This window comes from Bartonella sp. AP1QHHD (genome assembly GCF_042196265.1).
In the GTDB taxonomy this organism is placed as follows: domain Bacteria; phylum Pseudomonadota; class Alphaproteobacteria; order Rhizobiales; family Rhizobiaceae; genus Bartonella.
Genome location: NZ_JBHIPW010000089.1, coordinates 115,343 through 173,013 on the forward strand (window position 1 = coordinate 115,343; position 57,671 = coordinate 173,013).

Below are 57,671 nucleotides of genomic sequence, written 5' to 3' on the forward strand. Positions count from 1 at the left end.
TTCAGCACGTGATGTAAACATCCTATAAGGTTCACAAACACCACGTGAAACCAAATCATCAATCATAACACCAATATAAGCAGTAGAACGACTTATAAGTATTTCATCTAATTTACCTACTTTACGTGCAGCATTTAATCCAGCTAAAAGTCCTTGTGCTGCTGCTTCCTCATATCCTGTTGTACCATTAATTTGGCCTGCTAAGAACAAACCCGGTAAAGAACGTAATTCTAAGTTTCTCGTTAATTGTTGTGGATTAACAAAATCATATTCAATAGCATAACCAGGTTGCAAAACTATAGCATTTTCCAATCCTTCAATGGTTTTCAATAGAGAAATTTGTACATCTTCAGGAAGAGAAGTAGAAAGACCATTTGGATAAACAGTATCATCATTTAATCCTTCTGGTTCCAGAAAGATCTGATGTCCATCACGTTCTCCAAATTTCACAATTTTATCTTCAACAGAAGGACAATAACGTGGTCCTAACCCTTCAATATTTCCAGAATATAAAGCAGAGCGATAAATATTCTCGCGAATAATTTGATGTGTTTTCTCATTTGTACGTGTTATTGCACATTCAATTTGTGGTTGTTCAATTTTCTCTGTTAAAAGAGAAAAGGGTATGGGATTTTCATCTGCTTGTTGTTTTTGGAGAGCTTCCCAAGCAATTGTTTTTTTACTCAAACGAGCAGGGGTTCCTGTTTTTAATCGTCCAAATTTTATATGATATTTTTTCAAATGTTCAGCAAGTTTTACACTTGACTGATCTCCCATACGACCAGCAGCCCATGTTTTATTACCAATATGAATAAAGCCATTTAAAAATGTACCTGTTGTTAAAACAACAGCACCAGAAAAAATTGTTCCTTGTTTTTTTAAAATAACACCTGATACACAATTATCTTTAACAACCAGATCAATAACTTCATCCTCAATAAGAGTAAGATTTTCTTGTTCTTTTAATAATTTTTGAATTGCTTTTTTATAAAGTTGTCTATCTGCCTGTGTCCGTGGTCCTCTTACTGCCGGTCCTTTACTTCTATTAAGTAGTCTAAACTGAATTCCAGCAGCATCTGCTGCTCTTCCCATAAGACCATCTAACGCATCTATTTCACGAACTAGATGCCCTTTTCCAAGTCCACCAATAGCAGGATTACACGACATTGTTCCCAGTGCTGATATTTTATGTGTAACAAGCACTGTTTTGGCTCCTACACGTGCTGAAGCTGAAGACGCTTCACAGCCAGCATGACCACCACCAACAATAACAACATCATATGATTGCATTTAATTCATTCCGTAGAAAATATTACAAGGTTTCACGTGAAACAGGATATAAATTACATAATCTTTATAATCTGTCTATGAAATAATCAATGTTTCACGTGAATCATTATTTACCAACACAAAATTCTGAAAAAATAATATCAAGCAAATCTTCAACATCAATATCTCCTGTAATTTTCCCAAGAAAATCACTTGCACAACGGAGATGTTCTGCACGTAAACTGAGATCAAGAGAATGATAATTAAGAGAAAATTCAATCTCTTTAACAGCCTGCTTTAATAATTGAAGTTGCCTTTTACGTGCTGGAACAATATTTCCAATTTCAGAAGCACGATAATGACAAAATGATTCAAGTTCTTTTATAAAATAATCAAAATTTAAACCAGTTAATGCGGAAAATTGTATAGACCAACGCTGATCATTTTTTTTATAAAGATCAAGCTTATTGCCAACACACCATATTTCAGCCGATGTTTCTGGTAAATCAACTTGCGTAGGATTTCCTATATCATAAACCAAAATAACCAAATCAGCTTCCATAACATGCTGTTTAGCAACTTCTATTCCCATCTGTTCTATTTTATTTTCTGTTTTTCTAAAACCAGCAGTATCTGTTAAAAAAATAGGTAAACCACCAAGAATAATTCTCATTTCTAAAGCATCACGGGTTGTTCCTGCTTCTTCCGTTACAATAGCAACAGATCTTCCTGAAAGGCGATTCATAATGCTTGATTTTCCAGAATTTGGAGCACCAGCAATAACAATTTTTAATCCATCACGTAAAATACTCGCACGTTCTCCTTCAGTAATATATTCCCGAATAGAAGTACAAAGATCCTCAACATCTTTCCAAACTTTATCAGATATTGCGTTGGGAATATCTGCTTCATCAACAAAATCAAGTTCTGCCTCAATAAAAGCACGCGCCTTCATAAGCTTATGACGCCAATCACTATAAAGCGTCGTTAAATGTCCACTTGTACCCATAACAGCTAAACGCCGTTGGCTTTCCGTTTCTGCTTCTATTAAATCAGCAAGACCTTCTGCTTGAACAAGATCTAATTTTCCTTCCATAAAAGCACGACGTGAAAATTCACCTGCCTCTGCAATACGGCATCCAGAAAATGTCGATAATTCATCAAGAAAACGATTAACGACTGCTTTTCCTCCATGTAAATGGAATTCTGCACAATCTTCCCCCGTAAAACTATGAGGAGCAGGAAAAAAAACAGTTAAACCAGAATCTAAAAAACTACCATCACGAGCAGTAAGATTTCCATAATGCATAAAACGTGCTTTAGGTAAACGACCACAAAGCGTTTTAACTATATCCACAACATGAGGACCAGAAAGCCGAATGACTGCAACCCCTGAAGGTAACAATCCACTCGAAACAGCAAAGATTGTATCCACAGGTTTTATCCTAATAAAAACTTTAATGACTCTACGTATTCATTGAATCAAAAAATTCACTATTATTTTTTGTTTGCTTTAATTTATCAATCAAAAATTCAATTGCATCTGTTACATTCATAGATGCTAAAATACGACGAAGAACAAAAATTTTGTGTAAATCTTGTCGTTCTACCAGAAGTTCTTCTTTACGCGTTCCTGACTTTAAAATATCCATAGCAGGGAAAATACGTTTATCAGCAACTTTTCGATCAAGAACAATTTCCGAATTACCTGTTCCTTTAAATTCTTCAAAAATAACCTCATCCATACGACTTCCTGTATCAATCAAAGCCGTTGCAATAATAGTTAAAGATCCGCCTTCTTCAATATTACGTGCTGCACCAAAAAAACGTTTTGGACGCTGGAGGGCATTTGCATCCACACCACCTGTTAAAACTTTACCCGAAGAAGGAACAACTGTATTATATGCACGCCCAAGACGTGTAATAGAATCGAGAAGAATAACAACATCACGCCCATATTCAACGAGACGTTTGGCTTTTTCAATGACCATTTCTGCCACTTGTACGTGACGTATTGCTGGTTCATCAAAAGTAGAAGAAACCACTTCTCCTTTTACTGAACGCTGCATATCAGTAACTTCTTCTGGTCGTTCATCGATTAAAAGAACAATGAGATAGCATTCAGGATGATTAGTGGTAATAGAATGAGCAATATTTTGAAGTAAAACTGTTTTTCCCGTTCGAGGAGGAGCTACAATTAACCCTCTTTGTCCTTTTCCCAATGGAGATATCAAATCAATCACGCGTGATGACATATCTTTCTCTGTAGGATCTTGTATTTCCATTTGGAAACGTTCATTTGAATAAAGAGGAGTAAGATTATCAAAGTGGATTTTATAACGAATCTTTTCAGGTTTTTCGAAATTAATTGTATTAATTTTAAGGAGAGCAAAATAACGTTCTCCCTCTTTTGGACTACGTATGGGTCCTTCAATTGTATCGCCTGTTTTTAAAGAAAACGACTGTATTTGTGCAGGTGAAAGATAAATATCATCAGGACCAGGAAGATAATTAGCATCAGCAGATCTCAAAAATCCAAATCCGTCTTGTAAAACTTCAACAACACCTTCTCCTATAATTTCAACGTCTTGTAGAGCAAGTTTTTTCAAGATAGCAAACATTAATTCTTGTTTGCGCATAAGGGAGGCATTTTCAACTTCTAATGTTTCAGCAAAAGAAACAAGCTCAACGGGATTTTTGCTTTTAAGTTCTTGTAGTTTCATTTTTTGCATGAAATATGCTCTTTGTAATTAAGGAGAAGATTGTTCTAAATAATTTATGGAAATTTATGAGTGAAATATTATTAAGAAAAAATATCCTACACTCAATTTTTTTAATCTGCAAGTACCATTTATATGAAATTTGTTCCTGTAATATTAAGTAATTATATGAAAAACTTGAAAAAATATAAAATCCAAATAGTATTTAATTATTTTAATAACAAAAATGTGAGTTAGAATTATAGCATTAATGAAATGCTATTCAAAAGTATTTTTTACAGAAATTTATATTAATAAATCTATATTAAAGAAAGGATTATTCTTATTTATAACTGTGTTTAGTGTGGATTATTATTTATCCTCAATTTTATCCACAGAAGGAACTGAAAAAAGAATAAAAATATCACTATTTTAAAGATATTATCCCCTCTTTTTTTATAAGAGGGATTAAATTATCACAAGCATTTAATTTGTGCATAAAAAAGGAGAATTTTTCATAAATTTTAGTTTTATAAAAAACGGTGAGGATATATACACATGTCTTAACAAGGAGTTAAAATTTTTGTGACAAAAGAAAAAAAATTCTTTCATTTACACATGCTTTCTGATGCAACAGGAGAAACATTAATTTCTGTTGGAAGAGCTGTAGCATCGCAATATGCAATGATTCAGGCAACAGAGCATATCTATCCTATGATTCGTAATAGAATACAGTTACAGAAAGCTCTTAATGAAATACAACAAGAGCCAGGTATTGTTCTTTACACAATGATTGATGAAGAATTTAAACTTCTCCTTCAAAAAAGGTGTAAAAAAATGAAAGTTCCCTGTATTGATATATTGCATCCTGTTTTAAATGCTTTTCAGTCTTACCTTGGAATGCCAACACATTTACGTGCGAGCGCACAACATGATCTTAATGCAGATTATTTTCGCCGTATTGAGGCACTGGATTTTACAATAGAGCATGACGATGGACAGTCTTCCAGTAGCTTATCCGAAGCAGATGTGATCCTTGTGGGAATTTCAAGAACCTCTAAAACGCCAACAAGTATCTATTTAGCAAATCGCGGAATAAAAACGGCTAATATTCCTCTTATTCCTAATATTGATTTGCCAGAATCCCTTTTAGAGGCAAAAAATTCTTTAATTATTGGTTTAATTGCTTCAGCTGAAAGAATCTCACATATCCGCCAAAATCGAGATTTGGGAGAAAGTTTTGCTCTTGATAATTATACAAATCGTATCAACATAGCTGAAGAATTAATCTATGCAAAACGCATTTGCGAACGTTTTGGTTGGCCTATTATTGATGTCACAAGACGTTCTATTGAAGAAACTGCTGCTGCAATATTTGAACTGTTATCACGATTTCGTGAAGGAAATGAGAGAAAATTCTCATGAACGCAGATACTTTAATATTAGCATCTCTTAGTTTTTATCGTGCAAAATTATTAAAAAAAGCAGGCTTAAATTTTTCCATTGAAGGAGCTTCTTTTGATGAAAGAGAAGTAGAAAAAAAAGCAAAAGAAAAAAAACCTAAAGAACTCAGCTGTTTTCTTGCGAGTGCAAAAGCAAAAAATGTTTCAGATCGTTTTCCTGATGCTTTCGTTATTGGTTGTGATCAAGTTCTTGATTTGGAAGGTCAAGTTTTTCACAAAGCAAAAAATATTAAAGAAGCACATCAACGTTTATGTGAGTTATCAGGAAAAGCCCATTCTCTTCATAGTGCAGTAGCTTTATTTAAAAATGGTCAAAAAATTTGGGTTGAAGCTTTTAGTGCACATATGTCCGTCCGTTTACTCTCATCAGAATTTATTGAACGTTATTTAGCACGCGTAGGAAAAGATGTTTTAAACAGCGTGGGAGTATATCAAATTGAAGGAGAAGGAATTCATCTCTTTGAAAAAATTGAAGGAGATTTTTTTACCATTGTTGGTTTACCTTTGCTGCCTCTACTCATAAAACTACGCCACTTAGGAATTATTGATGGTTGACTTAACAATAAAAAAAACAAATTATCCGCGTGCTTTTGTTGTTGGTTCTCCAATTCATCATTCAAAATCGCCAAAAATTCACAATTTTTGGCTTAAACAATATGGTTTACAAGGAGAATATATTGCACAAGAAGTAACATCTGAAGAATTCAGTCATTTTATTGCGTCTTTACAAAAAATAGGCTTTTGTGGAGGAAATGTTACTTTGCCTTATAAACAGGAAGCTTTTCGTTTAGCAGATTATAAAGATGAGAGAGCAACAATGATTGGTGCTGTTAATACACTTTGGTATGAAGGAGATAAGCTTTGTGCCACGAATAGTGATGCCTATGGTTTTAGCGCTAATCTTGATGATTTTGCATCTGATTGGGGAGGGGAAACAGCTCTTGTTTTTGGAGCAGGTGGTGCCGCACGCGCTATCATATATGCCTTAAAAAAACGCGGATTTGAACAGATTTATTTAATTAACCGTACAAAACAACGTGCTGATAATTTAGCTCAGCATTTTGGAAAAATCATTAAAGTTTACGATTGGCATAAAATCCATGAAATACTTCATCAAGTTGATTTGATTGTTAATACAACATCTATTGGCATAAAAATTCCAGAAGAAAAAAGTGATTCTTTTTTTTGCGATTTTCATAAAGCAAAAAAAACGGCGTTAGTAACAGATATTATTTATACACCATTGATAACTCCTTTTTTACAACAGGCAAAGGCTTGTGATCTCAAGACGGTTGATGGGCTTGGGATGCTTCTACATCAGGCTGTTATAGGGTTTGAACAGTGGTTTGGAATAAGACCACAGGTGACAAAAGCGTTACGGACAGCCATTTTAGATGATATGAGTGAAAAAAGAGAATGAAGATCGTAGGATTAACGGGATCAATTGCTATGGGAAAATCAACAGTTGCTGATTTTTTCAAGCAAGCGGGTATTTCTGTTTTTAGTGCTGATGAAGCAGTAAAACAGCTTTATAAAAGTGAGCCAGCTTTGTCATTCATAGAGCGTATTTTTCCTGGTGTTGTTGAAAACGGTGAAGTTAATCGTTTGAAACTTTCTGAAATTTTGATTGATGATAAAGAAAAATTACAAAAATTAGAAAAAATAATTCATCCTTTGGTACAAGAAAAAGAAAGGGAATTTATTGATATAGCGCGTGAACAAGGGAAAAAATTAGTTATTCTTGATATTCCACTTTTGTTTGAAAAAAATGGTGAAAGTCGTGTGGATAGCGTTATTGTTGTTTCTGCTCCACCAGAAATACAAAAAGAACGTGTCATGATTCGCCAAGGTATGAATGAGAAAAAATTTGCCTTTATCAATGCTCAACAAATGCCAGATGAAAAAAAACGAGAACGTGCTGATTTTATTATTGATACAGGGAAAGATTTAGAAAATACCCGTCAACAGGTTTTTGATATGATAAAAAAATTGCTAAAGAATTAAAATCATGCGTGAAATTATTTTTGATACAGAAACAACAGGTTTAGATAAAGAGAAAGATCGCATAATCGAAATTGGTTGTGTAGAAATGGTTGATCGTTATCTCACAGGACGCCAATTTCATGTTTATTTAAACCCTGAAGGCGTTATTATTCCTGATGAAGTTGTAGCAATTCACGGATTAACCAATGAACGCTTGAAAAACGAGAAAAGTTTTAGTGATATTGTTGATGAATTTTTGGAATTTATCAAAGACGCGACAATGATTGCGCATAATGCGAGTTTTGATATTGGTTTTATTAATGCAGAATTAAAACGCGTCAACAAACCGCTTATCAGTGTTGATAATATTCTTGATACATTGGCTATGGCGCGGCGTAAATTTCCTATGGGTCCTAATTCTCTTGATATTTTATGCAAACGTTTTGGAATTGATAACAGCCATCGTGTTCTTCATGGTGCTTTGCTTGATGCAGAGATTCTAGCTGATGTTTATATTGAGCTCATCGGTGGAAAGCAAGGTGTATTGGGTTTTGATAACAGAAGGGGTATTGATGAACATATCCAGAACGATAAAGATACATCTTATGCCGTTAAAATTCGCCCACAGGTTTTACCTTCAAGATTGAGTACGCAAGAAAAAAAGTTACACGCTGATTTTATCTACAAAATGGGTGAAAAAGCTCTGTGGAAAAACTTCAAAATTCATGAATAACATCATCTTTTATCTAAAAGAGTCACGATTGAAATTAAAGAATATAGATGTCAAAAAAAACGGTCGTTGTGGGGAGGGGAACACCACAACGACCCTGTCGCTACATCGTACCTCAGCTATCATAGGAGGAGCAAAATGAAAGCTATTAATCCTGTAACAGCAAAGAAAAGCTCTAGGTACTTAATATAAAGTGCAACGACTTCACGTTTTATGAAGAGAAAAAATGGCTTTTTAGAGGCAAAGTGAAAAAATATATAAGGGTAATTTGTTTTTTTAGCTGAAATGGAGAAAAAATTGTTATGAAAGCAACAGATCATCTTTTTTTGGTTGACGGATCAGGCTATATTTTTCGTGCTTATTATGCTTTGCCGCCTTTAAAACGTAAAAAGGATGGACTTCCTGTAGGAGCAGTAGCTGGTTTTTGCAATATGTTATGGAAATTACTTTGTGATGCTCGTAATACAGCTACGGGTGTTGTTCCAACACATTTTGCTGTTATTTTTGATTATTCATCTGATACTTTTCGGAAACAAATTTATCCTGAATATAAAGCGAATCGCGTTGAACCTCCTGAAGATCTAATTCCTCAATTTGCGCTAATACGCCAAGCAACGAAGGCTTTTAATTTGCCTTGTATTGAAAAGGAAGGCTTTGAAGCGGATGATTTAATTGCTACCTATGCAAAGTTGGCAACAAAGGTTGGGGCAAAAACAACCATTATTTCTTCTGATAAGGATCTTATGCAACTCGTAAATACGCATGTATCTTTGTATGATGGAATGAAAGATAAGCATATAGGTATCTCGGAAGTTATAGAAAAATGGGGTGTTGCGCCTGAAAAAATGATTGATTTACAAGCATTAATTGGAGATTCAACGGATAATGTACCGGGTATTCCAGGCATTGGTCCAAAAACTGCAGCTCAGTTGTTAAATGAATTTGGTTCTCTTGATCTTTTATTGCAAAACTTAACAGAAATTAAACAAACAAAACGACGTGAAAACATTCAAGTTTATAGAGAACAAGTTAAAATATCTCGTGAACTTGTCAGGCTTAAAACAGATGTTCCTATAGATAATGATTTAGATGATTTTATTTTGGAGCCACAAGATGGTCCACGTTTAATTGCTTTTTTGAAAGCGATGGAGTTTTCAACATTAACGCGTCGCGTGGCAGAGGCAACGACATGCGATGCAGCTGTTATTGACGCACTTGATATAGATGTTGAATGGGAAAAACTAAGCCCCAGGAATGATTCTGATATCAGGCATGATTCTTATATCAAGAATACTGAGCGCGCATCTCTTCATAATTTTTCTGAAAATTCTCCACAAGTTTTTGCACAAAAACGTAAAGATCAAGCGCTGACTCAAAAAATTACAAGAGATGCTTATACAACAATTCTTGATGAGGAAATTTTAAAAGACTGGTTATCACAAGCACAAGAGCAGGGTTTTTTCGCTTTTGATACTAAAACAACATCTCTTGATCCGATGCAAGCAAAGCTTGTTGGTTTTTCACTCGCATTACAGCCGGAAAAAGCAGCTTATATACCTCTTGAACATTTTGATGAAGGAGAAGAGGATCTTTTGAGGGGCGGGCGCATTGCCTCACAGATTGAGGCCCAAAAAGCTTTAGCACTTTTAAAACCGATATTAGAAGATTCAGCGGTGTTAAAAATTGGTCATAATATAAAATATGATTGGTTGGTGATGAAGCAATACGACATTATGATAAGCTCTTTTGACGACATCATGCTTTTATCATATGCTTTTGATGCTGGAATGTTAACCCATAATATGGATGATTTGTCTGAACGTTGGCTTGAGCATAAACCAATTGTCTATAAAGATTTAACGCATAACGGGAAAAAAATTACTTCTTTTGCACAAGTAGATTTAAAACAAGCAACCCTTTATGCGGCGGAAGATGCTGATATAAAGCTACGTCTTTGGCAAGTATTGAAACCGCAACTTGTTGCTCGTGGAATGACAAAAATTTATGAACGTCTTGATCGGCCTCTTGTAGAAGTTCTTGCAAGAATGGAAGAACGGGGGATTCTTATTGATAGGCAGATTTTATTGCGTCTTTCAGGAGAGTTAGCACAAGCTGCTTTGATTCTAGAAGAGGAAATTTACAAACAAGCTGATGAAAAGTTTAATCTTGCTTCGCCAAAGCAATTAGGGGATATCCTTTTTGGCAAAATGGGATTGCCTGGAGGCGCTAAAACTAAGGGTGGACAATGGTCAACTTCTGCACGGACCTTAGAAGAGTTGGCTGCTGAAGGTCATATTTTACCGCGTAAAATTATTGAGTGGCGTCAACTTTCAAAGCTAAAATCTACCTATACAGATGCCTTGCCTTCTTATATTTTTTCAAAAACAGGGCGAGTTCATACAAATTATTCTTTGGCAATAACATCAACAGGTCGGTTATCATCATCAGAGCCAAATTTGCAAAATATTCCAGTGCGAACTGCTGAAGGACGTAAAATTCGAACAGCTTTTATTGCTCCCAAAGGACATGTGTTACTTTCTGCTGATTATAGTCAGATTGAGTTGCGCATTCTTGCACATATTGCGGATATAAAAGCATTAAAAAAAGCTTTTGCTAAAGGGCATGATATTCACGCTATAACGGCATCACAAATGTTTGGTGTTGCGATAGAAGGAATGCATTCAGATATACGACGGCGTGCAAAAGCGATTAATTTTGGTATTATTTATGGTATTTCAGCTTTTGGACTAGCTAATCAATTGGGAATTTCACGCCAAGAAGCGGGTCGTTATATTCAACTGTATTTTGAAAGATTTCCAGGAATTAAAGATTATATGGAGAAGACCAAAATCTTTGCACGTGAAAATGGTTATGTAGAAACAATTTTTGGACGTCGTATCCATTATCCAGAGATAAAAGCAAAGAATGTAAAAATTCGTTCTCTTAATGAGCGGGCAGCTATCAATGCTCCAATTCAAGGTTCTGCAGCAGATATTATTCGCCGCGCTATGATACATATGGGAGATGCTTTAAAAGAAGAAAAACTATCAGCAAAAATGTTGCTGCAAGTTCATGATGAACTGATTTTTGAAGTACCAGAAGAAGAAAGTAAAAAAACCATGACTGTTGTTAAAAATGTTATGGAAAATGCTACAATACCGGTTCTATCTTTATCTGTCCCGCTTGAAGTAAAAGTTATGACGGCTCAAAATTGGGATGAGGCACATTAATTTTTTTATTTATTTTTAAGAATATTGATTGCGTTGGAAAGATTAAGATAGGCTTTGATAGGCAAATGATCTGAAGCAATGCGTGCAAGTGGTGAATAATGATTTTCAATACTTGTTACCAATTGGTGGGGAAAAGAAAAAACTCTATCAAGGGCTAATAAAGGAAAACGAGAGGGAAAGCTTGGTACAACTTCAAAAGTGCTATCAAAATAGGGAGAAAAATGATTTAAAGATGAGCCTTTTCCCATTCGCCATTCATTAAAATCTCCTATGAGGAGTGTAGGCATAAGGGGGCGTTTTTGGAAAATTTCAAGGAGCATTTTTGTTTGTTGTTTACGAGAGTAACGTAATAAGCCAAAATGAGCCGCAATAATACGAATAGGGCCTGCTGCCATTTCCAACTCTACAATTACAGCCCCACGTGGTTCAATACTAGGAAGAGTGACTTGTAAAGTATCACGTACATATCCCTTTTGCAAAAAAAGAGCATTCCCATGCCAACCATGGCCATGAGGTGACATAGTATTAAGAGGTACAGGAATCAAACCGGTTTCAGCTTTTAATAGCTGAAGATTAATCAAACCGATGCGTTCCCCAAAACGTTTATCTGCTTCTTGAAGAGCAAGGATATCAACTTGTAATTCAGTAATAACACGGACAATTCTTGTAGGATTAAAAACTTTATCAACACCTACACATTTATGCACATTATAGGAAGCAACGGTCAGATCATAATTACTATTTTGATTGACGATGTTTGATTGATGATGAGAGCGGCTGTGAGTTGTATTTAAAAGGGAGCTATGGAGTTTTTGTTGGATAAAACCGGTAAACCAAGGGAATTTTTGCTTATAAGGGATTTTTGTCATTTTGCGAAAAGAATAGTTTCTAAGAAGCAGAGGGTAAAGATTTACACTAAAAACAAAAGAACCTTGTCTCTTTTAGAAACAAGGTTCTTTAATTAAGTAATGATTTTTGCAATCAATCACGGTTTGAGCCAAGAAACTGTAGCAAGAAGACAAACATATTGATGAAATCAAGATAAAGATTCAGCGCGCCCATAATAACTTTACGTCCTCTGGTATCGCTTTCATCTCCTTCATAATACATCAACTTAATGCTCTGGGTATCGTAGGCTGTTAAACCAGCAAAGATAAAAACACCAATCACAGAGATAGCAAACTGCAAAGCGCTTGATCCAAGAAAAATGTTCACAATCATGGAAAGCAACAAGCCGATCAATCCAATGAATAAGAATGAACCGATTGCTGTGAGATCACGCTTTGTTGTGTATCCATAAAGTGAAAGAGCTCCAAAAGTTGCGGCGGAAATGACAAAGGTTTGCACAACACTTTCTGTCGTATAGCGCAAAACGATTGAAGACAGTGAAAGACCAACCAGAGCAGCATAACCAAAAAAGAGGCTACGAGCAGCATTTGTGCTCAATGTATTAATTTTAAAACTGAGGAATAAAACTGCTATGAGTGGTGCAAACATAACAATGTAAGAGAATGGCGATGTATAAAATGTTACTCCAAATGATGTTAAATAAACACTGCTATTGATTTGAGCTGCTGCTTGGTTCATATCTGTTGTCGTTGCTAATGATACAATTACATAAGCGGCAGCAGCTGTAATAAGCAAACCAATGGCCATTGTATTATAGACACCCAACATATAGTCGCGCAATCCCTGATCAATTGATGCATCGGCGTGAGAAGTAGGCGCCGAACGTAAATTTTTAAAATTAGCCATAATATAAAATCCTTTAGCATATGTTCTGTCAGGTATAGGGCTTTAAAGGTGTCTCTGTCATTACACAGATAAGCTTGGTATAAGCCTTAATTGGGCAATACAAAAACCCTTAAGAATCACTGACAGAATTCCAGCATATATGCTCTTATTATGGAGATTTATTTAAAAATTACAAGAGATTTATATGAAGAAGGAACCTTACAAATTGGTAAGGAAATAGTTCATTTTAATAAAAAATATTTCCATTTTTTGCCATATTTTTGCAAAATAAAAAGACTACACTTAGAAAATTTTCTATTATGCACAGAAACTATGTAATACAATCCCTTATAAAATATTCACTATTTTTGCGTTTATGAGAAGAGCGGCAAGTATCATCACACTATTTTCAACTTCCAATATTGCATCTGTTTTGCACGGTTATAAGAGCTATTGAATTGGATTTTTATATAAATATTGATGTATAATGATAAATTGTCTTTTTGAATGCTAAATGATACTCCGAATATCGCAAGATTCTCTGGTTGAAAATCTGTTCATATTAAATCAATCAAGATTATTGACTTGCTTGTGTCTTACAAGAGACATGGTTTTAATGGATTCAACATGAACAGATTCCAAATATAAAGAGATTTAGGATAGTAAGGGCTTTTATTCAATATGAAAAACGGTAATTTATATTTATAATCAATATGTTGGTTTAACAAGACACCATTGAAAATAGTTGAAAAAATGTTTTTTATTAAACAATATATAAAATAAAAAAGGAGAGTTTTTAAACGAAGCACTTAAGAAAGGCTCTGTAAAAGCGATATCTGTAAAAACTAAAAAACATACGAAAAGCAATTGTTCTAATCAAATAAACAGAACTTCAAATGCTGTGAAATGTCTCCTCAAAAATTGTGATGTAGGACACATGGATAAAAAATATTGATTCTATTTGGGTTCATTTCTTTTGCACTAACTAAGTGTAGAAATGTAAAGTTGGAAAGAAAGTAAGATCTTATAGTCCCATGAAGAGAAACCGTGAAATGACGAGCAACAAGAATTGATTAAGAGAAATCAATGTGTAATCAGACTTGTGATGGTCAATAATCTCTGTTTTCTAAGGCACTGAACATATCAATGAGAAGATGTACTATTGGAATGACGCCTTGCTTTCATCCAAGTACGCAATTCTTCAATAAGGATGGCAATAACACCGAGAGTGATAAAACTATCTGCAAGGTTGAAAATAGCAAAATAAAAAATATCATCAATATGAAAAAGTATATAATCAGTGACATGATGAAAGCGAATACGATCAATGAGATTGCCGATGGCTCCCCCAATAATAAGAATAAGACCAAAGCGCATTAAAGACTTATTATATTCAGTATTTTTCCATAACCATAGAAGAAAGATAATCACAATGATCGTGATGGCGATGATTCCCCACTGAGAAAAGGAAGAAAAAAACGAAAATGCAATGCCAGAATTGCGCACATGATAAAGGGAAAGAAAAGGAATAAGCGAAATTTCTGTTCCTAAAGGCATATTGTGCATAACCCAGTATTTGACAGCTTGATCAAGTACTACTGTAAAAGCCAAGCCCAAGAGAAGAAAAGGGAGTGATTTACGAATCATGTTTTTCCTCACATGGTTCCAGTATTAAATAGGGGCGACGGATTTCATAAAGCATAACAGCTGTTGCTACAGCTAGATTAAGCGAGTCTGCTCGTCCGCTTTGTGGAATACGCGTAAGTTTATCACACCGATTCGTAAGAAGATCTGATAATCCCTGTTTTTCATTTCCCATTAAAAGGATAATAGGGCCATTTTTGAAGTCAAGTGTGCGATAATCCAGAGAACCTTTGAGGTGTGTTCCAACAATCATACCTTTAAAGTGAGAAGACCAGTTTAAAAAGCCGTTTTCATCAAAACGATAAAGTGGTACAGAGAAAATAGATCCCATGGTTGCACGGACTGTTTCAGGCGAGAAAGGGTCTGTTGTTTCGCCAATTAAAATAACACCTTTAGCACCTACAGCATCAGCTGTTCGAATAATGGTACCAAGGTTTCCAGGATCACGTACACGATCAAGCGCGATGTAAACATCTTTAATCTGCCCTTTTATCATTCCAAAAGAGTGCCATTTTTGCTTGAAAATACCAATAACTGTTTGTGGATTATCGCGTCGGGTAAGTGATTCCATAACCTTTTGTGAGGCTTTAATAACAAAACCACCGTTGGCTACAGCACGTGCAGCAGTATTTTCGATAGTAGCATTACCGATTTCACTTTTAGAAAAAATAAGCGTCTGTATTGTCCAGCCAAGATTGAGAGCATCAATGACCAATTTCAATCCTTCTGCCATGAAAAGACCTTCTCTATTACGGTTTTTCTTTTGGCTAAGTGCTTTAAGATTTTTTATGATGGGGTTGCTAAGAGAGGTAATTTCTTTCACTCTACCAGTTTTGGGTCTACACATATTCAAGCAATCCAACGGCTAAAAAGAGAAGTAGAAAGAGCACGTCCTGCAACTTCTTCACGCAAAATGAGTTCTCCTGATTCGACCGTACCACCAAGATTTACAAATGCATCACGCATTAAAGCATGAAGTGCAAAGAAGGAAGCACGAATAGAATAAGCCGTAAGGACAACAGAAAGCGGTTTATCAGAGAGAAGTTTACGACAATTTGTGATCATAGCGGGTAAATGATCAAACAGTTGCCAAATTTCACCATGGGGTCCACGCCCATAAGCAGGGGGATCAAGAAGAATCATATCATAGCTTTTCTTACGACGCAGTTCACGCTCGACAAATTTCATAGCATCATCGCAAATCCAGCGAATAGAATGATCTGGTAATCCTGCTCTTTCTTGATTAGCTTTTGCCCACGCAATGGCTTTTTTAGAAGCATCAACATGGGTAACATTCGCACCCGCTCGTGCTCCAATCAAAGAGGCAATACCTGTATAGCCAAAAAGATTCAACAATTTTATAGGGCGTTCGGCTTTAACAATTTGTTCTTCCATAGAGCGCCAATGGGCATCTTGTTCAGGAAAAACCCCCACATGACGAAAGGAAGTAAAACGGCCTAGAAAAGACAATCCATTCCAAGCAAGAGCCCATGTTTCATCAAGTGGCTTTTTAGGAAAATGCCAACGCCCAACCCCTTCTTCATCAAGGTTTCCTGTGAAAATAGCATCAACATCAGCCCATTGTTTTTGTGGTAAAACGGGTTTCCATAGTGCTTGACCTTCTGGTCGAATAATGCGGTAAGCTCCATAACGTTCTAATTTTTGTCCATGACCAGAATCAATGAGAGCATAGTTTTCGCTTATACCCGTTTCTAAAATAAGGGGCAGCTTTTCCTGCGGATATCTATTGTTATGGGAGAATTGAAAGCATTGTGCGGGCATGTTTTGTATCACGGTATATGAGGTATAAAAATATATTATAAAACTCTTAAATGTTTCGTAAAAGTGCAAAAAAGCTAAAGTCAATTAAAACATGTATAAAAAAGAAAAAGAGCACTTTTAACTCTGTACTGAATATAGAATACAGAGAGAAAAGATTTCATTTAAATACCATTACACCAGATTTGTGATAGATGTTTTCAATTTTTCAATCTCGGCTTTACTTTTTTTGAGAGCTTTTTTGTATTTGTGGTAGGAAAACCAACTGATCAGATTTCCTAATAAAATACCAAAACCAAAGAAAATAAAGAGCCATATAAAGAGGGGAGCATGATAAGTAAAACTTTCAGGATTTGCTCGAAAAGGATCAAGGGTTAACGGAACCATTTGACGATTAGCCACGATAAAAACAATCAAAACCGCTGCGAGAATCACACCGATACTTGTTAGAAGAATACGTTTAATTATCATAAGTTTCTCACTGATTAAGACGGTCGCGTAAATCCTTGCCAGTTTTAAAAAAAGGAATCCACTTTTCTTCAACAGAAACGGCTTCACCTGTTCGTGGATTACGTCCATTACGGGCTGAACGGCTTTTTACAGAAAAAGCTCCAAATCCACGAAGTTCAACGCGATTGCCATTTGCAAGTGCTGTTGCAATTTCCTCAAAAATAGCATTTACAATATTCTCCACATCCCGTTGAAAAAGATGCGGGTTATGACGAGCGATAATTTGCACAAGTTCTGATTTTACCACAATAGCCTCACTTTCACACAAAAAAATTTTGTAATTGTGCACTCCATGCATATTACAATATATAAACGGATAAAAGCAAAATAAAATCAAGAAAAAACAAATTGCAAGAAACAAAATTTGAAAATACCTTCTATAAAGGGTATACAGATTAAAAATGCGGAGGATTTAAGAGATCAGGAGAGTATGTTCGTACACAATCATTATAAAGCCTTTTCAACGCAATCATCTTTTGGAGATGTTTTAAAAAAAGCATCTCGTCATTCGCGTCGCATTAGCATATTAAAATTTTTTTTACCTCTCTTAGCGTTGATTTCAGCGCTGGTTTTTTGCTGGTTTACGTTTTTCTTGGTTCCCGTTACTTCTGATTCTATGCCTTTGAATAATGGAGAAAGTGGCGTGATGAATTTGACGATGCTCAATCCAAAATTAGAAGGGTATACGCGTGCTCATGAACCTTATTGGCTTAAAGCAGAAAAGGCATTTCAAGACCATACCCACGCTGGAATGATTGGGTTGCAAAACATTACAGCTAGAGCATTTATGGGCCAACAAAGACAGGTTTTTCTTTCAGCACAAGGAGGGGGGTACGATAACATTAATGGTTTTTTACAGTTGGATAAGCCATTCACGATTACGACGAATGATGGGATGATGGTACAATTTATGTCAGCTAGTATTAACTTATCCGAGGGACAGTTAAAAACAGATCAACGTGTTAATATTCAGCAAGCCGGTTTGAATCTTGCCGCAAACGCCTTACAAATTCGAGAAAAAGGAAAAAACATATATTTCCATGGTGGTGTGCATTTAGTGCTTCAAAAGCAATAACGCAATATCAATACAAATCTTTAAAGGATATTTATAAAGAGAAGTATGTGTATATACAAACAGAAGAATTGAAATAATGAAATCGTACAAAAGATGGATAGGTGTGATGTTGGCTGTTAGCATGGGAATGTTAGGAGAAGGAGCAGTTTTAGGATATGCTGAAGTGGCCCATTTTGGAATAAGTCTATCAAGCGATAAAGAACCGGTAGAACTTCATGCAGATTCTTTGGAAATACGTGATAAAGAAGGGATAGCGCTTTTTAAGGGTGACGTTTCAGTGGTACAAGGTGAACGTCTTTTAAGAACGGCAGAATTAGTTGTTTACTACGATAAAGCATATAAAGAAATTGATAAAAACAAGGAAGATACAAAGGCATCATCTGTTTCTTTATTTGGTTCGTCGAGTATACAAAAAATGGAAGCTTTAGGAAAAGTTTATATAAAAATTGCTACGCAAGTTGCTACGGGTGATAAAGGCGTTTTTGATGGAAAGTCAAAAATGATGAGTTTGACAGGGAATCATGTTGTGTTAACTGATGGTGACAATGTGGCAACGGGGTGCAAACTAACGGCAAATATGGAAAGCGGAAAGGCTTTTTTAGAAGGTTGTGAGACGCCTAAGAAAAAAGGTCGTGTTTCTATTATTTTAAAACAAAATCAAAAGAATGGCCATTAAGATTTCATGTTTGGAATCAAAAGAAAAAAACAGACCGATAGGTATAATCTTGAAAGTGAAGCTTCAAAAAATCCCTTAAAAGGGACCTTGATTGCCAGTAATTTGATTAAAGTTTATCGAGGAAGACGAACTGTTAATGGTGTTTCTTTTGGCATTCGTACGGGAGAAGCCGTTGGCATTTTAGGGCCCAATGGGGCAGGTAAAACAACTTGTTTTTATATGGTGACAGGGCTTATAAAATCTGATGGAGGATCCATTAAAATTGATGGATTTGATATTACGCATCTTCCGATGTATCGACGTGCGCGTTTAGGTATTGGATATCTTCCACAGGAAGCGTCTATTTTTCGTGGTCTTTCAGTAGAAAATAACATTAAAGCTGTTTTAGAGGTCGTTGAAAAAGATCGCCTTAAACAACGTGAAGAGTTAGATAGCCTTTTACATGAATTTAAAATTGATCATTTACGTAAAATGTCTGCACTTTCGTTATCTGGAGGTGAACGTCGGCGACTTGAAATTGCGCGCGCTTTAGCTTCTCGTCCCCATTTTATGTTACTTGATGAACCATTTGCAGGAATTGATCCTATCGCTATTTTCGATATTCAACAACTTATTCGTCATTTAACGAGGCGTGGCATTGGTGTTTTAATAACGGATCATAATGTGCGTGAGACATTAGGGCTTGTCGATCGCGCTTATATTATTCATACAGGGCGGGTGTTAGTTCACGGTTGTCCTAACGATATTATCAACAACGTTGATGTACGCAGAATTTATTTGGGAAATCAGTTTTCTCTTTGATTTTACAGCTTTCACGAGTTTCCATTTAAGTTTAACCAAACATTATTACTGAAAATCTCCTTATTTATGCCAAAACTTCTTTTATGACTATAACCTTAATGTTGTTATTGAGTGGTGAAAAAGGCTTCATCATTAGAGGTTAGTCTGTTGTTTTATAAGTTTAGCTTACTCATAATTGTATCATAGAAAAGATATCACTAGATTAACGTGATAATGAGTGATAAACGAAGCGCTCAATAAATGCGTGTGTTATTGAAAGGTAAGAGATATTTATCATATTTTTCTCTGTCGAATCAGACCATATATCGATGATGCTGTTTTAGGTATTTTGATGGGAGCACCGGTTTATATATTGCGGTTATTCAATAGGAGTTGTCGTATTTTATTGGTTTATATGGCCTATTTGAAAATAGGAGCTTGGCTACAGATATCAGGCTAAATCTATAAATCTTTTAAAATAATCATTAAATTTCTAAAAATCTTTATATTCTTGTTATAAGTCGATGTTCAAGCTATACAGTAATTTTCAAAGTAAAGGTCCATTTTGCTCAGTATGCTTTTCATCTTAATTTAAGGGCTCATTTTTAAAGAAAGAAAAACTCTGATGGCGGATTATACATCAACTCTTATGACAAGTTTAATAAATTTATGAATAATGGCCTTTTCTAGAGTCGTAAGGAAATTAACTTTATGAACAACTTCATTTCTTTGGTTTCTTATGCCGTTAATGATGATCCGAATAATATTTATTGTTGTTTTAGAAGTGATATGAGATGTATTGAGCCATCACCCATTATAAATTGAAAAGTAAAAACACATGCGATGTTGCGAAAAGTGAAAGAACATTAAGTATCTATAGCGTTTATAGGTTTATTGATGAGCATTTTAGCGTGTAAGAGGAAAATTAAAGTATGAATTTGAGTGAGTTAATAGCACCGGAAGCGATCATTCCGGCTCTTAATGCTAATTCGAAAAAACAGGTTCTGCAAATTTTAGCCGAAAAAGCTTCCAAGCTAACAGGTCTTAGTGAGCATGTGATTTTTGATGTTGTTTTACAACGCGAGAAGCTTGGTTCAACGGGTTTGGGTGGAGGTATTGCGATTCCTCATGGAAAATTACCTGATATTAATCGGATCATTGGTATATTTGCACGTCTTGAAAGTCCTGTTGATTTTGAAGCTCTTGACGACGAACCTATAGATCTCGTTTTTCTCCTTTTAGCACCTGAAAATGCTGGTGCAGATCATTTAAAAGCTTTATCACAGATCGCACGTGTTTTGCGTCACACTGATGTTGTACAAAAGTTGCGCAGTACGCATAATGCCAATGCGCTTTATGCTTTATTGATTCAAACTTCAGAATCAAATGCAGCTTAAAAGTTATTATGAGCGTATAAATTGCGAGGTATGCACTACAGAGCGTAGGAAATAATATAATTTGCATCTTAAGACTAATAACAAAAGGTTATGTCATGAGATTTAAGAAAATTACTTCTAATTGAACCTTCTTTTTAAAGAGCAACCAACAAAAACGAAGGGCTTTTCCTTTCTTGTTCTCGTATATTAAAGCATCTAATTATTATGTTCGTGGATTCTTTTATCCTGTTATACTGTAAAAACACTATCATTTGAGATATGGTGAGATAAATTCTGTAAGTCTTCTTAATATATTAAGTGCTTTTAGAGTGCGTGGTAAATGTTTTTAAGCAGGACTTGTTTGTAGAGCCTTTAGTTAAGTGAATCACATGAGTGGGAAGAAAAGAGGAGACCGCTCGACAAGAATCCAAACTTTTTCAGTCCAGATTGGATTAAGAATCTTCGTCCTTTGAAAGCGGGAAAGAAATCAACAGAAAAGTTTATTTGTGCATTGAATTTTTTTGTAAGTTGAGTTTGAGTGTTTAGGGATAATATTTTAATGCTCAAGAAGAAATAAGAGATATATTGTATCTTCAGTATAGCAAGATATTGATTTTAAATATAATTCACTATTTCGCATGTTGGATGAGAGATCCGAATATTGTAAAATTCTCTTATTCCAAACTTGTTTATGTTGAATCAATCAAAACCATTTCCTTGCACGTTGTAAACGAAATTAGCGTGTGGATAAAAACTGTACAAGAAAGGGGTAAAAATGCTTCCTATGAATCGTCTCAAGTATCGAGAGTTGTAGCAAAACATTGGGAGCTGGAAAATAGTGTTATGGTGCCAGCTTTCTTCTTCACAAGTGGAGAGATCAACTATTTTATAGATATGATTTAGATGTCTCTGTTGTATAGAGCTCATGCTAAAGAACAATTTTGTACGGTAAGAATGAAAATTATACCTTTAGGTTGGGTGAAAGAGTTTTATGCATAGGAAGATTTATTTAAGTGTCTTTAATTGATTAAAATATTGTTTAAAAAACGGTAATGTTAGAACTGCTATAGAAAAAAGTTTTATATTTCTTTTTATAAATTACTTAGAAATAAGATAAGGAGACTTTCCCAAAGAATTCTTAAGAAGTTTTTTATAACAGAAAGAAAAATATCGTCTAATACATTAAAATAATACGATTAAGCTATTATAAGCTACTAAAATCATTTTAGAAATTAATAATTGGAGATGAAATATATAGGGAAATAAGATCAAAAGAAACAAAGTTGTATGTGATTATTGAGATAGAATCTAAACTCTTTATGTTTTATTATTAATATCTTGATAATATTTTATTATTTTTACAAGGTCTTTTGAAGATTGAGAAAAAGTGTTATCGGGACGATATTGAATACGAAATATGAATGCACTATAATGAGTAAAAGATGGAGTATTTTACGAACATAAATATATTGAATGCATAAAGTCGAGAAGTGATATTCGTAAGGCGATTAAGCTTTTTTGCGGGGAGTCCGGGGTGTATTTTGAAAATTTTGCATCAGATTGCTTGTGATATAAAGAGTATGGTTTATTTCTTAACAGAGTGATGGTATATTTTCATCTCGTTTTGAAGTTCTATAGCTTAAAGAAATCGTTTTTTATACAAAAACGAAATAAGTAGCGTAAAATGAAGATATTATTTTTTAATGTGGTTATTGAATAAGAAGTTTATGTTTTGGTAACGATTAAAAGGTCACAATGAAACGTAGAAATCTATTTTGATTAGTGTGAAAATATTTCGCTTATTGAAGGAATTAGGACAATAACACATGAATATCGAGGAGTTTTTGTTGAATTTTTCCAATGAAGAAAATCTTGTTAGAGACTAAAGAAGTGAGCTAAATGAAGATGTTTGAAAAGACTGTTATTGCTGCATCTGTAATGGTTCTTGTTACAGCGGGAGTGGCATATGCACAAACGCCAAGCCGTTTAAATCAATTTGAAGCGTGGGGAGCCTATTCTTATAAATCGCCCAAAAATACGATTTGCTATGTGTTATCGGTACCTTTGAAGGCTCTTCCAACGACAGTTAATCATGGTGATAACTTTTTCTTGGTTACCAAGCGTTCTCATTCACCTATTTCGTTTGAACCGCAGTTTATGGCTGGTTATACCCTTCAAGAAGGGTCGAGAGTGACAGTGACCATTGGAGGTAAGGACTTTGATTTTTTCACGAAAGATTCCTCAGCTTGGCTGGCGTCATCAGAGCTAGAAAAGCAGCTTGTTTCTGCTATGCGTGCTGGAAGCAATATGACAGTGCAAGCGATATCAAAACGAGGAACGCATACCACTTATACTTATTCCTTAAAAGGGGTCACTGCTGCATTAAATGCAGCTCAAAAGTGCCATTAAGGTTTCGATAACTCTAAAATAGTGATGTGAATTGGAAAGCAATGGCCATTTCCTATGACCTTAGACCAGTTGGTTCATGTTTTGCACGAAAAACAGATAATGTGGTCGTGAAGGAGAGTTCTAAGCTCTCTTTAATTGGTTTGTCGCAAGATGAAATGATGCAAGCTTTAAAGACTGTTGGTGTACCAGAGCATCAAACGCGTATGCGTGTGCGTCAGCTTTGGCATTGGCTTTATGTGCGTGGTGTTTCAAATTTTGATGATATGCTGAATATTTCTAAAGCAATGCAAGAAACACTTAAGTGTCATTTCTCCATTGCGCGCCCAGAAATTGTTGGAGAACAAATATCAAAAGATGGTACGCGTAAATGGCTCTTACGTTTTCCTGCACGTGGAGCTGGAAGGCCTGTTGAAATTGAAACGGTTTATATCCCTGAAGAAGGACGTGGTACTTTATGTCTTTCATCGCAAGTAGGGTGTACGTTAACCTGCTCTTTTTGCCATACTGGAACGCAGATGCTTGTTCGTAATCTGACCGCAGAAGAAATTTTGGCACAATTATTGGTTGCACGTGATTGTTTGGGTGATTTTCCTGATAAGAATACCCCTGATGGAGCAATTGTTCCCATTGAAGGACGAAAAATTACCAATATTGTTATGATGGGAATGGGAGAACCTCTTTATAATTTTGAAGCTGTTAAAAAAGCTTTATTGATTGCCTCTGATGGCGATGGACTTTCTTTATCAAAACGTCGAATTACGCTTTCAACTAGTGGAGTTGTTCCTGGAATTATCCGAACTGGAGAAGAAATTGGTGTTATGTTAGCAATTTCACTCCACGCAGTACACGATACACTAAGGGATATGCTTGTTCCCATTAATAAAAAATATCCGCTTGCTTTACTAATGGAGGCTTGCCGTAATTATCCTGGTCTTTCCAATGCAAAACGAATCACATTTGAATATGTTATGCTGAAAGATATCAATGATAGTTTAGATGATGCTAAGCGATTGATTCAGTTATTGAAAGGGATTCCTGCTAAGATTAATTTAATCCCTTTTAATCCGTGGCCAGGGAGTAATTATCAGTGCTCTGATTGGGAGCAAATCGAGCGTTTTGCTGATGTCGTTAATCAAGCGGGCTATGCTTCTCCTATTCGGATACCGCGTGGACGCGATATTTTAGCTGCATGTGGACAGCTTAAATCGGCTTCAGAGCGCTTACGTAAATCTGAACGGTTACGACTTGAAAATGCCATTGGTCATTAGTTAACGTAATTTTCAGCGATATCGAGGCCTATACTTTTTTGTTTGTAATTTAATATCCAAACCTCATGCGATGGCATATGTGAGACAGAGATTAAGATGGATAAGTGCTAGACGAACAGTTTCAGCATTTATATGCTAAATGGGGTAAGAGATTGTCTATAGTCTGTTTGCATAATCTCTGAAATAAGAAGGAAGCCTAATTTAGAGGGAATATGAAGTCTTAAGGATTGTAACTAATTTCTACCTTATTATCATACTCATTAATTAGGTTTTGTGTCTTTTAAAAGCATCTACGGTAATATCTTTTAAAAAGTGGAGATTGTGCAGTGGCTCATGCTTTTGTTTATTCTTTTCTTAGATAGTTTTTATCCATACGAAAACTCCAGCTTCTCTTGTGGTGTACAAAGGAAAGGTATTGTTTTATTCAAAATAAACAGATTTGAAATGAAAAAATCTTATAATATTTGTTTTTTATTCAAATTAAAAGCGATACATTACACTTATAAATCAATGTTTTGTAACCACAAGGAGATGGAGGGCAAAGCTGGTAAAAGTACCAGCAATAAGCCAGTCGAGAAAGCGAATATAAAGAGGGTTCTTTTTGAGAGTTTTGGTAAGTTTATGCGCTGTAAAAACGATTGCAATTGTAATGGGGAAAGAAATAGGGATATAAGAGAGTCCTAAAAAGAGCAATTTTTGTGTTGCCATAGGATCATTCGCATTGATAAATTGTGGTAAGAATGTCGCGTTAAAGAGTATAACTTTAGGATTGAGAAGATTAATTCCAATACCAGCAAGATAGTTACGTTTAGCGCTTTGAGATTTAGAAGATGTCTGTTCAAAGGAAAAAGTGGGGTTTCTCCGTAACGCTTGAAAGGAAAACCATAAAAGATAAAAGGCGCCAACAATTTTCAGAAGAACAAAAGTATGTGGTGCAGCAAAAATAAGCGCTGATAAGCCAAGTGCTACAGCGGTAACCTGAATGGCAAACCCTGTTGCACTACCCAAGGTGCACATAATTCCAGCTTTTTTGCTTTGTGTAATGGTTCGTCCTACAGAAAGCATCATATCTGGTCCTGGAATAAGTGCTAAAATCAACGATGCTAAAGCAAATTGTACAACAATAGACCACTCCGGTAGAAATGACACGTAAATCTCCTTTTATTTTAAGCAGTGTTCACTATTTATACTTTGAGGCACCTTTATTTACGGTTTTTGCGTCTTTTTAATGTTGCTTAAAAAGAATTTATTTTTATATTTCTTGCATCGTTTTGATTTTTGGGTAGAAATAAAAAAGTAGCTCATATAGAACGTTAAAATGAAAAGGTGGCAAAATATTAGAAAAGTTGTTTTGGCTTATTCAGGTGGATTGGATACGTCAATTATTCTTAAATGGTTGCAAAGTGCGCTAGGTGTTGAAGTTGTAACTTTTACAGCAGATTTGGGGCAGGGGGAAGAGCTAGAACTTGCTCGTCGTAAAGCTGAAATGCTAGGTGTTAAAGAGATCTACATTGAAGATTTGCGCGAAGAATTTGTGCGTGATTTTGTGTTTCCGATGTTTCGAGCCAATACCGTTTATGAGGGGACTTATCTTTTAGGAACATCAATTGCACGTCCACTTATTTCAAAACGCCTTATTGAAATTGCTGAGGAAACAGGGGCAGATGCCATTGCTCATGGAGCAACAGGAAAAGGCAATGATCAGGTACGCTTTGAGCTTTCCGCTTATGCGCTTAATCCTGATATAAAGATTATTGCTCCATGGCGTGATTGGGATTTTAAGAGTCGGACAGATCTCTTTGAATTTGCTCGTATTCATCAAATTCCTGTAGAAAAGGATAAGCAAGGTGAAGCGCCTTTTTCAGTGGATGCAAATTTATTGCATTCTTCATCAGAAGGAAAGATTTTAGAAGATCCAGCACTTCCTGCTCCTGAATATGTCCATATGCGTACTCTTTCGCCGGAAGATGCTCCAGATCAAGCAACCAGAATTACTCTTGGCTTTAAAAAAGGCGATGCTGTTTCAATCAATGGAAAAAATTTATCTCCTGCAACTTTACTTGCAGAATTAAATCGTTACGGGCGCGATAATGGTATTGGTCGGTTAGATTTGGTAGAAAATCGCTTTGTGGGTATGAAATCGCGGGGTATTTATGAAACACCAGGTGGAACCATTCTTTTGACGGCTCACAGAGCTATAGAATCTTTAACGTTAGATCGTGGCGCAGCTCATTTAAAAGATGAGTTGATGCCACGTTATGCAGAACTCATTTATTATGGATTTTGGTTTTCGCCGGAACGTAAGATGTTGCAGGCAGCTATTGATTTATCTCAAGAACATGTTGAAGGTGAAGTCACGTTAAAGCTTTATAAGGGGAATGTAATTATTGAAGGGCGCCAAAGTAAGAAATCACTTTATTCCAGTGAGTTAGTAACTTTCGAGGATGATCAAGGTGTTTATGATCAAAGAGATGCAACTGGTTTTATTAAATTAAATGCTCTACGTTTGCGTACATTAGCAATGCATCATCAAGGTGATAAAGAAAAGAAATAGAAAGTTACGGTGACAAGTGTAAAGTAGGTGCAGTGCTTTTGTATGAAATGCCTAGTTTGAGCATTTTTTCTGTTGGTTTTTACCGTTCTTTCGTTCAATACTAGAAGCTTATCTTTTGCGCTAATAAATATAATAAGCAAAACCCATGATAATAATAGCAATGAAGGCTTCGATAATCAAAACAAGTCAATTTTGCTTTATAATATTGAATGTTTTTGATTTTTATCAGAACAAAATATGTTTATAACGAGGGCGGTTTTTGTATTGTGGCTTAAGAGTATAAAGAAATTTTCATCTTTTTGCTTGCTATTATTGACGAATAAATTCAAGAACCATACACCCTATTTTGAAAGAGTGTAATTTTTAGGATAAATAATGATGCGTGATCAGTGTGATACCCTCAACCTTACGCCTGAATTAAAAGATGCAGCTTCTCAATCGAGAACTTGGCCATTTGAAGAAGCACGTAAGATTATCAAACGGTATGAAAAAACGGGTTATCCAGACAGTGTGATATTTGAAACAGGTTATGGCCCTTCTGGTTTACCGCATATTGGAACTTTTGGGGAAGTTGCACGTACAACCATGGTGCGTCATGCATTTCATATTCTCACGGAGAATAAAGTAAAAACAAAATTACTTTGTTTTTCTGATGATATGGATGGTTTGCGCAAGGTTCCTGAGAATGTGCCTGATCGCGAGAGGATGGAACATTATCTTGGTCAACCGTTGAGCCGTGTACCCGACCCTTTTGGAGATGATTATCCTTCTTTTGGAGCGGCAAATAATGCGCGGTTACGGGCTTTCCTTGATCGTTTTGGTTTTGATTATGAATTTGCAAGTGCTACGGATTATTACAATTCCGGTCGTTTTGATGAAACACTTTTGAAAATCCTTGCCTGTTATGACAAGGTTATGGCAATTATTTTACCAACATTAGGTGAAGAACGGCAAGCGACCTATTCACTCTTTCTACCGATTTCTCCCTTTTCTGGAAAAGTATTACAGGTACCGATGATTGCGCGTAATGTTGAAAAAGGGACAGTCACTTATATTGAACCTGAAACAGGAGAAACCATAGAAACAGAGGTTACGGGGGGCAAAGTTAAGTGTCAGTGGAAGGTAGATTGGGCAATGCGTTGGACAGCACTTAGCATTGATTATGAAATGGCCGGAAAAGACCTTATCGATTCCACAAATCTTTCTTCTAAAATTTGTAAAGTATTAGGTGGAACCCCCCCAGAAGGATTCAACTATGAGCTCTTTTTAGATGAGAAAGGGCAGAAAATTTCCAAATCCAAGGGAAATGGCTTAACCATTGATGAATGGCTTACATATGCCCCAACAGAGAGTTTAGGGCTTTATATGTTTTCAAAACCTAAAACAGCAAAAAGGCTTTATTTTGATGTTATTCCTAAAGCTGTGGATGAATATTATGCTCATCTTTCTGCTTATGGTCGTCAAAGTTGGCAAGAACGGCTTAGTAATCCTGTATGGCATATTCATAATGGTTGTCCACCGCAGGTTGATTTGCCTGTATCCTTTGCGATGCTTTTAAATTTGGTAAGTGCTTCAAATGCGGAGAATGCAGAAGTTCTTTGGGGTTTTATTTCTCGTTACGCTAAAGAAGCAAATGCACAAACTTATCCAGAACTTGATCAATTGGTGAAGTTTGCCATTAAATATTTTGATGTTTTTGTTAAACCAAACAAGAAATTTCGTATACCAGATGATAGCGAACGAGCAACATTAGCACAAATTGATGAAAAATTAGCTCATTTACCTGAAACTGTTGATGGCAACATATTACAAAATACACTTCTTGATGTTGCACGGTTAACGGAACGCTATCAAGATCATAGCAAAAAAAGCCCTGAAGGTGGGCCTGGTGTTTCCAATGTTTTTTTTCAAATGTTGTATGAAGTCCTTCTTGGACAAGAGCGAGGTCCACGATGGGGATCATTTATAGCGCTTTATGGGATTAATGAAATGCGTGCACTGATTGCTGAAACACTTGCACGTCCTGTGGAGGAATAATGGAACGAAGAGTGCAGGAAGTAAAGCGACGCCGTACATTTGCAATTATTGCTCACCCAGATGCGGGGAAAACAACATTAACAGAAAAGCTTTTATTGTTTGGTGGTGCTATTCAACTTGCAGGAGAAGTAAAAGCCAAAAAAGATCGTATTCAAACCCGTTCTGATTGGATGAATATTGAGCGTGATCGTGGTATTTCCGTTGTGACTTCGGTGATGACGTTTGAATATGAAAATCATATTTTTAATCTCCTAGATACCCCAGGCCATGAAGATTTTTCAGACGATACCTATCGCACACTCACAGCTGTTGATAGTGCTATCATGGTATTGGATGGGGCCCGCGGGATTGAGCCTAGAACATTAAAATTGTTTGAAGTATGTCGGATGCGGGATATTCCTATTGTTACTTTTATCAATAAAATGGATCGTGAGGCACGTGACCCTATAGAGCTTTTAGATGAAATTGAAGAAAAGCTTGCTCTTGATACCGCCCCTATAACATGGCCCATTGGTACCGGTAAAGATTTTGTTGGTACCTATGACCTTCATCATAATCGTTTTCGTCAAAAAGATGATGAGATAATACAGCAGATAGTTTCAAATCCCAGAGAGGTTGTCCATTTACTCCCTGAATATCAACGTTCAACTTTTATTGAAGGGGTAGAACTTGCTCAAAGTGTTTGCAAGAATTTTGATCTTCAAGCTTTCCGTGAAGGTCATATGACTCCGGTTTATTTTGGTTCAGCTTTACGAAATTTTGGTGTTCGTGATTTGATCAATGCACTTATTGATTTTGGTCAAAGTCCTCGTGATCAAAGTGCAGATCAGCGCAATATCATAGCAACTGAACCTAAAATGACGGGATTTGTTTTTAAAATTCAAGCGAATATGGATCCTAATCATCGTGATCGTATTGCATTTTTTCGGGTATGCTCGGGAACACTTGAACGTGGTATGAAAACAAAGTTGGTCCGAACAGGAAAACCGATGACACTTTCGGCTCCACAATTTTTCTTTGCGCGTTCGCGCCAAATTGCTGATCAAGCCTATGCTGGTGATATCGTAGGGATCCCTAATCATGGAACATTGCGTATCGGCGATACTTTGACTGAAGGAGAAGATATCCTCTTTAAGGGAGTACCAAATTTTGCACCAGAGATTTTGCGTCGTGTTTGTTTAGGCGATCCAATGAAAGCAAAAAAGCTCAAAGAAGCTTTGCAACAAATGGCTGAAGAAGGGGTTGTGCAATTGTTTATTCCTGATGATGGGTCGCCTTCTCTCATTGGTGTTATTGGTGCTTTGCAAATTGATGTTTTAAAAGAGCGATTAAAAATAGAATATTCTTTGCCAGTGAATTTTGAGTCTGCACGCTTTAATTTATGCCGTTGGATTTCAGCGCAGAGCAAAGATGAGTTGCAAAAGTTTCTCAGCAATCACCGCTCTGCTATTGCGTATGATTTAGAAGGTGATCCAGTTTTTTTAGCGGAGAACCATTTTTCATTAAATTATGAAGCAGAAAGAGCTCCTAAGATAAAATTTTCTACTTTTAAAGATTATCAAGTAAGCTTTTAATGTAAAGAAGAATTTTTTATGTAACAATTTGGTGGATAATGATTTTTCATATTGAGTTGAGGATCTGAATATTGTTATTTTTTCTGAAAACAAAAGGAGTATGTAAAGAACACTTTCAGATTGCACTGTATAAAGAATACGGTAAATTTATTTATTAATATTCAATAAGTTATAATATATTTGTAATTGTAACGTCTTTTAAAATTTTGATATATTTTTTCACAATAGCTTAAGACAAGGTCATATATTTCAGTATTTTGAATGTCAGCTAAAAATCTCCTGTATAAATAGAGCTTTTCAGTTTTTTCTTGTATGAAAATTGTATACAGTCAAAATAATACAAATAATCAATAAGCTAAAATTTGTTATCCCAAATATGAGATCATATGACCCATAAACCGCATGTTTTTTCTATTTCTCTGGGAACTGCTTTTTTGCCTCACTTTGTTGATGCACTACTCTCTGGTAGCCTTATTGATAATTTCGCTTCAAGTGGAGACATTCAAACTGCCCTTGCCGATAGCCTTATTTATGTTCCGACACGTCGTGCTGCTCGCGCTTTACGTTTAGCTTTTGTTGAAAGAAGCGATACACAATCAACTTTCTTACCAACCATTCGTGCTCTAGGAGATGTCGATGAAGACAGTTTCCTTTTTGTTGAAAATCATACCAGCGCTCTGAATCCACCCATTGGAAAAAGTGAACGCTTACTGCTTTTAGCGCGCCTTATTCGCCCATGGCGTGAAAATTTACCTGCGCATCTGCGTGCCATGTTTGGTACAGAAGATGTGCTTATTCCGGCTCATAGTGCTGATGCAATTTGGCTTGCTCAGGATTTAGCGCATTTGATGGATGAAGTTGAAACAGAAGGAGCAGATTGGTCGAAGCTTAAAGATATTGCACCTGACATGGTCGCTGAATGGTGGCAAATAACGCTCGACTTTCTGACTATTGTTACGCAAAATTGGCCACAAATCTTGACCGAAAGGCAACGAAGCAATCCCGCTGAATGGCGTAATCAAGCACTCACAATGCATGCAGAGACTTTGCGATGCACGCATCCTGATAAACCTATCATTGCTGCTGGTGTGTCGGGTTCTATGCCCGCAGTTTCTCATCTTTTAAAGGTTATAGCTTCTCTGCCCAAAGGGGCTGTTGTTCTTCCTGGTCTTGATCTCCATATGGATGAAGAACAATGGAATGCATTAAGCACAAGCAATAAAGAAAAAACAGCTTGCGATTTTTTTGATCCTGCAGAAAATGTTTTTAGCCATCCTCAATATCATTTAAAAAAACTTCTTTCTCTCATGGAGTGTCAACGTCATCATGTTTGCGAAATTGGCCAACAGAGTAGCACAAAGAAAAGAAGAATGGCTCTTTTATCAGAAGCACTCCGACCAGCTTCTACGACAGATAAATGGATACAAATTGTCCGTGATGATTATGAAAATCTTTGTGCAGATTGGTCATTTATTGAAGCTATAAATGAACGTGAAGAAGCTCTCGCTATAGCTGTTACCTTACGCAAAGCTATTGAAGAACCTCAAAAAACTGCGGCTCTTATTACAAATGACCGTAATTTAGCACGCCGTGTTGCCGTGGAATTACAGCGATTTGGAATTGAAGCAAATGATTCAGGCGGAATACCACTTGCACAAACATTGCCTGTAACTCTCTTACGACTTATCTTAGAAAATGTATTGCAACCTGATGATCCCATTGCTTTTCTTTCTCTTCTTAAACATCCCCTTACAACACTCCAACAAAATCGTCATCGTTTACGGGAAATGGCAGAAAATTTTGAACTTTTTGTTCTTCGAGGGAATACAGGGCGCATCAATCTTTGCGAGTGTGATCAATTTCTTGAAAAATGGATTGAAACATACTTTCATAATAGTTCTGAAATCAACGCTCTTGATCAGCAGAAATGTGAAGAAGCACGTTTCCTTTGTCATCTTTTGAGGACAGCTGTTGAACCTTTAACATCTCTTATGAAACAAGAGAAAGAATGCACCATCAACGAAGCTGCGATAGCAACTGTTGAAGTTTTTGAAAATTTTGGTCGCAATGAGGATAATTCTCTTGCACATCTTTATCAACACGAAGCAGGACAAGCCCTATCAAAGTTTTTACGTGAATTGGTCAGTGATCAATCAGGATTAACATTTCATCTTTGTGAATGGCCTGCTATGTTTTCTGCTATAATAGCAACTCGTTCCGTCGCACCTTCGCCTGGAGGACATCCACGTTTATTCATCTGGGGTACTTTGGAATCGCGTTTGCAAACGGTTGATACAGTGGTCATCGGCGGTCTTAATGAAGGGTCATGGCCGATATCAACCCGAAATGATGCTTTTTTATCGCGACCGATGAAAATGATGTTAACTCTGGAACCACCAGAGCAGCGTATTGGTCTTTCTGCGCATGATTTTCAATGGGCAATGGGAATGGATAAAGTGGTGATGAGTCGCGCATTGCGCGTTAATCATACGCCTTCCATTCCATCACGCTGGCTACAACGCATGGAAACAGTTGTAGGAAAACAGGTTTGGGAACAAATCCGTGAACGAGGTGAAATACTACGCCATTGGGCAAAGATGCTTGATCATACAAGCATAACTTCTGAGGTGGAACGTCCTTGCCCTTCTCCACCTCTTGATATACGCCCGCACCATTTTTCAGTCACTGAAATAGAAACATTGCGATATGATCCCTACGCTATTTATGCCAAAAAAATCTTAAGGCTCAAACCACTTAAAGAACTTATTCATGATCCTAGCGCTTCAGAACGTGGAACACTTTATCACGCTATTCTTGCGGCTTTTTGTACACAAATGAAAAATCCAAATGATGCAAATGCACTCAACGTACTGCTTTCTATTGGACGTAAAGAATTTGATAAATTCAACTTTCCACCCGATATTGAAGTAATTTGGTGGAATAGTTTTGAAAATCTTGCTCCACGCTTTATTCAATGGGAACAAAGTTTAGGACTGCGAGAGCGATATTCGGAAGTGGTATCACAAAAAATCCCTATAGGAACAACAGGGGTAACCCTTTCAGGACGTGCTGATCGTCTTGATGTTTTGCCAGATAAAACGGTTGAAATTCTAGATTTCAAAACCGGAACGCCTCCTTTATCAAAACAAGTTCGTGAATTATTATTTCCGCAATTGGCTTTAGAAACAGCTTTACTCATACAAGGGGGCTTCCCAGATTTTCAAGATTTTACACCTTCAAATTTATTTTACATTCCCCTTAACAAAAAAGGTGAAATTAAATCCCAATCAATTCTTTTAAAGAAAAAAGACGGAAAAACTTATCTAAGTGCTGTTGATCTTGCTGAAAATGCATGGGAAAATCTTATCGCACTCATAATTTATTATCAAAATCCACAACAAGGCTATCTCTCACATGCTGTCCCCATGTCAAAACGATATGAAGGTGACTACGACCATTTGGCTCGGTTGTGGGAATGGTCAAGTGGTTTTCATAAAGAAGAGTAATCATGACGTTTTTTTCTATTCCTGAAGCCGCTCTTGATGCACAAGCAACAGCAACACATCCCCAAAAAAACGTGTGGGTTTCTGCAAATGCTGGATCTGGAAAAACCCACGTTTTAAGTGAACGTGTTATCCGTTTGCTTTTAAACGGTACGCCTCCAGCACGTATTTTATGCCTTACTTATACAAGAGCTGCTGCTGCTGTTATGCAATCACGAATTTTTCGCACGCTTTCCAGTTGGAATGAGCTCGATGATGCACAGCTGCAAGAAACCTTAACACGGTTTGAAAAAAAAACTGTTAATGCGCAAAAACTAACTTATGCACGGCAACTCTTTGCGCGTGCCCTCGAAACGCCTGGTGGCTTAAAAATCCAAACGATTCATGCTTTTTGTGAATCTCTCTTGCATCAATTTATGTTAGAAGCCAATATTGCAGGGCATTTTGAACTTCCCGATGATATCAGTCGAAAAAAATTACGACAAGAATCTCGTCGTCAACTTTTAGCTCGTCGTGATGTACAACCTGCTTTGCAACAGTTACTTCAAGTTATTAGCGAACATACTTTTAACCAATTGCTCTATGAGGCAGTTGAAAAGCAACATAAATTGTCTGATTTTTTATCTTCTCTTTTATCTGAAAATGGAGAAGAAAAATTGCGCGCGCTTTTTAACTTAGCGCCCAATGAAACAAATCAATATCTTCTGGAACAAATTAAACAAACAGCGCGCCTTCCTCTTTATGCTCTTAAGCATTGTGAAACCAATGGTAATCAAAGCTTTAAGGATATGGTGGCAAAACTTTCCCAATTAGAAAAGGTGCATGATGAGACAAATATTCTCAATCTTATTTCTGATGTTTATTTTACAACAAAAGGTGAGCCGCGTAATTTTTCACATTTATCTCATAAAAAATCAGACGAAATTTGGCCTTTTATTCAACAAATGCTTGAAGATAAACAAAACAAGCTTTCTGTTCTTTTAGAAAAATATCAATGCGCAAAGGTTGCCACCCTCAATATGGCTGCTTTTCAGCTCTGTACTATTTATCTCAAAATTTATAAGAATCTAAAAAAGTCCAATGGCTTCTTAGACTTTGATGACCTTATTGAGCGTACACTTCATTTGTTACAGCGCAAAGGTGCAAGCCAATGGGTGCACTATAAACTTGATCAGGGACTTGATCATATTCTACTTGATGAAGCACAAGACACCAACCCTGAGCAATGGCAAATTATTCAACTGTTGGCACAGGAATTTTTTTCAGGGTATAGCCAACGAACAAACATACGGACTCTTTTTGCTGTTGGAGATGAAAAGCAATCTATTTATTCTTTTCAAGGCGCTGCTCCAGAAAATTTTGCTGCAAATGGACGAATTATTCAAAAAAAAGTGCAACAAACAAATCAACAATTTGAAAAAATACAACTGCATTATTCTTTTCGCTCTACAGCAGATGTTCTTAAAAGTGTTGATCTTGTTTTTGAAACACCAGAAAACTATAAAGGGCTTTCGGCAGAAAATACAAAAACGGTGCATGAAGCTATCCGTATTCACAGTCCCGGTGAAGTTGTTATATGGGATGCCATTTCCAAAGAAACGAGTGATTTTCCTCAAGATTGGCATACAACTGTTAATCATTTAGATACACCTGAAGTTCGTTTAGCAGAAAAAATTGCTGAAACGATTGCCGACTGGTTACAAAAAGGCGAAATGCTTCCAGCAAAAGGACGCTTAATACGTGCAAGTGATATTATGATCTTGGTCCGTAAACGTGATCAATTTGTCTCAGCTCTTTCCCGTGCTCTTAAACACCGTAATATTCCCGTAGCAGGGGCTGATCGTTTACAGCTTACCAAACATATTAGTATCCGTGATTTAATGGCGCTTGCGCGTTTTGTTTTGCAGCCACAAGATGATCTTTCTCTTGCTTGTGTTTTAAAAAGCCCACTTTTTGCTCTTAGTGAAGAGGAACTCTATCAGCTTGCCGTACACCGCACCGGCTCTCTTTGGCAAAGTCTGTGCGCGCATATATCATCGCAGGTATCTTTTAAAGATGCTTTTGAAAAGCTAAACCATTATCGCGCTTTAGTGGATAAAATACCAGTTTTTGAATTCTATAGCTATATTCTGAACAATGATAAGGGACGACAAAAAATTCTGTCTCGTTTAGGATCTGAAGCAAATGATGTGCTCGATGCTTTTATGGATTATACGCTCACTATTCAAAAAACAGGATTACCAGGATTACAAGCTTTTTTAGAAACATTAAGTGCAAGCGAACCAGAAATTAAACGTGAATTTGAACAAAGTAATGAAGAAATTCGTATCATGACTGTTCATGCTGCAAAAGGACTAGAGGCTGCTGTTGTGTTTTTAGTCGATCCTGGTAGTGCGATTTGGCATCCTCAGCATGCGCCTCACTTGCTTAAAGTTCCTTTAAACAATGCACAATGGAACGGAAAACAAGCCTTTATTTGGCATCCCAATGAAAAGTTTGATACAAAACTCTCTAAACAAGCAATTTCATATTTAAAAGAGCGTGCAGAAGAAGAATATAGGCGTCTTCTTTATGTAGGAATGACACGCGCTGAAGATCGCTTGTTTATTTGTGGGTATAAAGGTCCGAAAACGCCATCTCATACATGGTTACAACTCGTAAAAAAAGCCCTCGAACCGCATGCCCTTGCTATAAAAGATTCTTCGGAAGATATTGCAGCTTGGCGTTATTGCATTACACCTGCTTCTTCTGCTTCTATAAACTCAAAAGTTCCTTCCGCTGAATGCCAAACCTTACCACCTTTGCCTGCTTTTTTCTCTCATAAAGTACCAGCAGAACCAGTGTTACCAAAACCGTTAAAACCGTCAGTGGCGAGCCTTTCCATTGAAGCTGATACAGAGCTGTCCTCAAGTCCAAAACAGCTTACCACTTCACCTGTTTTAGGAGCCATGAACACAAACAGAGCTTTTTCCATTGAATATGGTAATCTCGTTCACCGATTGTTACAATATTTGCCCGATTGTCCCCCACAAAAACGTCGAGATTATGCTCGAAACTATCTCAATATCAAAGCCTCTCATTGGCATGAGAGCCAAAGAGAAGATGCTCTTTGCCATATTTGGAAAATATTAGATCATGTTTATCTCAAACCCCTTTTCTCTGAGCATTCACGTGCTGAGGTCTCCTTAATGGGTATTGTGAAAATTCGTGGAAAAGAACAAGCAATCTCTGGTCAAATTGACCGTCTCTACATCAAGCAAAACAGCATTATCTTTGCCGATTTTAAAACCGGAACTCCACCAGAAAATGAAGCTGCTATTGCTTCCCATCACTGGTTGCAAATGGCCCTTTACCAAAAATTGTTGCAAGCTATTCATCCCGATAAAGATATCCAGGCTCTGCTTATCTACAGTAAAGAAGCCAAAATTTTTAAACTTCCTCCAGAAAAACTTGAGGCATTTCTTAGTGAAGTTGCCTTATAAGTTACTCTTTTCCTTGCAAAGCATTTTTACATTTTATTTACTTTCATAAAATCGCTCAAACAAACACAACGCACAATCCCTGGTGTAAAAAAGTCCTTTAATAATTTATCTTTGCAATAACTTGATATGAATTGTTATTATACCAATCTATAAAAAGTGAATATAAAAGGATAAATAAATGACGTGTATAAAAGTTGATAAGGACAATTTCGAAAGTGAAGTTCTAACCTCTTCCACCCCTGTTGTGGTTGATTTTTGGGCAGAATGGTGTGGCCCTTGCAAAGTGATTGCTCCAATTTTGGATGAAATTTCAATAGAAATGCAAAATCAAGTTAAAATTGCTAAGGTAAATATTGATGAAAATCCGGAACTGGCTACCCAATACGGAGTACGTTCTATCCCTACATTATTAATGTTTAAAAATGGAAATATTTCATCGAATATGGTTGGCGCTACCTCTAAAGGACGTCTTTCTGAATGGATAAAAGATGGGCTTAGTTAATTCCACATATAATCACTATAAAGGAGAGAAATTTTGTCTCTCCTTTTGACTTTTTTAAAATATTCTTTTTTGCATTATATTATAATGAAAAGACAATAAAAATCAAAATTTTAAATGAATTTAAGAATTCATGCTTTTATGCATGTTTCAATTGACTATTTTTTATAAAAAATTGCTTTGTATGAAGAATATAGGCAATTCTTTCCTTATAGGCGCGTTAAAAATATTAGGTGAATGATAATTTCATAAAGGTATTTCTTCTTAGATAAGACTATTGAGATAGATAGTGTTTTCAACACATAAAAGGAGATTTTAAGCAAAAACTTTGCAAATTACTTTTCTGAAGCTCACAATTTTTAAGCAGAAAGAAACAAGCAATTCACTACAGGTTATATAATGCTCTTCTAAAGGGTTACCACTTCAATTTAAAATTCTCTTATACTATTCTCTAGAATCAAAATTGTAGGTATCAGATTCTCTAAAATAAATTGATGAATTCCTATAAATTAACGGCTGTCCTTTGCAATTTATGTCATTGTTATATGAAAGAGTCAGCATTTCGTTTCATCTTCCATGGTTGGTACCTCCATGAAGCCTTCTTTATGTTGTCCATCATCTCAGATTTCATAGGTAGTATTGAGGTATTATCAAATTAAAAAATGATGATGTTCATGTTTTTTTAAAATGTACGAATTGCGAAAGACTGTTGCAAACATTCAATGGAATGTTGCGCTGATCTAACTGTTACATGACGCCCATGTTCTTTATAGTGTAAGGTGAGTGCAAAAGTGGCAAGCTCTAAAAGAGCTGTATTTCTTTCTGGCCATTCAACAAGTAAAATATTTTTCTCACGAGCTTCATGAAGCCCTAATTCATCAATTTCTTCTGCCATAGAAAGGCGATAAAGATCAGCATGAATAATTTCAAACTTTGGAAGTTGATAGCTTTGCACAAGAGTAAAAGTAGGGCTTGGAACATCCATAGTGTTATTGTTCGCAAGTGTTTGAATGATTGTACGTGCAATGGTTGACTTTCCAGTTCCAAGATCCCCTTGCAGCGTCACAAGATCTCCTGGCTTTAAAGAAAGAGCTAAATTTTGTGCAAAAAGCTTTGTTGCCTCTTCATTTTCAAGAAAAAAACTAAAATTCATTAAAAGTTCCATGAAATGGATGAAAAATTTTTGTTATCATAAAGGTTAAAATTAAAAAATCTTATCTCCTTTGGAGAGTGGGAAAAAACATTTAACTGTTGTTCCTTTTCCAGAACCGGTAAGAATTTCAACATGTCCACCGTGTAGTTCAACGAAACTTTTTACAAGGGAAAGGCCGAGACCCGCTCCCGCACGCCCACCATGGTGTGAATGGGAAGAAAAACGTTTAAAAATACGATCAAGGACGTCTTCTGGGATGTCAGAGCCCTGATTGTGAACGCTAAAGACAATGTTATCATCTTGTTCATCGACGCAAAATTCAATAGTACTCGCCTCCGTTGCAAAATTAATAGCATTACTCAGTACATTCACAAAAATTTGATGCAAGCGCTTTTCATCAGCAGAAATAGAATTTAAGGAAGGAGAAATTTGTTGTAAAAGCGTAATATGACGTCCATTAAGGCGATCTTCTACACGTGCTACTGCTTGTATCATAGCATCGGCAATGTTAACCGATTTTATGTCCAACTCCATAATGCCTGCATCAAGGGTAGCAAGATCAAGAATATCGTTAACAATATTTAAAAGAGTTCCTGATTCTGAATGAATGTGTTCAAGATATTCTTGTTGACGTTCATTGATAGAGCCGAAAATTTGATCACGTAAAATATCGGAAAATCCAATAATATTGGTGAGAGGTGTGCGTAATTCATAAGAAACATGTTGAACAAATTCATTACGCAAACGATCAGCACTTTCTAATGCTTCATTTTTTTCTTGAAGAGCACGCGCAACATGGACAGTGTCCGTAACATTCACAAAAGTAAGCATCGTTTGTCCATTAGGAAGAGGGACCAGAGTATAGTCAATAATCATATCATTTTTAAGATCTATACGACCTGAAAATGTTTCACGTTTTTCAGCAAAACCGGTAATGAACTTGGTAAATTGATCCCATTCTTGCCCCAAGGTTAAGGCTGAACAATGGCTTTGTAACTGTGTAATATGGGTCCCTTCTACCAGTAAATTATAAGGAAGAGACCACAATTTCGACAAGGCAGGATTCGATAAACGAAGGCGTCCATCAGTACCAAAAACAACCACGCCTTCGGAAAGTTTATCAAGTGTTTCACCTTGTATTTTAATAAGTGTATTATAACGGCGTTCAAGATCAATTTTTTCTGTAAGGTTTTCGTAAAGCCAAGTGACACCTCCTTGTGGATGAGGGTTCGAGATAACACGCACCGTACGCCCATCTGGAAGATTCCAAATTTGTTGGTTCGATTCTGTTTGTCGATAGGCTTTAAAAAGTTCTTCTTTCCATGCGCGCCAATCGGGGTGTTCAGCAATGAGCCCTTTTTCACGTAGACGTTCAAGAAATAATGTATGGCTTGGTTCACTTTCTAAAAAGGAAGTCTCCAACGGCCATAAAATTTTAAAAGCATGATTACAGAATTTTAATTTTTGGTTTGTATCAAAAATAGCTACAGCTGTTGAAATTTGGTCAAGTGTTTCACAATGGCTTTGAAGAACATAACTTAATTCATGAGCAAGATTTTCATATGCGCTGTCATCACGCGCAAAAGCTGCCATCCCTTCGGCTGTTGTAATACGTGTGAGATGAAAACGATATCGTTCTCCATCAATAACTGTGTGAACATGTTCTTGAAAAATTGTTTCTGTTTCATCTGTTTTGCGTTGTGTATTTTCATTGAAAAGATCCCCCACTTCATCACTGCCTTCACGAAAATCTGTCATTTCTCTAAAGGCGCGATTGATAAAACAAACTTTTCCTTCACAATCTTTTATCCATACGGGCTCTTGAATAAGATCAAGAAGATTACGCTGCATTCTCAGTTCAGTAAGAAGGCGGGCGATATCTTTCTGTAAACGAGCATTTTCACTCTGTTGTTTTGAGATATCTTGAAAACGAGCAATAGCGACTGTTCCTGCGATGACGCCTGTAACTTGTAGCAGTACATTGTTTGTGGTGGTGATAGAAAGATCAAAAGGGTGACATTTACAACGTAGTTGAGTCAATGCATAATCAAGTTCTCGCAGAGAATTTTCTTCAACCCAGAGCTCAAAACGCTGAAAATCTTTCTGATCGATTCCTATTTTTTGCAATGCAGAAAGGGCACCAACGACACGGGGTAAGGTTGTTGGATTTTCCCAAATAAGAAGGAATTGCTCGGTTTCTTCCAGAAGCCATTCATAATATTTAAGTTTTTCAGAAAAATTTGCCTGAATTATCTTCAATGGCTTCTGTGCAGTTTTTTTTGCACGCATAATAACAGCTAGACACGTGAGAAGTGAAGCACAAGAAATTCCTCCACACAGCGCTAAAAGCAGCCATGGACCATCTAGTAAAGTGAAGAAAAATGGTAAATAACCTTCCAATGACTGAGCAACAGCGCATGTTGGAGAAAAAAAGAAAAAAAGGCAAAATATATACGCATAGATTCGAATCATTTTTTGAGCTTTTTCTTTGGGGTTATAGTCACCAAAGCTGCGCACGACATCTTACCCTTTTTTAACCCAAGGAAATGTTTAGTAACGGTAATGGTTTGGTTTATAAGGTCCTTGTGGTGTGACTCCAATATAAGCGGCTTGTTCTTCTGATAAAACACTTAATTTTATTCCTAACCGATCAAGATGTAGACGTGCAACTTTTTCATCAAGATGTTTAGGCAAAACAGTGACTTCATTTGTATAGTGTTCTGCACGGGTAAAAAGTTCAATTTGCGCTAAAACTTGATTAGTAAACGAGGCTGACATGACAAAAGAGGGATGCCCAGTCGCATTCCCGAGGTTTAACAAACGCCCTTCAGAGAGCAAAATGATGCGTTTTCCATCGGGAAAGGTGATCATATCAACTTGTGGTTTAATATTTGTCCATGGCAAATTTCTAAGGGCTGCGACTTGGATTTCGTTATCAAAATGACCAATATTGCCAAGAATACACATATCCTTTACTTGTCGCATATGGTCTAAACGAACAACATCTTTATTGCCTGTTGTCGTGATGATAATATCAGCACTGGAAGCAGCATCATCCAAATTAACAACTTCATAGCCATCCATAGCTGCTTGAAGAGCGCAAATAGGATCAATTTCTGTTACTTTAACACGAGCCCCAGCACCAGAAAGAGATGCTGCTGAACCTTTTCCTACGTCACCATAACCACAGACAATGGCAGTTTTACCAGCGATCATCACGTCTGTTCCACGTCGAATACCATCGACCAATGATTCTTTACATCCATATTTATTATCAAACTTTGATTTAGTGACGCTATCATTGACATTAATAGCAGGAAAAGGCAAAAGCCCTTCTTTTTGTAACTGATAAAGACGGTTTACACCTGTTGTGGTTTCTTCGCTTACACCTTTAATTGCTGCGCGCTGTCGTGTAAAAAATCCTGGCGTTGCATCCATACGCTTTTGTATTTGTTTGAAAAAAATTTCTTCTTCTTCTGTTTTGGGATGCGATAGGATATCTTTATTTTGTTCTGCACGACTTCCCATTAAAATATAGTTTGTGGCATCAGCGCCATCATCTAAAATAAGATTGGAAGGGTTACCATCTGGCCATTGGAAAATTGCATCTATATAAGTCCAATATTCTTCCAATGTTTCACCCTTAACGGCGAATACAGGAATACCAGTTGCGGCGATAGCTGCTGCTGCATGGTCTTGCGTAGAAAAAATATTGCTAGAGCTCCACCGTATATCGGCGCCAATCGCTTTTAATGTTTCAATTAAAACAGCTGTTTGAATTGTCATGTGCAATGAGCCAGAAATACGCGCTCCGCGCAAAGGTTGATTAGAGGAAAACTCCTTACGACAAGCCATCAAACCAGGCATCTCAGTTTCAGCAATATCAAGTTCTTTACGACCATAAGCGGCAAGTGCAATATCTTTGACAACAAAATCTTGAGCTGCCATTCTTTATTCCTTTAAAATAAGTTTTTCCAAGACGGTAGGAGAAATTAAAAAAAAATGCAAGACAAGAAGAGGACTTCTTTATGTGAAAAAGCTCTTTTAAAATCTCCATAAATTTGTGCAACAAATATGCATTTATGAATCTGAGTAATGATGTTACTGAAAGAATAAGAGATCTTCATGATAAGTCTTATTATATAAACAAAACTCTATCCTTTTCACGTAACTTTAAAGCTTTTAAAAATCTCCAGAGAGAATACCTTTTAAATAATAAAAATTGTGCATTGCTTCACAGTTTTTATATCGATTTTTATGGGATAATATCGAAAGTAGTATACTCGTATTCTACTCACTTATGCGGTTGTTGAAAAAGGAAGAATTACCTTACTTTAATCTCATTATTAAGCTTTCTACCAAAATAATATAATGCAAAGTCATAGGTTATCATATTTATGAATAGGCAATTCAGAATCGGTTCTTTAGGATTCCAATGTTGCATCTGCTCTTGGATAAAGACAGTTTATAAGAAGTGCTTTTCTCTTGTTTTCAACGATTTTTATCAAAATACTATAGGTATACGATTAAACATTTTTTGTGATACTGAATAGAGCATTTAAAACGCAAAAACATTACTCTATTGAGCATTCTGATTTCAGAATCGCTAACAACGAGCTATAAATTATAAATCAAATAATTAACTCAGTTTTGGAAAAATTTATTCTAGACGAATAAGTTTTGCGAAAATTGACCATGTGGACGAAATCGCCAAAGATAACTTGGCAAGAATGCAGCCATTGCTCTGGGGGTAATTCCCGCACCTTCTAGAGTATATCCATTCTCTATAGCCTCTTTAGAAACAATGTTGTCCATTTGCAAAAAACGTATCTGATTGGCTGTTACGAGTGTTGGTACAAAAGGCAATTTACCGATAGTTCCCAAAATTCCTCCAATCAATAGACCAGCAGAAAGGGGCATGGATAGGATTGTTTTTTTACGGTGAATAATTTTGAGTATATTTTCAAGAGTATTTTGAAAGGTGATAATCTGGGGACCACCAAGATCATAATTTTTTCCCCAAGCAACCTGTCCATCTAAAGCGCGCGCGATAAACTCAGCAACGTCACCAACATACACGGGTTGCAATTTGCTTTGCCCACCCCCAAAAAGAGGCATAATTGGTAAAAAACGTGACAAATCTGCTAAGGTGTTAAAGAAACAATCCTCTGGTCCAAAGATAACGGATGGACGGATAATAATTTCTTGAGGATGCTTGTTATGAACGATTTGTTCCCCCATAAACTTAACACGTGCATAAAGACATGAAGCATTCTCGTTAGCCACAAGTGCTGACATATAGATGAGTGGAATAGCAGCTTGTGCTGTTAATTCAGCAACATTGTAAGCACCATCAATTTGTGTGTTTTTAAAATTCGATTGATTTGCTTGTTTTAAGCTACCAGGTAAAAACACTGCCGCATCAGCTCCGAGCAACGCGCGTGCAACAGAGGCACGATGCTTGATATCCGTTTTAAGCATTTGGGTTTGTCCTACTTCTCCTATTTGGAGCATGTAATAAGCTTTTTGTGGATAACGAACAGCGATACGAACGCGATATCCCCGCTTAGTCAAAGTTTCAACGACATGTCGTCCTACAAAACCAGATCCGCCAAAAACAGTAATAAGTTTAGGATGTTGATAAAGTGCACAATCAAGTTGCATGATTAAAAAGTCTATCTTTCAAAGCTTTAAAATAATCAATTTCTAGCATGGAGGTGTTTTATTGTCACGTAAAATATCGCCCGCAAGATAAAGGGAACCACTAATAAGGACAATTGCATCTTTATATTCGGCTCTAATCTTATACAAAGCATCTTGTAGATGTGCTTGTGGAGTAGCAAAGATTCCTGCTTTTTGCGCTGATTCAGCTAATTTTATTGGAGAGATACTGGCATTATTGTTAATCAGCGGTATCGTATATATTTTATCGACAAGGTTCGCTAAGGAACGAAAATAACCGACAGCATCTTTGGTATTGAGCATGCCAGCAATCATAATAATGGGACGATCTGTTTTTTTTCTCCATTGTGTAAGTTCTGCCGCAATAACTTTTCCAGCAGCAGGATTGTGACCACCGTCTAACCATAAATCAATATTAGGAGACAGTTGATCAACCAAATGTCCTTGGATAAGATGTTGCATCCGTGCGGGCCAATAGATATTTTTCAAAGCGTCATTTATGGTTTGTTCTGAAAGTTGAAAACCTGCTTGACAAACTGCTTCAAGAGATGCGCCAGCATTGGCAACTTGGTGGTCTCCAATAAGGTTAGGAAGTGAAAGATCCATGAGACCTTGATTGTTTTGAAAAACCATACGTCCATGTTCTTTATAACTTTGATAATCTTGATCAAATAGAGAATAAGGTGCTTTATTTTTATCGGCAAGGGGTATTAAAGTAGCAAGAGTTTCTTCATAATTTTGCTTCCCGATGACTACTGGAACATTTGGTTTGATAATTCCCCCCTTTTGAAAAGCGATTTGAGCAATTGTGTTTCCAAGAAAGTTCTCATGATCATAATCAATGGGCATAATAAGCGATACAGCTGGTTTGTTAATGACATTGGTAGCATCAAAACGCCCTCCCAACCCAACTTCTAAAATGACAACATCAGCTGGATGTGTACTAAACAGCATAAAGGCAGCGGCTGTAAAAATTTCAAAAATAGTAATCGGCTCTTGACGATTTACTTTTATAATTTCACGGATTGTCTCAGCCAATTGGTTTTCTGTAACAAGTTGACCACCTCCTTTTTGACCTAACCGGCAGCGTTCATTCCAGTTGACGAGATGAGGTGAGCTATAGACATGAACGCAGTATCCTGCACTTTCTAAAAGAGCACGGCAAATCGCTGAGGCAGATCCTTTGCCATTTGTTCCAGCGATGTGAATAATAGGGGCAAGTTTTAAATGTGGATTACCAAGACGCTCTAAAAGGTGAATAATACGCTCTAAAGAAAGATCAAATTTTTTCGGATAATTTTTTAGTAAATCATCCACCACCCTTTGTATCTGGTTTTGTTGCATAAATTTAAGCTGCTTTTGTTGTAGAAAGCGATGTTTGAGAGTCTGTTGGGGATGGATCGGAAGGGTTAAAAACAGCAGGGCGTTTCATCATCAAACGTAAAAGACGCGCAATTGTTGTTTTCATTTCTAAACGTGAGACAACCATATCAATCATACCATGTTCGAGCAGATATTCACTACTTTGAAAACCTTCTGGTAGGGTTTCGCGTATAGTTTGTTGAATCACACGTGGACCAGCAAAACCAATCATAGCGCCAGGTTCAGCAATGTGAATATCACCAAGCATGGCGTAAGAAGCAGTAACACCACCGGTGGTTGGATTAGTCAGCACAACAATATAGGGAAGTTTTGCTTCTTTCAACATTTCAATCGCTACAGTTGTACGAGGCATTTGCATCAACGAGAGTGTTCCTTCTTGCATGCGTGCGCCACCAGAAGCAGAAAAAAGAACTAACGGGCGCCTTTCGGCAATGGCAGTATCAAAAGCTTTAATAATAGCTTCTCCTGAAGCCATACCGAGTGATCCACCCATAAAGGCGAAATCTTGAACGGTTGCAATGATTGGTAAGCCTTCAATCGTACCACGTGCACTTAAAATATTATCATCAACACCAAGTTTAGAACGATAATCTTTTAACCGGTCAATATAGCGTTTTTCGTCACGAAATTTTAAAGGATCTGTTACAACTTTTGGATTTTCAAGAGCTGTATAAACACCATCATCAAAGAAATGCATGAGACGATTTTTAGCGCTGATACGCATATGATGGCCAGAATTGGGAGCTACAAATTGATTAGCTTCCAGATCTTTATGGAAGATCATTTCACCATTGGTAGGATCTTTAATCCATAGATTTTCTGGAATTTCACGGCGCCCCAATATAGAGTTAATTTTAGGACGAACATAATTTGTAATCCAGTTCATCTTTATAACCTTCCTTTAAATATTACACATCTTTTGCATGATTTGAAAGAATATGAACCTAAGCAGTCACATTTGCTTTACCGGTGGAACAAAGGAGTCTATTTAATACTTTTATCAGTGTACGTATAGCTTGTTTTTTTAATTTTTAATTTTCCAATATCATAACAATCATATCTATGAAGAGTATACCCTATAACAAATTTGTCGTAAGCTTAAGAACTTACATGTTTTTATTTTTTATTTTGGTATTAAAATTCACTCCTTGCGATGGTTAACAAACCCCTTATTTTTTAATAAAAATGAATATCCAATTAATCACTCGTATCAACGGCTTTGAAGAAAAGAAACCTTATAATATAAGGCGTTAATAAGGCTAAAATAATCCATTTAAGATAATGTACACGATAACACCATATTAGCGAAACGCTAACATCAGAGCAAGATTTTTTTCAAAAGGTTTCTTTAAAGCGCGCGCTTTTCACAATTAAAATAGAATACCCTCAAAAATGCTATTATATTACTCATTTACGTGTTTATTTTACACAGATATCTTTCAATAATTTCCAAAACTCTCTTATGAAGAGTATACACTCTCCATGAATGGTATAAAATACATTATGCTCTTCATTTTTACTGAAATAGAAGGTACAAATCGATACCATCATACTCTTTTCCAGTTTTAATTTGACGATAATGTTTGCATTGAGAGGATTCATAAAAGATATTTCACGCCTTTTTGAAAGTACTTTTATCCGCACACCATCTCCGTTTGTGACATATTAACAAACGATTTCAATTGATCCAATATGAATAGGATTAAAATGAGAAACCCTCATGATATTTAGGTTTTTCACTCATGTTGTGAAACGATAAGTTATCATTATAAATCAATATATTGCTTTAATAAAAGATAAAGCATAAAATTTTATATTATGCTTTCTTTGGCTAGCAAGTTTTATTAACCTTAAAGTCAAGGAATATTATTTTTGTGTAATGCGTGCCATGGTCTTTTGGGAAAGCATTTTGTGTAAATATGTCATAAAGGCGGCTGCAAAAAGCGGTGTTGCTAAGTTAAGAATTGGAATCGAAACAAAAAGCGCTATCAATAATCCTGCACCAAAAACCGTTGTGTAATGAGTATGTAAAAAAGCACGTGCATCTTGCTCTGTTCGAAAACGATAAGCAGCAAACAAGAAATATTCATGACCGAGCAAATAACCATTAATAACATAAAAAGCAATTAAATTAATACCTGGTATGAAGAATAAAATAAAAGCAATTCCATTACCAAGAAGGCTTAAAATAACAAATTTAAAGGAAATGATAAGAGAACGCTGAGACGGCAAAGCTTGTCCAATAGGCTCGTTTGGGTAATCCTCTTTTTCAATGATTTCAGCAGCAGAGTCAATGAAAAAACCACCAATCATAGCTGAGATCGGTGCAATCAAAAAAGCCAACAAAAGAGCCAAACCAAGATTAAAAATGATAAGCATGCTAAAACCAATCCATCCCGCCCAACTAGGGAATCCAGGAAGAAATTGAGCAATCCAGGGCCAAAAGTAAGACACAAAAAGTTGGTGCACACATAACCATAAAATGGTGAGAATGAAAAAAGTAACCCCCAATGCTTTCAGTATCATAATACGATATTGCGAGGTCAGAAGACGTTGTAAAGCACGATAAGCAGCAGTAAAAATCATAGATTAACAAACTAAGGAAAGAAGCAAAAAAACAAGAAATATATTTAAAGTATGTACAGTGTAATTTTTTCTTTCTTTGAATTACAAGATTTTTTTTCAAGAACATTATAAAAAACGGTTAAGGTTTCTTTGTTAAAAATAAAGTTTGAATAAATAGAAATTTTGATTTTTAAAAACAAAGAAGAATTTAAAAAGTAGCTGTTGTAGAAGAAATTTTTAGTATTTTTGTACATAGTGTAGATTATTGCGTTTATATGATATATGTAAAAAATTAAGGAATAAGAACTATTTGGGAGAAAAGTTGTTTACTTCTATTTATTCAGTAGAGTTATCTAACTTCGTTTATCTAAGTGTTTAATTGTTTTGCACAATTCCTAAAATTCTGTACTTTTCTACTATTTGGCGGCATGCTTTTGCCTCTCGCTTTCAAAAAAATATTGAGTTCAATGGAATAGGGGTAACGTAGTAGCTCCGTAGATATTCTAATTTTGGGCAACAGAATGATTAATATGATAGAAGTGGAAAAAATAAGCTTAGGCGATTGATCGTCCGATCCCATAGAAGAGCAGTTTTTTGAGAAGAAGCAAAGAAAGGGAGAAACCACGGATGCTTAAAAATGATGAGATTTTGAATTTTAAAAGCTATAAGTGCAATGAAGTAAGCATTCATTGAAGCACTTTTCATACAAGTGGTGCACTGTATCAAATAATTTTTAGATAATAACACCACTAATTTATCGAAGAGAATTGATCATTTTCAACTTGAATAAGAATCCCAAATATAGAAATATTCTTTAATTTCAAAGACTCTATTCAACATCAAAAAATTATTTACGTACACATTATAGGCGAGACCAATGTATGGATACAAAGCTTTCAATAAAGGAATAAAAATGCTTCTCATGAAACATCACAATGTGAGGATATCATGGATAAAATTCTAGTTTTTGTGGTCTTGGTATTCTGGAGAGAGGACACACACATTTAATTTTAAAGACCGATCACTGAGAAAAATAATAAAGGCTTCAGTTTCATAAACTTATAGACAGTGGTGCAGTGAATTTTGTCTACACTCTTTATAAGCGTCAGTGTGAGATATGCTTCAAATTGCATTGAGATATTATAATATCATTGATTTATACATTATTTTTCATAGCGAATAAGAGCTCAAAATAAAGTTTTCATATTTTCTCATTAGCTGCTCTCATCATGAAACAATCAAAATCATTTATTTGCATATCATAAATATGACCGATATGTGGATAAAAACATTGAAGAAAGAAAATGCTTTTTATAAATTTTATCCATTACAAGAGCTTTGTCAAAATTGATGGTAGCCAAAGTGAATGATAGCTTGTTTTTTTTTATAAGCTGGCGAGACAGTGGTGCAATAGATCCTACTTTTATGAAGGCTAGGGTGAGATAGGATTTTTTAAAAAAAACATTTCCCAACGCTCATCACACCCATTTCGCAACAGCGTTTGTGAATGGTATATGGGTAAAGCTCTCGTGAATAATATAAAACTTATAGGGCATCACTAACTTTACGCTTAATAAAAAGAGCACGCTGGCACCATCATCCTCAGTGTTTGTCCGAGACAAGCCCTTGGTTCTTGAGACGGTCCATTATAAGCGCTTTTAGTTCTTTCTGAAACGTTTTGTATTCATACAGTTATCCTTGTTTACAACGTGCAAGAAAATGATTTTTATTGATTCAACATGAGAGAGATTGGGAATGAGAGAATCTTATGATATTTGGGATTCTAATTTAATATGAACAATGCGATATTATCATTATAAACCAGAAATATTATATACTAATTGAGATGGATAGACACCTATTGTCAGTTCTATTTTATAAGGTGTTTTAATATCAACGCGTTTGAAGAGTTCTTATTTGCAAAGGGGTATATTTTCCTCATGAGGAGTAGGTGTTTTGGGGGCAAAAAATGATACAATCACGTTTGCTAATTTTTGCGCTACGTGTTGTTTACTCATATGGGGCCATTGTTCAACTTTTTTTCTACTTACGAGATAAACTTGATTTGTATCAGCGCCCATGACACTTGTACCATCTAGTTGAAGAGAAATATCATTAGCAAGAATGAAATCAGCTCCTTTTTCAACACATTTTTTTTGTGCATTGGCAATGATATCACATGTTTCAGCAGCAAAACCAATGACCAATGAGGGGCGGTTTGGAGCGTGTCCAATCGTTGCTAAAATGTCAGGATTTTCAACCATATGAAGGGATGGTGGTATTTTATGAGCATTCTTTTTAATTTTGTGTAAAGACTGCGTTTGACTGCGCCAGTCACAAACAGCGGCAACAAAGATAGCACCATCAGCAGGCAATGCGGTTTGAACGGCTTGTAACATCTGTTGTGCTGTTTCAACATGAATGGTTTTTACTTCTTGTGGGTCTGCGAGATTAACAGGTCCACAAATAAGTGTTACTTTTGCACCCAAATGTGCAAGAGCGGTTGCGATGGCATGACCTTGTTTACCTGAAGACCGATTAGCAATATAACGCACTGGATCAATTGGTTCATGGGTAGGGCCAGAGGTAACGATGAAATGGCGGTCAGAGAGAGGTTTTTCATGCACATTCAAAAGATTCTCTATGGTAGCGACAATAGTTAAAGGTTCGCTCATGCGTCCATATCCCATCTCGTCACGTTCAGCCATATTTCCGATTTCTGGTCCGATGATATGAACGCCATCTGCGCGCAATTGTGCAACATTGCGAATAGTGGCTGGATGCGTCCACATGGACGGATTCATAGCGGGTGCAATCAAGAGTGGACAGCGTGCCGCTAAAAGAATGCAATTAGCCAGATCATCTCCTATGCCATTGGCTATTTTTGCAATACGGTTGGCTGTAGCAGGAGCTAAAATAATCAGGTCAGCATCACGTGCTAATCGGATATGTCCGATATCGTGTTCTTCTTCGTGTGAAAATAAATCAGTATATACAGTACCACCGCTTAAAGCTTCAGCTACTAAAGGCGTAATAAATTTTTGCGCTGCTTTTGTCATCACAACTTTTAAATGTGCTCCACGTTCTTGTAAACGGCGAATCAAATCAAGTGCTTTATAGGATGCAATACTTCCACCAATAATAAGAAGGAGAGATTTTGATTTCAATGATTGCATTTCAACAGCGCTAGCATGAAGGGGTTGTGTGGTGAGAAGAGAGGGATTGCTTAAAAGGCGCCGGACTTCTTCTTCCATAGAAATACCATTTTGCGCGGCGCGTATGCGCAAAGCTTCTTTGGTTTCAGGAGACAGGTTACGAATGGTAATACTGGCCATAAAATACCTCCAAGAAATAAAATGATTGCAATGATTTCATTGTTGATATTTTTAGCATATTAAGGAGATTAGAAAAGATGAAAAAAGTAAAAAGTAAGACAAGCGCAACAAAGTGCAATGATGAAAAGACTATAACGACCATAACGGTTTCTGTGACTTTGTTCTACAGCAAGTTGTTTGAGGGTAGCAGGAGAAAGATTAAAACCTGTTTTTCTCATTTGATTAAAATCTTCTTCTATTTGTTGGAAATTTTGAACCAATTGTGGTGTTTTGCGTGCCAGCGAAAGGAGAGCTTGTGCTCCTTCACTAAAGTCTTTTGCAACGCCTACGGGTCCTAAATTTTTACTAATCCATTCTTTGACAATGGGTTCAGAAGCTTTCCACATATTAAAAGTGGGGTCTAATGTGCGGGCAACACCTTCCACGACAACCATCGTTTTTTGCAGCAATAAAAGTTCAGGTCGCGTTTGCATGTCAAATAATTCAGTGACTTCAAACAATAAAGTGAGCAATTTAGCCATGGAAATGCTTTGTGCTGATTGTCCGTGAATTGGTTCGCCAATAGCGCGGTTGGCTTGCGCAAAGCTTTCAATATTATGATGTGAAGGAACATAGCCTGCCTCAAAATGGGCACGTGCAACTCGATGGTAATCGCGGGTAATAAAGCCGTAAAGAATTTCAGCAAGGAAATGCTTTTCTTTTTTTCCAAGCCGTCCTGTAATACCTAGATCAACAGCGACAATACATCCTTTTTCATCTACAAATAAATTACCAGGATGCATATCGGCGTGAAAAAAACCATCACGCAGTGTATGACGAAGAAAAGATTGAATAAGCGTAATAGCAAGCGCCTTCAAATCAAATCCTGCTTCTTTGAGTTTGGAAGTTTCGGATATTCTTATACCATCAATCCATTCCATTGTAAGAACATTACGTCCTGTCCGTTCCCAGTCAATACGTGGAACCCGAAAGCCTGTATCATGTTGAATATTTTCAGCCATTTCAGATATAGCTGCTGCTTCTAAGCGTAAATCCATTTCAAGTCGTGTTATTTGTGCTAAAGTATCCACCACACAAACAGGACGAAGCCTTCGAGAGGCAGGGATATAGCGCTCTTGCAAATGAGCAATGAGATAGAATCCTCTAAGATCTTTAGAAAAACGTGCTCTGATATTGGGACGAATAACTTTTACAGCACATTTTTTCTTATGGCCAGTTTCATCACTGTATTCAGCTGGATGAACTTGAGCAATAGAAGCGGCGGCAATGGGGGGATAAAAATTTACGAATAAATCATCAATAGAGCGACCAAGAGAACTTTCAATTTGAGCAATAGCAGCGGTGCAAGAAAATGTTTGGACGCGATCTTGTAGTTGTGACAAATCTTCCGCAATATCACGGCCGACAATATCAGGCCTTGTTGCAAGAAATTGACCAAGTTTTATGTAAGAGGGTCCAAGCTTATTAATGGCATATGAAATATTTTCAGATCGCTGTTTCTTTTTTGTTTTGCGTCGTGCTAATGCACTCGCTATACGATGACATAGCGCTGGAAATCCTTGAAGATCATCATGAGGAAGAGCACTTAAAACACCTTCACGTGTTAAAACCCATCCTGCACGCATCAATTGAAAGTAAGGGGAAATTTGCACCATTTTTAAATTTTCCAACCTGAATGCAGCGCTGCAATCGCACCGGTGAGATTGCGGTACGATACCCGCGAAAACCCCGCATGCTTGATCATATGGGAAAAATCATCTTGCTTAGGAAATTTGCGGATAGATTCAACCAAATAACGATAAGCATCGCCATCATTTGCGATAAATTGACCCAGCTTAGGGATAGCATGGAAAGACCAAAGATCATAAATTTTATCGAGCCAAGGCATCTCGACATTTGAAAATTCTAAACATAAGAAACGTCCACCGGGCTTTAAAACACGAAAAGCTTCTCTAAGAGCTTGATCAATATGAGGAACATTGCGAATTCCAAAAGCAATCGTGTAAGCGTCAAAGCTTTGATCTTCAAAAGGTAGATTTTCTGCATTGGCTTCAACAAAATCAATCAGAGGGGCAAGACCATTTTTTTGTGCGCGTTTTTTGCCAACGCTGAGCATTGAGCCATTAATATCAAGCACTGTAGCATGGGCTTTTTGGCGTGAAGCATTAAGAATACGAAAAGCAATATCACCTGTACCGCCAGCGACATCAAGAACTTTCCAATGAGAAAGTGCTGGTGGGGAAAGCCAAGCAATCATGGAATTTTTCCACACACGGTGTAGCCCTAAGGATAAGATATCATTCATCTTGTCATAATTTTCAGCAACAGAATGAAACACATCATCCACCATGAATTGTTTTTGTGTTTCATCTACTCTTGTAAAACCAAAAGAGTGCTCCATGCCACCCTTGGTTCCTACACGTTCTGTTTCAATTGCCATGTATATGATCTTCCTTATTTTTCTTTTATCGTAAATGAAATAGAGAGGGAATGTTCAACTACGAAAAAACAACGTATAAAACTACGACGTTTACACAGCCAAAAACAGAAGAGTACCTTTAGATATCAAGATTGGCAACGCTTAAGGCATTGTCTTGAATAAAAATACGTCTAGGTTCAACTTCATCACCCATGAGACGAGAAAAGAGTGAATCTGCATCGGTTGCATCATTAATTTTTACTTGTAAAAGAGAACGTGCATTGGGATCAAGCGTTGTTTCCCAAAGTTGTTCAGCATTCATTTCCCCAAGACCTTTATAACGTTGAAGAGTAACACCTTTTTTACCGTTTGTAAAAATGCTCTCTAAAAGGCTCATAGGACCAAAAATACGCTCTGTTTTATCTTTGCGACGTAAAAGAACAGGAGGATGATATATGTCGATAAAATTTTGGGAAATGCGATCAATTTGGCGTGCGTCAGTTGAATTTATAAGTCCCACATCAAGCGTAACAACATCTTTAACACCACGCAAAATACGCTCAAAACATAAACTTCCATCTGCTGTATATTGTCCACTCCAACCTTGTTCCATATCATCAGCAATCAGATTAAGGCGGTGTGCTGTAGTATCTGCTATTTTTTGCGCTTTTTCTTGTGTTGCAAAGACTTCAAGATTAAAAGCGCCAGCAATTGCTGCTTGTTCAACAATATTACGGTCATAACGGGTATGAAGACCATTTAAAAGTTGACGTAATATACGAGCATCTTTAGCGAGTTGATACAAATCAGCCCCTGCACGAACTTCTCCCGTTGAAAGCTCAAGCGTTGTTTCTTCTAATCCAGTATCGATCAAGAATTCTTCAAACGCTGCTTCATTTTTAATATATTGGGAAGATTTTCCACGCGACACTTTATAAAGAGGAGGCTGAGCAATATAAAGATGTCCACGTTCAATCAACTCGGGCATTTGTCTAAAAAAGAAAGTGAGCAGCAGAGTACGAATATGGGCTCCATCAACGTCCGCATCCGTCATGATAATAATCTTATGATAACGTAATTTATCCGGTGAAAATTCATCCTTCCCGATAGACGTTCCAAGAGCTGTAATAAGTGTTCCAATCATATCAGATGAGAGCATGCGGTCGAAACGTGCTCGTTCAACATTGAGGATTTTACCACGAAGGGGTAAAATTGCTTGATTTTGACGTGAGCGCCCACTTTTTGCTGAACCGCCAGCCGAATCCCCCTCGACAATAAAGATTTCTGATTTTGCGGGATCTCGTTCTTGGCAATCGGCAAGCTTTCCTGGTAGAGAAGTGATATCAAGCGCCCCTTTTCGTCTTGTGAGTTCACGTGCTTTGCGTGCTGCTTCACGTGCTGTTGCAGCTTCTACCACTTTACTAATGAGAAGTTTTGCTTCATGAGGATGTTCTTCCAGCCATATTGAAAGACCTTCATTGACCAAACTTTCAACAATAGGGCGCACTTCAGAAGAGACTAACTTATCCTTTGTTTGTGAAGAAAATTTTGGATCAGGAACTTTGACAGAAAGAATAGCTGTTAATCCTTCACGGCAGTCATCACCGGTTAAGTTCACTTTTTCTTTTTTAGCAATACCTGAAGATTCAGCATAGCCATTAATTTGGCGTGTAAGGGCACTTCTGAAACCTATCAAATGAGTTCCACCGTCACGCTGAGGGATATTATTGGTAAAACACAAGACCTTCTCATGATAGGAATCATTCCACCATAGGGCAACATCAACGCTCATACCATCCTTTTCACTTGCAATATAAATAGGAGTATCAAGCAGAGCTTTTTTTGATTGATCAATATATTTCACAAACTCTATTAATCCACCTTCATAATGCAATTCAACGGATTTAATATCAGCATGACGCTCGTCAACAAGAAGAATATAAACCCCAGAATTTAGAAAGGCTAATTCCCGTAAGCGGCGCTCCAAAATTTCAAAATCAAACTCAACCATAGTAAAGGTTTCAGAGCTTGGTAAAAATCTAATTTCTGTTCCACTTTCTTGATCACAATCGCCAACAACTTTTAATGGAGCATCAGCTACCCCATGGGTAAATGATATTTCATGAATTTTACCATTGCGTTTGATTTGCAATTTAAGCCAAACGGATAATGCATTCACAACAGAGACGCCAACACCGTGTAATCCGCCTGAAACTTTATAAGAGTTTTGATCAAACTTTCCGCCGGCATGAAGCTGTGTCATAATAACTTCAGCTGCAGAAATACCTTCTGTTGGATGGATATCTGTCGGAATTCCACGTCCATTATCACGAACAGAACAAGAACCATCAGCATGGAGTGTGACGTTTACAAGAGTTGCATGACCGGCTAAAGCTTCATCGATAGCATTGTCTACAACTTCATAGACCATATGATGTAACCCCGATCCATCATCAGTATCACCAATATACATACCAGGACGTTTGCGTACAGCATCAAGACCTTTGAGAACTTTGATAGAAGCGGCATCATAGTTATTGCTTTGTGCTGGTGAGGTTATTTCATCACTCATAAGTTAGTCCATTCCTGTGTTCAATTTACAATATTTTATCCGCTTTTTTTAAAGCTCAATGTTCTGATCAGTTATTTATGGAATAACCACATTAAATATTTACCGTATATCAGATCTAGATTCAATATCTGTCGATATATAATGGAGAGAATGATAAAATGATAGTGTACTGTTATGCTGTAAAACACTAGGGCGGTGATATAAGGCGAATAAACACTTATGACTTATACAAAAAGCTGTTTCATAAACGATGCTATTTACTTTGTTTATTTTTGCATATACGTAATG

40 protein-coding genes (1 of these 40 cut by a window edge) are annotated in these 57,671 nt (G+C 36.6%); 18 read left to right on the top strand and 22 right to left on the bottom strand.

The window, feature by feature from the left end; all coding sequences use genetic code 11:
• The 3 genes from mnmG to rho all read right to left on the bottom strand — a co-directional run.
• Positions 1-1,290 carry the 5' portion of a tRNA uridine-5-carboxymethylaminomethyl(34) synthesis enzyme MnmG gene (gene mnmG, locus ACFIME_RS07960; RefSeq protein ID WP_375662012.1) on the bottom strand. The gene continues 579 nt to the left of window position 1, outside the view, so 1,290 of the gene's 1,869 nt are visible here — the first part of the coding sequence; it begins with the start codon at positions 1,288-1,290; the stop codon falls past the left edge of the window.
• A gap of 106 nt (positions 1,291-1,396) precedes the next feature.
• A complete protein-coding gene (gene mnmE, locus ACFIME_RS07965; RefSeq protein ID WP_375684769.1) occupies positions 1,397-2,704 on the bottom strand; it encodes a tRNA uridine-5-carboxymethylaminomethyl(34) synthesis GTPase MnmE in 1,308 nt (435 codons plus the stop codon).
• 31 nt (positions 2,705-2,735) lie between these two features.
• Positions 2,736-4,001: a transcription termination factor Rho gene (rho, locus tag ACFIME_RS07970; RefSeq protein ID WP_015857121.1), complete on the bottom strand. Its 1,266-nt coding sequence runs from the start codon at positions 3,999-4,001 to the stop codon at positions 2,736-2,738.
• Positions 4,002-4,553: 552 nt separating this feature from the next.
• On the opposite strand from rho, the gene ACFIME_RS07975 reads away from it, so the two are divergent.
• The 6 genes from ACFIME_RS07975 to polA all read left to right on the top strand — a co-directional run bounded on the left by ACFIME_RS07975 (position 4,554) and on the right by polA (position 11,374).
• The gene (locus tag ACFIME_RS07975) at positions 4,554-5,393 is read left to right on the top strand and encodes a pyruvate, water dikinase regulatory protein (protein WP_375617451.1); all 840 of its coding nucleotides are present in this window, start codon (positions 4,554-4,556) and stop codon (positions 5,391-5,393) included.
• The gene (locus ACFIME_RS07980; protein WP_375617452.1) at positions 5,390-5,986 is read left to right on the top strand and encodes a Maf family nucleotide pyrophosphatase; all 597 of its coding nucleotides are present in this window, start codon (positions 5,390-5,392) and stop codon (positions 5,984-5,986) included. The genes ACFIME_RS07975 and ACFIME_RS07980 overlap by 4 nt, the downstream gene beginning before the upstream one ends.
• Entirely contained in the window at positions 5,979-6,851 is an 873-nt protein-coding gene (locus ACFIME_RS07985) for a shikimate dehydrogenase (RefSeq protein WP_375684770.1), read from the top strand. The genes ACFIME_RS07980 and ACFIME_RS07985 overlap by 8 nt, the downstream gene beginning before the upstream one ends.
• Positions 6,848-7,435: a dephospho-CoA kinase gene (gene coaE / locus ACFIME_RS07990; protein WP_375684771.1), complete on the top strand. Its 588-nt coding sequence runs from the start codon at positions 6,848-6,850 to the stop codon at positions 7,433-7,435. Before ACFIME_RS07985 ends, coaE begins: the two co-directional genes overlap by 4 nt.
• 4 nt (positions 7,436-7,439) lie before the next feature.
• On the top strand, positions 7,440-8,147 hold the full coding sequence (gene dnaQ / locus ACFIME_RS07995) for a DNA polymerase III subunit epsilon (protein WP_375662008.1): 708 nt from the start codon (positions 7,440-7,442) through the stop codon (positions 8,145-8,147).
• Between the two features lie 299 nt (positions 8,148-8,446).
• Positions 8,447-11,374: a DNA polymerase I gene (gene polA / locus ACFIME_RS08000; RefSeq protein WP_375662007.1), complete on the top strand. Its 2,928-nt coding sequence runs from the start codon at positions 8,447-8,449 to the stop codon at positions 11,372-11,374.
• A gap of 5 nt (positions 11,375-11,379) precedes the next feature.
• On the opposite strand, the gene ACFIME_RS08005 is transcribed toward polA, so the two are convergent.
• The 7 genes from ACFIME_RS08005 to ihfB form a co-directional block, all read right to left on the bottom strand.
• Positions 11,380-12,243 (bottom strand): endonuclease/exonuclease/phosphatase family protein, encoded by an 864-nt coding sequence (locus ACFIME_RS08005; protein ID WP_375662006.1) that lies wholly within the window; start codon positions 12,241-12,243, stop codon positions 11,380-11,382.
• 112 nt (positions 12,244-12,355) lie between these two features.
• Positions 12,356-13,129 carry a Bax inhibitor-1/YccA family protein gene (locus ACFIME_RS08010; protein ID WP_375654801.1) on the bottom strand — a complete coding sequence of 258 codons (774 nt, stop codon included), beginning with the start codon at positions 13,127-13,129 and terminating at the stop codon, positions 12,356-12,358.
• A gap of 1,122 nt (positions 13,130-14,251) precedes the next feature.
• The gene (lspA, locus tag ACFIME_RS08015) at positions 14,252-14,755 is read right to left on the bottom strand and encodes a signal peptidase II (protein ID WP_375611348.1); all 504 of its coding nucleotides are present in this window, start codon (positions 14,753-14,755) and stop codon (positions 14,252-14,254) included.
• On the bottom strand, positions 14,745-15,599 hold the full coding sequence (locus ACFIME_RS08020) for a TrmH family RNA methyltransferase (protein WP_375662005.1): 855 nt from the start codon (positions 15,597-15,599) through the stop codon (positions 14,745-14,747). Before ACFIME_RS08020 ends, lspA begins: the two co-directional genes overlap by 11 nt.
• 2 nt (positions 15,600-15,601) lie before the next feature.
• The gene (locus ACFIME_RS08025; protein ID WP_375662004.1) at positions 15,602-16,534 is read right to left on the bottom strand and encodes a class I SAM-dependent methyltransferase; all 933 of its coding nucleotides are present in this window, start codon (positions 16,532-16,534) and stop codon (positions 15,602-15,604) included.
• A 171-nt stretch (positions 16,535-16,705) separates the two neighbouring features.
• Entirely contained in the window at positions 16,706-17,002 is a 297-nt protein-coding gene (locus ACFIME_RS08030; RefSeq protein WP_273790185.1) for a lipopolysaccharide assembly protein LapA domain-containing protein, read from the bottom strand.
• A gap of 7 nt (positions 17,003-17,009) precedes the next feature.
• Positions 17,010-17,288 carry an integration host factor subunit beta gene (gene ihfB / locus ACFIME_RS08035; protein ID WP_273790186.1) on the bottom strand — a complete coding sequence of 93 codons (279 nt, stop codon included), beginning with the start codon at positions 17,286-17,288 and terminating at the stop codon, positions 17,010-17,012.
• 183 nt (positions 17,289-17,471) lie between these two features.
• On the opposite strand from ihfB, the gene lptC reads away from it, so the two are divergent.
• The 6 genes from lptC to rlmN all read left to right on the top strand — a co-directional run bounded on the left by lptC (position 17,472) and on the right by rlmN (position 24,625).
• Complete coding sequence (lptC, locus tag ACFIME_RS08040; protein WP_375684772.1) at positions 17,472-18,116, top strand: LPS export ABC transporter periplasmic protein LptC; 645 nt, start codon at positions 17,472-17,474, stop codon at positions 18,114-18,116.
• A gap of 76 nt (positions 18,117-18,192) precedes the next feature.
• Positions 18,193-18,792, top strand: a complete 600-nt coding sequence (locus tag ACFIME_RS08045) for an LptA/OstA family protein (RefSeq protein ID WP_375662002.1) — start codon at positions 18,193-18,195, stop codon at positions 18,790-18,792.
• A 6-nt stretch (positions 18,793-18,798) separates the two neighbouring features.
• Positions 18,799-19,593, top strand: a complete 795-nt coding sequence (gene lptB, locus ACFIME_RS08050) for an LPS export ABC transporter ATP-binding protein (protein WP_012754448.1) — start codon at positions 18,799-18,801, stop codon at positions 19,591-19,593.
• Positions 19,594-20,504: 911 nt separating this feature from the next.
• On the top strand, positions 20,505-20,969 hold the full coding sequence (gene ptsN / locus ACFIME_RS08055) for a PTS IIA-like nitrogen regulatory protein PtsN (RefSeq protein WP_375606109.1): 465 nt from the start codon (positions 20,505-20,507) through the stop codon (positions 20,967-20,969).
• 1,884 nt (positions 20,970-22,853) lie between these two features.
• Complete coding sequence (locus tag ACFIME_RS08060) at positions 22,854-23,357, top strand: invasion associated locus B family protein (protein ID WP_375611465.1); 504 nt, start codon at positions 22,854-22,856, stop codon at positions 23,355-23,357.
• Between the two features lie 41 nt (positions 23,358-23,398).
• Positions 23,399-24,625, top strand: coding sequence for a 23S rRNA (adenine(2503)-C(2))-methyltransferase RlmN (rlmN, locus tag ACFIME_RS08065; protein WP_375684773.1), 1,227 nt, complete (start codon positions 23,399-23,401; stop codon positions 24,623-24,625).
• Between the two features lie 507 nt (positions 24,626-25,132).
• On the opposite strand, the gene ACFIME_RS08070 is transcribed toward rlmN, so the two are convergent.
• On the bottom strand, positions 25,133-25,774 hold the full coding sequence (locus tag ACFIME_RS08070) for a LysE family translocator (protein WP_375662000.1): 642 nt from the start codon (positions 25,772-25,774) through the stop codon (positions 25,133-25,135).
• 169 nt (positions 25,775-25,943) lie between these two features.
• Here ACFIME_RS08070 and ACFIME_RS08075 point away from each other — a divergent pair, with 169 nt between their 5' ends.
• The 6 genes from ACFIME_RS08075 (at position 25,944) to trxA (ending at position 38,277) form a co-directional block, all read left to right on the top strand.
• Entirely contained in the window at positions 25,944-27,179 is a 1,236-nt protein-coding gene (locus ACFIME_RS08075) for an argininosuccinate synthase (protein ID WP_375636390.1), read from the top strand.
• Between the two features lie 375 nt (positions 27,180-27,554).
• Positions 27,555-29,216 (top strand): lysine--tRNA ligase, encoded by a 1,662-nt coding sequence (locus ACFIME_RS08080; RefSeq protein ID WP_375683438.1) that lies wholly within the window; start codon positions 27,555-27,557, stop codon positions 29,214-29,216.
• On the top strand, positions 29,216-30,790 hold the full coding sequence (locus ACFIME_RS08085) for a peptide chain release factor 3 (protein ID WP_375661998.1): 1,575 nt from the start codon (positions 29,216-29,218) through the stop codon (positions 30,788-30,790). Before ACFIME_RS08080 ends, ACFIME_RS08085 begins: the two co-directional genes overlap by 1 nt.
• 386 nt (positions 30,791-31,176) lie before the next feature.
• The gene (addB, locus tag ACFIME_RS08090) at positions 31,177-34,296 is read left to right on the top strand and encodes a double-strand break repair protein AddB (protein ID WP_375684774.1); all 3,120 of its coding nucleotides are present in this window, start codon (positions 31,177-31,179) and stop codon (positions 34,294-34,296) included.
• Positions 34,297-34,298: 2 nt separating this feature from the next.
• Positions 34,299-37,775, top strand: coding sequence for a double-strand break repair helicase AddA (addA, locus tag ACFIME_RS08095; protein WP_375661996.1), 3,477 nt, complete (start codon positions 34,299-34,301; stop codon positions 37,773-37,775).
• A 178-nt stretch (positions 37,776-37,953) separates the two neighbouring features.
• A complete protein-coding gene (gene trxA, locus ACFIME_RS08100) occupies positions 37,954-38,277 on the top strand; it encodes a thioredoxin (protein ID WP_375611361.1) in 324 nt (107 codons plus the stop codon).
• A 679-nt stretch (positions 38,278-38,956) separates the two neighbouring features.
• Here trxA and tsaE read toward each other — a convergent pair.
• The 11 genes from tsaE to gyrB form a co-directional block, all read right to left on the bottom strand.
• The gene (tsaE, locus tag ACFIME_RS08105) at positions 38,957-39,427 is read right to left on the bottom strand and encodes a tRNA (adenosine(37)-N6)-threonylcarbamoyltransferase complex ATPase subunit type 1 TsaE (RefSeq protein ID WP_375684775.1); all 471 of its coding nucleotides are present in this window, start codon (positions 39,425-39,427) and stop codon (positions 38,957-38,959) included.
• Between the two features lie 51 nt (positions 39,428-39,478).
• The gene (locus ACFIME_RS08110) at positions 39,479-41,944 is read right to left on the bottom strand and encodes an ATP-binding protein (RefSeq protein WP_375661994.1); all 2,466 of its coding nucleotides are present in this window, start codon (positions 41,942-41,944) and stop codon (positions 39,479-39,481) included.
• Between the two features lie 33 nt (positions 41,945-41,977).
• The gene (ahcY, locus tag ACFIME_RS08115) at positions 41,978-43,375 is read right to left on the bottom strand and encodes an adenosylhomocysteinase (RefSeq protein WP_375633659.1); all 1,398 of its coding nucleotides are present in this window, start codon (positions 43,373-43,375) and stop codon (positions 41,978-41,980) included.
• 717 nt (positions 43,376-44,092) lie between these two features.
• Positions 44,093-45,091: a complex I NDUFA9 subunit family protein gene (locus tag ACFIME_RS08120; RefSeq protein ID WP_375684776.1), complete on the bottom strand. Its 999-nt coding sequence runs from the start codon at positions 45,089-45,091 to the stop codon at positions 44,093-44,095.
• A 42-nt stretch (positions 45,092-45,133) separates the two neighbouring features.
• Positions 45,134-46,453 carry a bifunctional folylpolyglutamate synthase/dihydrofolate synthase gene (locus ACFIME_RS08125; protein WP_375684777.1) on the bottom strand — a complete coding sequence of 440 codons (1,320 nt, stop codon included), beginning with the start codon at positions 46,451-46,453 and terminating at the stop codon, positions 45,134-45,136.
• 4 nt (positions 46,454-46,457) lie between these two features.
• Positions 46,458-47,378 carry an acetyl-CoA carboxylase, carboxyltransferase subunit beta gene (accD, locus tag ACFIME_RS08130; protein WP_375617476.1) on the bottom strand — a complete coding sequence of 307 codons (921 nt, stop codon included), beginning with the start codon at positions 47,376-47,378 and terminating at the stop codon, positions 46,458-46,460.
• Between the two features lie 980 nt (positions 47,379-48,358).
• On the bottom strand, positions 48,359-49,078 hold the full coding sequence (locus ACFIME_RS08135) for a sulfate transporter family protein (protein WP_375661991.1): 720 nt from the start codon (positions 49,076-49,078) through the stop codon (positions 48,359-48,361).
• 1,892 nt (positions 49,079-50,970) lie between these two features.
• Positions 50,971-52,392, bottom strand: a complete 1,422-nt coding sequence (gene coaBC, locus ACFIME_RS08140) for a bifunctional phosphopantothenoylcysteine decarboxylase/phosphopantothenate--cysteine ligase CoaBC (RefSeq protein ID WP_375661990.1) — start codon at positions 52,390-52,392, stop codon at positions 50,971-50,973.
• Positions 52,393-52,460: 68 nt separating this feature from the next.
• A complete protein-coding gene (ubiB, locus tag ACFIME_RS08145; RefSeq protein WP_375661989.1) occupies positions 52,461-54,047 on the bottom strand; it encodes a 2-polyprenylphenol 6-hydroxylase in 1,587 nt (528 codons plus the stop codon).
• Positions 54,048-54,049: 2 nt separating this feature from the next.
• Positions 54,050-54,832: a bifunctional demethylmenaquinone methyltransferase/2-methoxy-6-polyprenyl-1,4-benzoquinol methylase UbiE gene (gene ubiE / locus ACFIME_RS08150; RefSeq protein WP_375654775.1), complete on the bottom strand. Its 783-nt coding sequence runs from the start codon at positions 54,830-54,832 to the stop codon at positions 54,050-54,052.
• Positions 54,833-54,950: 118 nt separating this feature from the next.
• The gene (gene gyrB, locus ACFIME_RS08155; RefSeq protein WP_375617480.1) at positions 54,951-57,383 is read right to left on the bottom strand and encodes a DNA topoisomerase (ATP-hydrolyzing) subunit B; all 2,433 of its coding nucleotides are present in this window, start codon (positions 57,381-57,383) and stop codon (positions 54,951-54,953) included.
• Between the last annotated feature and the right edge of the window lie 288 nt (positions 57,384-57,671).

Excerpts from the sequence above, each read along its gene's own strand:
- ACFIME_RS07985 (WP_375684770.1), top strand. The coding sequence starts at position 5,979 with ATGGTTGACTTAACAATAAAAAAAACAAATTATCCGCGTGCTTTTGTT.
- dnaQ (WP_375662008.1), top strand. The coding sequence starts at position 7,440 with ATGCGTGAAATTATTTTTGATACAGAAACAACAGGTTTAGATAAAGAG.
- ACFIME_RS08030 (WP_273790185.1), bottom strand. The coding sequence starts at position 17,002 with ATGATAATTAAACGTATTCTTCTAACAAGTATCGGTGTGATTCTCGCA.
- polA (WP_375662007.1), top strand. The coding sequence starts at position 8,447 with ATGAAAGCAACAGATCATCTTTTTTTGGTTGACGGATCAGGCTATATT.
- ACFIME_RS08020 (WP_375662005.1), bottom strand. The coding sequence starts at position 15,599 with ATGTGTAGACCCAAAACTGGTAGAGTGAAAGAAATTACCTCTCTTAGC.
- coaBC (WP_375661990.1), bottom strand. The coding sequence starts at position 52,392 with ATGGCCAGTATTACCATTCGTAACCTGTCTCCTGAAACCAAAGAAGCT.
- rho (WP_015857121.1), bottom strand. The coding sequence starts at position 4,001 with ATGCAAAAAATGAAACTACAAGAACTTAAAAGCAAAAATCCCGTTGAG.
- ACFIME_RS08125 (WP_375684777.1), bottom strand. The coding sequence starts at position 46,453 with ATGCAACAAAACCAGATACAAAGGGTGGTGGATGATTTACTAAAAAAT.
- ACFIME_RS08075 (WP_375636390.1), top strand. The coding sequence starts at position 25,944 with ATGAAAAGGTGGCAAAATATTAGAAAAGTTGTTTTGGCTTATTCAGGT.
- addB (WP_375684774.1), top strand. The coding sequence starts at position 31,177 with ATGACCCATAAACCGCATGTTTTTTCTATTTCTCTGGGAACTGCTTTT.
- ACFIME_RS07980 (WP_375617452.1), top strand. The coding sequence starts at position 5,390 with ATGAACGCAGATACTTTAATATTAGCATCTCTTAGTTTTTATCGTGCA.
- ACFIME_RS08010 (WP_375654801.1), bottom strand. The coding sequence starts at position 13,129 with ATGGCTAATTTTAAAAATTTACGTTCGGCGCCTACTTCTCACGCCGAT.
- trxA (WP_375611361.1), top strand. The coding sequence starts at position 37,954 with ATGACGTGTATAAAAGTTGATAAGGACAATTTCGAAAGTGAAGTTCTA.
- ACFIME_RS08120 (WP_375684776.1), bottom strand. The coding sequence starts at position 45,091 with ATGCAACTTGATTGTGCACTTTATCAACATCCTAAACTTATTACTGTT.
- ptsN (WP_375606109.1), top strand. The coding sequence starts at position 20,505 with ATGAATTTGAGTGAGTTAATAGCACCGGAAGCGATCATTCCGGCTCTT.
- addA (WP_375661996.1), top strand. The coding sequence starts at position 34,299 with ATGACGTTTTTTTCTATTCCTGAAGCCGCTCTTGATGCACAAGCAACA.
- ACFIME_RS08085 (WP_375661998.1), top strand. The coding sequence starts at position 29,216 with ATGGAACGAAGAGTGCAGGAAGTAAAGCGACGCCGTACATTTGCAATT.
- ACFIME_RS08005 (WP_375662006.1), bottom strand. The coding sequence starts at position 12,243 with ATGACAAAAATCCCTTATAAGCAAAAATTCCCTTGGTTTACCGGTTTT.
- ACFIME_RS08080 (WP_375683438.1), top strand. The coding sequence starts at position 27,555 with ATGATGCGTGATCAGTGTGATACCCTCAACCTTACGCCTGAATTAAAA.
- accD (WP_375617476.1), bottom strand. The coding sequence starts at position 47,378 with ATGAACTGGATTACAAATTATGTTCGTCCTAAAATTAACTCTATATTG.
- lptC (WP_375684772.1), top strand. The coding sequence starts at position 17,472 with ATGTTCGTACACAATCATTATAAAGCCTTTTCAACGCAATCATCTTTT.
- ubiE (WP_375654775.1), bottom strand. The coding sequence starts at position 54,832 with ATGGCAATTGAAACAGAACGTGTAGGAACCAAGGGTGGCATGGAGCAC.
- ACFIME_RS08060 (WP_375611465.1), top strand. The coding sequence starts at position 22,854 with ATGTTTGAAAAGACTGTTATTGCTGCATCTGTAATGGTTCTTGTTACA.
- ACFIME_RS08135 (WP_375661991.1), bottom strand. The coding sequence starts at position 49,078 with ATGATTTTTACTGCTGCTTATCGTGCTTTACAACGTCTTCTGACCTCG.
- ACFIME_RS08045 (WP_375662002.1), top strand. The coding sequence starts at position 18,193 with ATGAAATCGTACAAAAGATGGATAGGTGTGATGTTGGCTGTTAGCATG.
- lptB (WP_012754448.1), top strand. The coding sequence starts at position 18,799 with ATGTTTGGAATCAAAAGAAAAAAACAGACCGATAGGTATAATCTTGAA.
- ubiB (WP_375661989.1), bottom strand. The coding sequence starts at position 54,047 with ATGGTGCAAATTTCCCCTTACTTTCAATTGATGCGTGCAGGATGGGTT.
- ahcY (WP_375633659.1), bottom strand. The coding sequence starts at position 43,375 with ATGGCAGCTCAAGATTTTGTTGTCAAAGATATTGCACTTGCCGCTTAT.
- ACFIME_RS08025 (WP_375662004.1), bottom strand. The coding sequence starts at position 16,534 with ATGCCCGCACAATGCTTTCAATTCTCCCATAACAATAGATATCCGCAG.
- gyrB (WP_375617480.1), bottom strand. The coding sequence starts at position 57,383 with ATGAGTGATGAAATAACCTCACCAGCACAAAGCAATAACTATGATGCC.
- lspA (WP_375611348.1), bottom strand. The coding sequence starts at position 14,755 with ATGATTCGTAAATCACTCCCTTTTCTTCTCTTGGGCTTGGCTTTTACA.
- coaE (WP_375684771.1), top strand. The coding sequence starts at position 6,848 with ATGAAGATCGTAGGATTAACGGGATCAATTGCTATGGGAAAATCAACA.
- tsaE (WP_375684775.1), bottom strand. The coding sequence starts at position 39,427 with ATGAATTTTAGTTTTTTTCTTGAAAATGAAGAGGCAACAAAGCTTTTT.
- rlmN (WP_375684773.1), top strand. The coding sequence starts at position 23,399 with ATGGCCATTTCCTATGACCTTAGACCAGTTGGTTCATGTTTTGCACGA.